The following is a 57,671-nucleotide window of genomic DNA, read 5'->3' on the forward strand; positions in this document are numbered from 1 at the left end:
GACCAAGAAATGGATATGCAAGTAATTGAACTGCTGCAGTTAAAATTAGTGAAGCAACAATATTTAAAAATGAATCCTTATAGATACCTTTTTTAAAAAATGAAAGCATGCTTTAACCCCGTTCTTTTATGTCAACTTTAAATATAGAATCTTTATTTAAGTAAGCCCCTTAAGTTCGTCATTTTTCAAACTGGAATTAAACAATATTAATAATAGAAGCATTAACCCTATTCCTCCTGTAAGAAAAGCAGTTAAAAGAGAGTTGTCATTCAGTACAAACACCATATAACTAAATGCAGCTACTACTATATACTGAGGAATTCGCCTGGTTAATGAGTCAATCATATAAAAAATGATAGCTAGTACTATTGCGAAAAATATCAAATTGATAAATCCACCATTCGCATAGGCATCAGCGAAAATACCAGTGTTAGAATTAGATACAGCTCCATCGTGAAAATGGCTACTAATGACGAATGGTACTGGTTTACTAAATGGACTTTCTACAGAGAAAATTTCCCCTATGATACCATCTGCAAAAAACATTTTATCTCTATATTTAAAGAAATCATAATACTGGTACTGTATTTGAGCAGGCACATAAACCATTCTAAACGGAATGGAATTTCGAAGTGTAGTTGAAATATTAATGATATCTAAGATATAAGAGACTATGATTATACCAGTGAATCCTAATGTAAAATCTCTTTCAAATTTATTTTTCCTGAAAACTATAGCAACCATCACTAACATCCCAACAGAAAATAAATATGCTTTAAAACCAAAACTTAAATAAAGTAGCAGTTGAAGCATTAATATTAGAAACATTTTCCCTTTTTGCCTTTTAAATAGAAAATATGCAAAGAAAAATGGACAAAATACTTTTGCACACCAATTTAATAGGTATCCTGATATACCAGAAAAGTGAATCTCTGAACGTAAATCATAAATAGAATTAAAATTAAATGCCCTAAAATCTATTCCACCTCTTTTTATAATCATATATACTGTTATCAGTATATATATAATAAATAAAATACTTAAAAGTAATTTTGCGAATTTTATTTCTTCAAAAATATTAACAATTTTTATTGATTTAAGAAAAATAGATATTATTAAACAAGCCAAAATTACAACACTAATATATGATAAACTTTGATTATTTAGCCAATAATATGAAAGTAATGGTACAACTAAAAATAAAACAAACATTAAATACAGATATGTTGAGGGTCTTGATTTATCTGTTGGCAATAGAAAGATTATAATTAGAAGAAATAATGTTGAAATAAAAAAACCTAAAACATTAGTTTCTAAAGTCAAACCTGTGTATTTATATAATGGTGATATTCTAAAAATATAAATAAGTTCTATAACTGTTTTATATATTAAGACATACATAAATATCTTTAGTATGTTTAACTTATCTCCTGTATACTTATCTTGTTTCAAATTCACTTCACCTCTATTGCTTAATGTTTCATAGTTATAAAATCCTCATTTATTTAAAACATTAATTAAATTATTAACTAGATCTATGCAAGTAATGTAATTAATACATATCTCGTCAAAAAAGGTAATTCTTTCAGATTAATAGATTCCATACTAGAGCATATTATTGTATGCTTTCTTTCGCAATTTTTGCATATGAGAACCTTGCCATTCCATATAGTTCTGCATTATTTTTCATAGATTCATAAAAATTTGGATTATCTAGGATTTCTTTAACTTTAGTTCTTATTTCATCCACAGAATCTTCATAGAGAAATTGGCAATTCCCACCTACATTAATATGGGTTGTTCCCTCCCAATATTTAAATAGACAAGGGACTCCTATTCCAACAACTTGCTCCCATATGACAGAATGTCTTCCTGGAAAAACAGCTAAATCAGCGGCAGCTAAATATTGGTATGTGTCATACGGTGAAATCCACCCTACGTATTGTATCTTATTTCCATTAATTAATAACTTTAATTCATCTTTAATCTCAGGTTCAACTGATCCAAAAACAATAAGCTTAACTTTTTTATTATCAACTTCAATTTCGCTAACTGCTTTCATTAAAAGTAATATTTGTTTTTTTGCTGAATCAATCTTACCACCTGTTATAATCAAAAAATCATCTGAATTAATTTGATGTTTTTTCCGAATGTCTAATCTATTACTATTAGCTTTCGCCTCTTTAACTCTTTCATCGTCAGCACCTAAGACCAACAATTCTACTTTTTTATCAGGTAATTTATATACCTCTTTTAGAAAATTAACTCTAGCCGGCAGAACCCCATAAAATTTTTTAGTATAAGGCTCTATCAATTTACCACACCACTTCCAAATAACCTTATGAAGGATATACTCTGAGAACCAATTTGTAGCACTATTTGAAAAATCAGCATGATTATCAACATAAACAACAACTTCAGAATGTTTTTTTAAGTATCTAACAATTGTAATAATATCTATAAATTGTATACCATGGATAAAAAGGATATCGGCCCTTTCATTAGAGATTGTCTTATATAGATTTTGGTATTTTTTGAATTTCGAATGAACATTTGTATTGTATTGAGATTTAATTCTAATTGTTTTAATTCCATACTCATTATAATAGATTTCCCTACTATCTATATCCAAGTCTCCAACATCATTCCATATATACTGAGATGTTATTACACTAACATCATATCCTAAAGCTTTATGATATTTAGGAAGTAGATTATCTTGATATGTCCAATTATCAGTTAGTGGCCCGCATAAGCATAAATGTGTGATTTTCATATTTTTTCACCTGCAATTTTCATATAGTTCTACATACTCGCTATATTTATCTTCCTTACTAAATAGCTTATTTACACGATCAATACAACTCATACTATAAAATGATTTATATTTTGTCTTTATAATCTTAATAGCTTCAAGTGTTTTATACATATTACCTTTCTCTACAACTATGCCGCAAGAATCATCTATACACTCAATACTTCCACCTGTTTCAAAGGTGATTACAGGAGTTCCACATGCCAATGCCTCTAAATTAGTTAAACCTAATACTTCTTCTAGAGTAGGATTAACAAATACATCGGCTGAAGAATATATTTCTGCCAATTCTTTAATATCATTAGTTCTTGTAATACCTAAAATATTATTAGGTAAATTCTGTTTTTGATTTTCTGATAATCCAATTAAAACTATTTTTTCATCTTGTTCTAAATTGTAAGAAAGTTCTAAAAAAAAGTTATAACCTTTTTTTTCACTCCAAGTACTTGCGGCACCTAGAAGAATAAATTTATTTTCAAGTCCGTATCTAGATCTAAAGGTGCCTTTTGATGGTTTAAAAACATCTATATCTATTCCATTATTTATCAATTTAACTGGATACTCTTTCAAAAAAGAAGCTTTCACTATATTTTTCAACCAATTTGAAGGGGTAACAATAGTTAAATTTTTCACTCCCGTAAAGGCTTCTTTCTTCTTTTTGTAATTTTTTTTTGAATTATTAATAAATAGACTTGCAGGATATTCTCTCTTTTGAGAACAAATATGATTACCATCTACCTTCCAACATTCACAACCTACATATTCAAAATGAGTACAATGACCAGTAAATGCCCAACAATCATGTAAAGTCCAAACAACAGGCTTATTAATTTCTTTTAGATAATCAAACAAAATTTTAATATTAATATAATATCCGTGAATGTTGTGCAAATGAATTACATCCGGATCTAAGAACTTTATCTTTTCAATAAAATTCTTAGTAGCTCTTCGAGATCCAAAACCATGTTTATCAAGTATTCTTGTCTTAGCTACATGGGAATAGTTATCAAATTTATTTCCTATCCGTATAGCTGATTCACAATTCATTGGATTATTTCTTCCATAAGCAACATAGCTTTCATGACCCTGTTCTTTTAAGATAGAATGTATATCCGTTGTAATCCTTCCTGTACTTCCAACACCACAAACAGAGTTAATTTGTAAAATTCTCACTATATTTCCCCCACACGACCCTATTCACATAATCTGTATATGATAGAAGTATTCTAACTACCTTATCGGATACATTAGACATACTATAATCTTCAACAAGCCTTAATGTACCAGTTTCTTGAGTTTCTAAGATTTTAAGGCCTTGTAATATTCTATCTTTTTTCAGTCCAACCATCATAACTGAAGCCTCTTCCATAGCTTCTGGTCTTTCATGAGTTTGTCTAATATTAAGTGCTCTAAATCCAAGAATGGAAGATTCCTCACTGATCGTTCCACTATCACTAAGCACCGCTTTAGCTTTAATTTGTAGCTTGACATAATCATTAAACCCTAATGGCTTCATAGTTTTCACTAAAGGATTAAACTCTATTCCTTTAGTCTCAATCATCTTTCTAGTTCTAGGATGTGTACTTACAATAACAGGCATATTATATTTTTCAGCAATCGCATTTAAACTAACAACTAAATCTAAGAAGTTTATATCTGAATTCACATTTTCTTCTCTGTGAGCTGATACTACAAAATATTTTTCTTCATGTAGCTCCAATCTCTCTAGTACATCTGATTTCTCTATGTCAGCTTTTCTAGAGTGAAGCACTTCAAACATTGGACTTCCCGTTTTAATAATTCTATCCGCAGGGAGGCCTTCTCTTAACAAATATTCTCTTGCAATATCACTATAAGTTAAATTAACATCAGCTGTATGATCGACGATTTTTCTGTTCGTTTCTTCGGGAACTCGTTGGTCAAAGCATCTGTTTCCAGCTTCCATATGAAAAATTGGAATCTGCCTTCTTTTTGCTGCAATTGCACATAAACAACTATTTGTATCTCCTAGGACTAAGAAAGCATCTGGCTTAACTTCTTCCATAATAGGATCGATCTTGACTAAAATATTACCAATAGTTTCTACTGCTGTTCCTGTAGCTGCGTTTAGAAAAAAGTCAGGTTTTTTCAGGCCAAAATCCCTAAAGAATATTTCATTTAATTCATAATCATAATTTTGTCCAGTATGAACTAGCGTGTGTTCAATTGCATTTGATTCTTCTAATTTATTTAAAACAGCTGACAACCTTATAATCTCTGGTCTAGTACCTACAACTGTCATAACTTTTAACTTTTTCATTAGTTATACCTCCAGGTAGTATGTGTCTGGCTTCTCTGGGTCAAATGGCTCGTTGGCCCACATAATAGTGACCATATCTGTAACACCTTGGTTTTCTATATTATGGGTATAGCCCGTTGGTATATCAACTACCTCCATTTTTTCTGCACTTACAAAATATTCAATGACTTCATCAGAGTTGATTTCTCTAAAGCGAATGACGCCATTCCCACTTACGACAAGAAATTTCTCATTTTTTGTATGGTGCCAATGGTTACCCTTCGTGACACCAGGTTTTGATATGTTAACAGAAACTTGACCTCTTTCTGGAGTCTTAATAAACTCTGTAAAGGAGCCTCTCTGGTCTACATTCATCTTAAGGTCATAACTGAATTTATCTTCTGGTAAATAACTGAGATAAGTACTATACAATTTCATTTCAAATGAATTAGACATATCTGGAATTGATCGTTCTTCTCGACTTTTTTTAAATGAATATATTAAGTCAACAATTTTCCCAAGAGTAAGAGTATGAACTATCGGAATCCTACAAAAATCACCAGACGAAGTTTCTTTATTTTTTAATGCATTGATCAATTCTTCGATCACATCATCAATATATACCAACTTCATCTCAACACTAGGGTCGTTAAGAGTGATAGGTAAGTCATGAGATACGTTATAACAAAACGTAGCTACTGCACTGTTATAATTTGGTCTACACCATTTACCAAAAACATTAGGAAAACGGTAAACTAGAACCTTTGCTCCTGTGACTTTATTATATTCATAAAGTAAATCTTCCCCCGCTTTTTTGCTGATACCATATCCGTTAGCCAATTCGGCTTGGGTTGATGAAGAAATCATAACTGGGCAAGTATTTTTTTGTCTTTTTAGCGTGTCTAACAGAATTGATGTGAATCCAAAGTTGCCATCCATAAAATCTGACTCATTCTTAGGTCGATTGACTCCAGCCAAATGAAACACAAAGTCAGCTTCTTTACAATAATCACCGAGTAAATCAGGATTAGTGTTCTTATTATATTCAAAGATGTCAGTATAATTTTGGTTCCTTAATTCTGCTACAAGGTTCTTACCGATAAAACCCTTGGCACCAGTTACTAGTATCTTCATTATTTATTCCAACCTTTTAATTCATTTTGAACAAAGTCTAGCATTAATAATTTATCTTTTATTGCTTCAATACTTAATCTCTCAGTGTTATGAGAATTATATTCTTCTTCAGTGGATAACTGCTGGTCACCTTCTTCGAAATACTTATCATAGTTAAGATCTCTCTTATCAGCAGGTACTCTATAAAAACCACCTAAATCTTTTGCAACAACATGCTCTTCTCTAGTTAAAAGAGTTTCATATAACTTTTCACCATGGCGCGTACCAATTGTTTTTATTTCATTATCAGAATCGAATAACTCATTAACAGCTTTTGCTAAATCTCCGATAGTTGACGCTGGTGATTTTTGGACCATGATATCTCCAGCTTCAGCGTTCTCAAATGCAAATACTACTAATTCGACGGCCTCATCAAGACTCATCAAGAACCTTGTCATGTTAGGATCAGTAACCGTCAAGGGTTGCCCATTTTTAACTTGTTCAATAAATAGTGGAATAACAGACCCTCTTGAAGCCATAACATTTCCATAGCGTGTACCACAGATTAGAGTTTCAGCGGGATCAACTGTCTTACCCTTAGCCACAAAAACCTTTTCCATCATGGCTTTAGAAATCCCCATTGCATTAATAGGGTAAGCAGCTTTGTCAGTAGACAAGCAAATTACTTTTTTAACTCCACTCTCCACTGCACCATTTAAAACATTTTCCGTACCGAGAACATTAGTTTTTACTGCTTCTAAAGGAAAAAACTCACATGATGGAACTTGTTTAAGAGCGGCTGCATGAAAAATATAATCAACACCATACATTGCGTTCTTTACACTTGCTAAATCACGTACATCACCTATATAAAATTTAAGTTTATCATTTTTATAGAGTTTACGCATGTCATCTTGTTTTTTCTCATCTCGTGAGAATATACGAATTTCTTTTATATCTGTATCTAAAAATCTTTTCATAACAGCATTACCAAAAGATCCTGTACCACCAGTTATCAGTAGCGTTTTATTCTTAAACATCTATTATCCCTCCAAGACTTTTTAGGGTGTTCTCTAATATCGACATAAATTTCTCTTTACTATAATTCTCAATGTAATAATCATATGAGTTACTAGCCATGTTTTCTTTTTCACTACTATTACAATACTCAATAACTATATTTGCTAGCCCTTTATAATCCTCTGCAGCACAACATAATCCGCTATTTGATTCTTCTATTACACGTCTTGTCTCACCGTTAATTGCTCCTATTATGGGTTTACCAGCTGCCATATAAGATTGGACTTTACCAGGAAGTGTATAAGAAAGGTTTTTGTTATCTTTTAGGGTTATTAACATTGCATCTGCCATACTATAATACTTTGGCATTTCACTCAAAGGAAGTCTTCCATAATACCTAACATTTTTCAGCCCTAAGCTTTTACTGATTATCTTACATTCTTCTAACTTGGATCCATCTCCAATTATATAAAACCCTATATCTGGATAATCACTTAATTCATTAGCCGCTTTAACTATTGTTTCAACACTTTGCATATCACCAATATTTCCTGCAAACACAAATATATATTTATAATCATTAGAATCTGATATTGAATTAAATTCAGTGGTAAATAAATCTTCAGCATATTGAGGAAGATGACGTATAATTTCGGTTTTAATTCCAAGAGTACTACCAAAGTATTTTTTGAACATACTAGAAGTAACTAAAATTAAATCTGGTGAACTATATATCCATCTTGAGACTTTTAAAAAAAACTGATACGATATTGAATTTTCTTTAATTCCACCAGCCGCTAAACTAGCAGGCCATAGATCAAGACTATAAAGTAATATCTTTTTCTTCTTTTTCTTCTTATAAATTATTGCGGGGATACTCATCACAACTGGTGAAAGTTGATTTACGAATACCACATCGAATTTTTCTTTCATAAATAATGCTTTTAAAGATGCTGATATAGCAAAACTAAAGTAATTCAGAAAAAGTTTTATTTTACTACTACCTCTACCAATCTCATAACTTCTTATAATTTTTACGCCCTTAATTACTTCATGCCTTTTCTTACCATTACGATACTCATCAAGCACTCGTCCCTCTGGATAATTAGGAAGACCTGTCAGCACAGTTACTTCATGACCCATTTTTACAAGTGTTTCACATATATCAGTAATACGAAAAGGTTCAGGATAGTAATATTGGCAGACAACTAGTATCTTCATTAGCACATAATCCCCCAAAATTCATTAAACATTTTCAATGACTGTAAATATCAAACCTTATTCTTTTTAGTGCTCACAACTTCCTCATGAGATTTATTCCTACCTTCAATGATACCATCACTCTTAACCACACTTAGAATTGTCCCAAAGAAGCATCTAACATCCATTCTAAGACTTATGTTCTCAACATATTCTCCATCTAATTTAGACTTCACTTCAATAGTAAGTTCATCTCGACCATTAATCTGTGCCCAACCAGTCAAACCTGGTGGAACATCATTAGCATTATATTTATCTCTCTCTTCTATAAGATCAAACTGATTCCAAAGCGCGGGTCTAGGACCTATAGTACTCATTTGACCAACAAGAATGTTCAAAATTTGAGGAAGTTCATCAAGAGAAGTTTTTCTCATGATTTTACCGATATTGGTAATATACTGGGTTGGATTATCCAATAGGTGCGTTGGCATGTCCTTTGGGGTATCTATCCTCATAGTACGAAATTTCAACATATAAAAATGAGTCTTAAAAATGCCAACACGTTTTTGTTTGAAAAATACTGGTCCTCTTGAATCCAGTTTAATAGCTATGATAAGAATTATAAATATTGGTGATAGAAGTAATAAACCTATTAATGAGAGAACAATATCTAATAGTCTTTTTATTTTTAAATACATGATCTATTACACTCCCAGAAGTTTAGTTTAGTAGCTTAGTACTTAATTGGAATTTAAAATCTTTCCAAGCAAATGCCAACCTCCTTAATCACAATGATATGAATAGAGGTAATGTTAAAAAATCATCCCTCAACAGCCTTCAATTCTTTCTCGGCATAAACAATCGCCATCAACGCTTCTTTCACTTCTTCTTTCGTATAACCTTCAAACTGTTCAATTAAATCTAGTAATCTTCCCATCTCTACATCTATTGTTCGACCAACGTATATTTTTTCGTACACTTCTCCAGGAAGGACCTCATTATCATCTAATAATTCTTCGAACATTTTTTCTCCTGGTCGGATACCGGAGAATTCAATTGGAATTTCGTCTTCTGTGTAACCAGATAGTTTAATCAAGTTTTTCGCAAGGTCAACGATTTTAACAGGTTCACCCATGTCTAGTACGAAAATCTCTCCACCCTTAGCTAATGTTCCTGCTTGGATTACAAGACGTGATGCTTCTGGAATCGTCATGAAGTAACGTGTCATATCAGGATGTGTGACTGTAACTGGTCCACCTTTTTCAATTTGTTTTTTGAATAGTGGGATAACACTTCCACGGCTACCTAAAACATTACCAAAACGTACCGCAACGAATTTTGTTTTACTTTGTTTGGCCAAGTTCTGTACGACCATTTCAGCTAAACGTTTTGTCGCACCCATTACATTCGTCGGGTTAACTGATTTATCGGTTGAGACTAATACAAATGTATCTACCCCATACGTATCACATGCTTCTGTAACGTTTTTCGTGCCAATTACATTATTTTTAATTGCCTCATGTGGATTATATTCCATTAATGGGACATGTTTATGCGCTGCTGCATGATAAACCATCGTCGGTTGATATCTTTCAACAATTTCAAATATCCGTTTACGATCTTGTACATCAGCTATAATTGGTATGATTTCTGTATCTTTATCTTGTAAAGTTTCACGTAACTCCATATCAATTGAATAAATACTAAATTCACCATGACCAACGAGTAATATTTTATCTGGATTAAATGCCATCAATTGACGACAAATCTCGGAACCAATTGAACCACCAGCACCAGTAATCATAACTGTTTGACTTGTAACAAATTCTGAAATAGTACCAAGATCTAGTTGTACTGACGGACGTCCTAAAACGTCTTCCACATCAACATTACGTAATGCACTTACGGAAACACGACCACTTGCTAAGTCTTCAATTCTTGGAAGCATTTGCACTCTAGCATTGGTCTGATTGCACATCGTAACAACTTCATTCAGTTCCCCATTACTTAAGGATGGAATGGCAATTACGATATGATCAATTTTCATTTTTTCTACTATCTGTGGTATGTCATTCGTAAATCCTGACACTGGAATATCATATAATTGCATTTTTTGTTTGTTGCTATCATCATCAACAAAAGCCACTGGATTAAGATCTGTATTCTGTGGTTCATTTTTCAACTGACGAACAATCATCGCACCTGCAGCTCCAGCTCCTACTATTAATGTGCGTTTTTGATTACTGTTTGAAACTATAAAACGATCTCGGAAAACGCGCCAAAAAAAACGTGAACCTCCAATAAAAATTATGTGAAGCATCCACGTAATAACGAAAGCACGGCGATAAATCGTAAAGTCATTTATCAAGAATTGAATAATTGCTGTTGATATAATCGATAAGGTAATTGCTTTTACAATCGATGTTAATTCTCCAACACTAGCATATGCCCATACTTTATGGTAAAGCTTATAAAGTATCGCATAAAGGTGATGAAAGAATAATAATGTAATCGAACTGATGACTATCATATCCATCGACCAAACGGAACTCGATGGATAGACAAGCCATGCAGCAATAAAAATTGCTGTCGTTACAATTATCGAATCGAGTAATATTAGAAATGTCATCCTTTTTCGATAAGACATGGGAAAGATCCCTACTTTCTCTACTGATACTTTTTGTTTATTTTGATGTTGTTTTCATTTCTCCAACAATTTTTTGAAGTAATTGTTTTACATCCGAGCCGATCTCTTTATCTTGTAATGCATATTCAATTGTTGTTTGGATAAAGCCTAGCTTTTCTCCTACATCATGGCGACGTCCTTCGAAATCATACGCATATACTTTTTGAATTTCATTTAACATTTGGATTGCATCAGTTAACTGAATTTCTCCACCAGCTCCAACTTGTTGACGATCAAGGAATCGGAAAATTTCAGGCGTGAAGATATACCGTCCCATAATCGCTAAATTCGATGGTGCTGTACCTTTTGCCGGTTTCTCGACAAAATTATTCACTTGATAACGTCTACCATTTTGTTCTTTAGGATCGACAATACCATAACGATGTGTTTGATCTTCTGGTACTTGTTGTACACCAATTACAGATGATTGTGTGTCTTCATATTCATTGATTAGTTGTTTTAGGCATGGAACATCACTTTGAACGATGTCATCGCCTAAAAGTACAGCAAATGGTTCATCTCCAATGAATTTACGCGCACACCAGACAGCATGTCCTAAACCTTTTGGTTCTTTCTGACGAATATAATGAATATCCGCAAGATTAGAAGAATGACGTACCTTGTGTAATAAATCAAATTTCTCTTTCTCTTCTAAATTACGCTCCAGTTCAGGCGAATTGTCAAAGTGGTCTTCAATTGCACGTTTCCCTTTACCCGAAACGATAATGATATCTTCAATACCTGAAGCAACCGCTTCTTCAACGATATATTGAATCGTTGGTTTATCAACAATTGGTAACATTTCTTTTGGCATTGCTTTCGTCGCTGGCAAGAAACGAGTTCCTAATCCTGCTGCTGGTATAATTGCTTTTCTTACTTTTTTCATTAGTGTTATCTCCCTTACTGCGTTCTATAATTTAGTGTCATTTCGGATCTACTAATTTCTTAAAAGAGACCCATAAACTTTTTCTTTTTTATTCGTTCTGGTTCTTGTCCGATTACGGTTTGATTCTCTACAATATATTGTGCATTTTCCATAAAATAATACAGCATCGCATGACCAAATGTGTCTTTGATTACTGTATTCGCTTCTTGATTACGAAAACCTCTTGTTGTGATGTTATGTGCATCTGATGCAATAAAATGGGTTAAGTTTGCTTCAATTAAATCTAGACTAAAGCTTTTGATCTTTTTCCCAAACTTACCTGCGACACTTGCAGCGGTAACTTGGGTTAATGCACCATTTCGAACCATTTCAAATAACAAATTCGGATGTTCCATAATCGCTTTGTTTCTTTCTGGGTGCACGATAATCGGTTTTAAATCATGCACTTGCATATCAAATAGAAGTTGATTGGTAAAACGCGGTACAGAATTGGAAGGGAGTTCGACAAATAGATAGTCGCTCGTTTGATTTAAGGGTAGTATTTTTCCAAGATCATAGTCTTCAACCATTTCTCCATAAATACGTGTTTCTTGTCCTGGTAAAACAGTTAATGGTACCTCTTCTTCTTCTAATCTAGCATTTACTAGCTCAACAAGAGGTAGAATAGTTGACTTGGTATTGTTATAGCTACCGTTCTTATGATGTGGTGTAGCAATAATCGTATCGATACCTTGTGCTACTGCAGCTTTTGCCATTGCAACACTATCTTCCAAATGTTTCGCCCCATCATCGATATTCGGTAATATATGACAATGAATGTCGATCATAATGCTCCAACCTCTTTCTATTATAGAAATTAATCTTCCAAAACAATATTTACAGTATAACAGTCGAATTATGAAAATGAAATACGTTTTGTAACGTTTTCCTATAAAATGATTGTCGAAATTTGTGACTTTTTAACTATACCTTTTAATTCTGTGACCTAACACGCATGTATATTGAACTACTTTTTTTCCAGTAATTCTTAATGAGCTGTAATCAAAAGCTTATCTTTCGTCAAGTATACAACATATTCGCGTTAATAATAAGCCTTTTCCTATAGTTTGCATTGTGAATTTCTGTTAATGTTTGTGGCTATCTAAAAATGTTGATTAAACAGAAAAACCTTCCACTTAAAGTAGAAGGTTTTTACTCGCTATTGAAATAGAGTCTGCATTTATATTACTATTGGTCATCTTAAATAACTATACCGTTATTTATTCAAGAAATCCAAACGTTTCTTTTTCATCCGGACTGGTTCTTCGGTAATAACTGCCTCACCTTTGGTCAAATACATGGCATTTTCATAAAACAAATAAGTCATCTCATTCCCAAAATGTTTCCGTACTTTTCTTAAAGCTTCTTGATATGAATAACCTGAAGCTTTACTCGCTTCTGAGCCAATAAAATGTGCTAATCTAGCTTTCATAATTTCCAGTGTGAATTTTTGTGTTTTTCGTGAATTTTTACCTATAATACTGTCAGTTGCTAATTGAACAAGTGCTCCTTGTTTTACTAGTTCATATAACAGATCGGGATCTTCTCTGATAAAAGGATTCGTTTCTGGGTGTGCAATGATTGGCTTGTATCCTTTTATTTGCAAATTAAAGATAAGCTGCATCATATAAGCTGGAATGTGATTGCTCGGCAAGTCCATTAACAAATATCCCGGTGTTTCATTTATAGTAAGTAAGTGATCCTTCTCTAAGCTTTCAATCATTTCGCCATATATTCTTATCTCTTGTCCTGGTAGCACGGTTAACGCTAGTTGTTCTTCTTGAAGTCTTTGATTAAGTGTGTCTACTTGTTGGATAATCTGTTGTTTGAAATTATGGTATTGTCCATTCATATGTTTTGGGGTTGCGACTATTGTTTCAATCCCCTGTGCTAAAGCAGTTTTAGCAATAGCTACGCTCTCTTCAATATGTTTCGGTCCATTATCTATTCCAGGTAAGATGTGGCAGTTTATATCGATCATATGAACATCTCCTATCTCGATTTAGGGTTATTTCAATTAGGTTAGCACACTAGCATGTGTCAATGGATTAGAAGCTTTGTCACTTTATATCGATTGGCTTAACTTTTCTGAGAATATACTGTCAGTCTGTGTAATGAAGCTTTATCATCAACTCTATATACTAGTTTTACCAGACTATAGTCAGGAATACATATAACTAAAGTAATAGATTGGAGAATTTCCCACGAAAAATGTAGTGCACAAAAAGATCCTAAACCTATATGGCTTAGAATCTCTTTTCGTGGCATGTACTTTGCTAAGGTATGCTTACGACTTTCTAAATATACCTAACCCTTTTTTCTTGATATGTAATGGCTCGTCAGTCATTACTTCATGACCTTCTATTAAACTGACCGCGTTCTCAATAAAATAAAAAGCCTTTTCATCCCCAAATTGTTTGGTTATTTTCATTATTGCATCCTGAAATATATATTTTTTAGAAGATCGCACTTCTGAACCGATAAAATGAGCAAGATTAGATTCAATCAGTTGCATCGCAAATTTTTGCTCTTTTTTCGAGTTTTTACCGACTATACTAGCGCTTGCTAGTTGTGTTAGTGCACCCTTTTTAACTAAGTTATATAGAAGGTCTGGATCTTCTCGAATGATTGGATTCGTTTCTGGATGTGAAATAATCGGTTTTATACCCTTTATCTGCATATCATAAAACAGTTGAGTTATATAAGATGGAAAATGGTCTTTAGGTAATTCAATTAATATGTATTCTGTCGTTTCATTTAAAGACAATAAATGATCTTTCTCGAAATTAACAAGCATATCACCATAAACACGAATCTCTTGTCCAGGTAGGACTGTTAAAGCTATTTCTTCTTCTTGCAGTCTTTGGTTAAGGATAGCCACTTGTTGGATAATCTCCTGCTTTAAGTTATCGTGGTGCCCGTCCTTATATTTTGGTGTTGCAATAATAGTGTCTATTCCTTGTGCTACAGCGGCTTTAGCAATTGCAATACTTTCTTGCATGTGTTTTGTTCCACCATCAACTCCAGGTAAAATATAACTATGTATATCTATCATATTACCCATCTCCCATTGAATTAAATCTATTACTTTATGCCTAATCGTAACACAAGTCACCATGTCGATGGATAGGAGTGTTTGTCGATTTCTATAAATTTACTTTTATGTAAAGAAAAAACCTGTCACAAGATTGTGACAGGTTACAGGTTAATTACCACCGTAATAGTAATAGTTACTTCCTTTTTTCATTTCTTTGTCATTAAGAATAACACCAAGTAATTTTGCCTTTGCTGGATCTAATAATTCACGTGCCTTTTGCGCAGCTTCATATTCTGTTTGCTTACTACGTACAACAAGCAATGCACCATCACAAATATTCGCTAAGATTTGTGCGTCTGTTACAGCAAGAACAGGTGGTGTATCAAATATTATCAAATCATAATGTTCTGAAGCATCATGAATCAATTTCTCCATTGCTCGTGAACCAAGTAATTCTGATGGATTCGGTGGAATTGGACCACATGTTAGAATATCCAAATCTGGCGTGTCGCTTTTTTCTATTGCTTCATCTAACGTTGTTTCTCCTACTAATACACTACTTAAGCCTCTGCGATTGTCGACACGGAAAGTATAATGTACAGTTGGCTTACGCAAGTCCGCGTCAACCAGTAAGATTTTCTTCTCTTGTTGGGCAAATACAATTGCCAAGTTTGCAACGGTTGACGACTTTCCTTCAGAGGGTCCAGAAGATGTAACAAGCATCGTTTTCATTTCGCCATCAACTGCTGAGAATTGTAAGTTCGTACGAATCGTTCGGTATTGCTCTGAAATAGGTGAACGCGGATTCAACTTTGTAATCAAATGACGTATCACATTATTTTTAGCTAGTTTTCTTTGTTTTGCCACCGAAATTCCCCCTCTCTCGATTACGCGCTGAGCCCTGTGTTGGGTAATGTGTTGATGCTAGATCACTTTCAGTAATATGTGAGATCACACCTAGCACTGGCAAGTCGAGTTTGTGCTCAATATCTTCTTCTGTCTTAATCGTGTTATCCAAGTATTCAAGCAGAAAGGCTAATCCCACACCAACCATTGCACCAAGGACAAGTGCGATTGCGATATTAAGTGGTGGATTCGGACTAACAGGTTGTGGATCTGCAGCAGTTGTCGCTTCTGATAATACACTAACATTATCCACATTCATTAAATCAAAAATATCACTTTCAAAGATTTCTACTGTTTGGTTTGCAATAGCCGTTGCCATCTCTGGATCCGGGTCAGTCGCAGTTACAGTCACAACTTGTGAACTATCTTCATTTGCTACGCTGATCTTTTCACTTAATGTACCAGCTGAAATGGTTAAATCTAATTCTTCCACTACTTGATCTAAGATTCGTGAGCTTTTAATAATAACGTTATACGTACTAATAATTTCAACATTCGAACGAATTTCATTCACATCGACGCTATCGTCTTCGCTTGATTTTTGATTTACAATGAATTGAGAAGTAGATTGATAGGTAGGAGTTAAGAGAAAGTAACTAACAAAACCACTAACAAGTGCAGCTCCTAAGGTAAGCATAATGATCAGTACTAAGCGCTTTTTCAGCACCTCGAATATTTCTTTCAATGATATAGTTTCTTCCATAGATATGATCCCCCTGAAGCTTATTATAATCATGTATTATTTTTATGAAATAAGTAACAAAAGGAATTATATCATATCTATTTGTCAAATTGGGACTATTATTATAAATTCATCTATAAAAAATATTGCCAAATTTATTCTTATGAGGGTCCTTTACATATTATTTTTATTATGTAAGAAACGGTTTAGTTTACTCTCTACCTATTATATAGAAAAGCTTTAGAAGTTGCTCCTGTTTCCAATTTGTTCTATAATTTTGAACAGATGCGTAACACTAGGAGGAATAAATAATGTCAATCGAAAACTCTCGCAAAGCTGATTATCCAATTCACCCGCAGTTTGTTAACAGGTGGTCACCACGTTCTTTCTTAGATAAAGAGGTACCTGAAGAACTACTCTACAGCACATTAGAGGCTGCACGTTGGGCACCGTCAAGCGGTAATAGTCAACCATGGCGCTTTATTATTGCACGGAATGACGCTGATCGTGCGAAATTTCATCGTTTTATCATGGATGGAAATCGAACATGGTGTGAGCAAGCTCCAGTTCTAATTTTATTACTTTCAGACCAAACAGGTGGGGCACATACTTTTGATGCCGGGACAGCTTGGGGCTACTTAGCTTTACAAGCAGCGGAAAATGGCCTTAGTACACATGCAATGGGTGGTTTTGATAAAGAGAAAGCACGTGAAGTATTGGGTATCCCCGCTACTTATGATCTTCATGCTGTCATCGCGCTTGGCTATCAAGGCGAGAAAGAAGCGCTATCTGCTGTCTTGCAAGAAAGAGAAACACCTTCTCCAAGACGCCCGTTAAGTGAAACCGTTTATGAAGGTACTTTTAAAGAATAATAGATCGATAGATGACTGGTTTCGCTTATGCGGAACCTGTTTTTATGTCATTAGTTATAATTTACTAACATGTAATAGTGTATAATAGGTAAAATGATATTTATTTGACGAAACAGTTGGTTTTTTGGCGGATTTTGGTATAATATAAACCAATAATATGTAAACGCATTTTTATATAAAACGTTATTGATAACTACTAGGTTAACGAATCGAGAGCGCAACGAATCCTTAAGCTACATAACCACTAAACATACATATCTGTGAACCAACTACATGAAATATCCGCTATTATCAGCAGATACTAAAAGAAAAGGAGCGCGTACCTATGTTAATTGATCAATTTATCGAAGAAGAACAATTCCATCATTTTTTTCAACCTATCTTTGATGTGAAAGGTTTGAAAAAGATTGGTAATGAAATATTGCTACGTTCAAATGTTTATCAAAATCCTGAACAAGCCTTCCTAGCGGCAAAAAAAGCGAATAGACTCTATGATTTAGATACACGTTCAATTCATAACGCCTTATTTACCTATCAGGAAACAGACTTTTCTAAGACGGGGCAGTTACTATTTATTAATGTTTTTCCATCGACTATTTCTCATCCGAATTTTAATAGATTTCTAGATCAATTAACTACAGAACTAGCACTAACTAGTAGCAAAATGGCACTCGAAGTTTCTGAATCTGAGTTAATTGAACACCCCGACAATTTTCTTCAGCACCTTCAATCACTTAAACAACAAGGATTTGCAATTGCGCTCGATGATGTTGGAAAAGGCTATGCAAACTTCGATATGCTCATTAAAATGGAGCCAGATTATATTAAGCTTGATCGTTTATTCTCAGATCAACTCGACATTTCCAAAAAGAAACAAGACCTCGTCCGCTTCTTTCTTCACTATTGTCATGAAAATAATGTTGATTTGATATTAGAAGGTATCGAAACAAAAGCAGAAATGGAGATGGCACAGCAGTTAGATATACCTTATGCACAAGGTTTCTTCTTAGGTAGGCCTGCTCCTTCTAGTAACTGGATTACAGTGCATTCATAAAACTACCAAAATAAGCCCTAAAATTTACCGCTTCATGCTATACTATACAAAAGTAGACAAACGCGTACAAGTCAACTTAAAGAGGAGAGTGAAATAGTGAAAAAAACATTGATAAGTCTTTCTGCAGGTGCAGTTATCGCTACTGCTTTCACAGCAACAACTGCTGACGCCGCAACATACACCGTTCAAAAAGGTGACTCTTTATGGTCCATTGCACAAAAAAATAAAACAACTGTCACACAGTTATTAGATATTAACAAACTATCAAGTTCGATAATCTTTCCCAACCAAAAGTTAGAAACAACAAAAGCTACAACAAGTACGACAAATACAGCAACAACTGAAAAGAAGACAACATCTACAACAACTTCAAAAGCTACAACTTATAAGGTTAAATCAGGTGACTCTTTGAGTAAAATAGCATCTGCTCATGGTATTTCCTTAAGTAATTTAATGAAATGGAATGACCTTGATTCAACGTTGATCTATCCGAATGATGTATTAACAGTCTCTAATTCTTCATCTGCTTCCACATCAACATCAACAACTACAGATACTAAAACGGCAACAACAGAGACAGCTTCTAAAACAACATCCGCAACAAAGTACACTGTTAAATCTGGTGATTCTTTGTGGAAGATTGGGCAAAAGTATAGCGTCTCAATTACTGAGTTGAAAAAGCAAAACAACTTAAGTTCTGATATTATTCGTGTTGGACAAGTTCTTTCTATCGGAACAACAGCGACAAAGACAGAATCTGCGAGTTCTTCTTCCGCTTCTGAGACTGCATCTAAAACAGTTGATTATGATGTCACAAAGCTTTTAGAACAAGCAAAATCATACTTAGGTACGTCCTATTTATTCGGTGGATCAAATCCTAGTGCTGGCTTTGATTGTAGTGGTTTTATCTATCATACGTATAATAAAGCAGGTAAAGAAATTAGTAGATTATCAAGTGATGGCTATTATAACCGTTCTTATTATGTGAATACACCTCAATTAGGTGACTTAGTCTTTTTTGAGAATACGTACCGTAAAGGAATTTCCCATCTTGGTATCTATGTTGGAGACAACAGCTTCATTCATGCTGGATCAAGTGGTGTTCAGATTTCAAGCCTAGACAATTCTTATTGGTCAAGCCACTTTGAAGGATTTAAACGTTTTTATTAAAGGTTAAGAGGATCTCACGATGTGTGAGGTCTTTTTTTTGTGTTTTTTAAATATATTAAGCGCAACTTTCGCAGAGTTAAATTTGACTTCGTGCTCCTTCCGAAAGCAAGATTACGATACATTTTACGTACGTGATACATAATGTTAACGCGACATACCGCTCTGGAAATATACTTCGCTTTCCGTGGGCACGACTTCAGCTAACTTTGCTAATGCTTGCAATATTTGCTCGCTTTCCGCTTGTTCCATCTTCTAAACCCCTCCTTCATGTGTGAGTCTATCTTAACATATCCTTTTCTATTAGCCGACAATTTTTCAGCGTAAGTTTATTCCATAATTCAGCAAATCCCGACAAATTCTTATGGTGACTTTTACCTATTTACGCTATAATTAAAAATTGGTATGACAATCTTATTATGAAAGGATGACAACGATGAATTACTGCAAAGAATGCGGGCATGCGCTTAAAAATGATGCACAGTTTTGTTCAGCATGCGGAACACAAACACAGCCGCAAGTTAGTAAACAACTACCTGCTCGATCGTCATGGGGAACTAAGATAAGACAAGCGACTAAAAAGCAAAAAGTAATCGCGATTAGTGTACTTGCTTTACTTGTTCTTTTAATCGGGGGCCATCAAGTCGGCGCGAATATGACGGATAAGAACCGCATCATCGAAAAGTTTGAAACAGCGTTACATGAAGAAGATGCAAAAACAATTGCAAGTATGCTACAAACAAGTGATGAACGGTTAGATATCACGGAAGAGAAAGTTTCTGAACTATTAACGTTGATCGCTGAAACACCTTCTGCCCAACAATATTTTATTAACGAACTGGAATCACAGGCAGATGCTTACGAACAAGGTGAAACAATAGAATCAAGTACTATTTTTTCACTTGAAAAAGAAGGAAAGACCGCTCTTATCTATGATAACTATTTTATCGAAGTGATGCCGTTTTATTTTCAAGTTGGTACGAACATGACTGATGCAAAACTTTTTCTTGGAGAAGAGGAAATTGCAACTAGTGATGCAGATCAATTCACAAAAGAGTATGGACCAGTTTTACCTGGCGTATATACGTTACGTTCGAGTTATAGCAATGACTATACTGTTTTGGAGAATGAGTCTACCATTGAGTTACTAGAGCCTTATCATCAAGATCAATACGTTGATCTTTCACTTTACGGGGAATATGTTTCTTTTAACACAGAATACGCTTCAATCGCTGATTCAATTAGCTACTTCGTTAATGATACCGAACTAGACATTTCAGAAGACGAAGATTTTGGTCCCGTTTCAGTAGATGGTTCAGTGGAAGCTCACGCTGTCTTGACTTTCCCATGGGGAGATGTAACAACTGAAAAAACACCAATTGATTATGCTTATATTGATTTAGCTGTGCCTAATCCTTTTAATGAAGAAATGCAGACAGATATCATTAACACCATCCATGCATTTGGACAAGATTATGCGCTAGCTGGTGAAGCAATGGATGCGTCTTTATTCACGACAGCAACAGATGCATTTATAACGGAAGAAGCATATAGCAACTACAGCTATATGGAAGATTGGGACGAGCGTTGGACTGGCACATATAAAAAAGCTGTTGTTGATTTAGATAGTTTCTACTTGTATCAAACAGACGATACATATGAATTAAGTGTAAATGCTGCGTTTTATTACGATGATGCAGCAACCTACTATGTAGACGATGAAGAGATAGATACCGCCGAGGAGATTAATGAATGGGAAATCACATTCGTATATCAAGCCGATGAAGCTAGCTGGTTAGTAGCTGATTATGCTGGCCTTTGGTCATTTAATGATGAAAACACAGTCGAACGTGTTGTTGAAACAAATTAATTATAACTAAGGGGAAATGAAAATGAATTGTCCAAATTGTCAAGCACCACTAGAGTCAGACGCAAAGTTCTGTACAAACTGTGGGGTGAAAATAGATCACATACAAACGGAAAACACTGATACAGAGCCTGTACAATCAACAGGAACAGCACCTAGTCAGACAACCGATTATGTCCAGCAAGGAAAAGATATTAGCAAACAATATTGGCACTTCATTCCTAGTGCATTAGCAAATCCTTTTGCGGCAAGTAAACATGCAGGTCCAACTAATAAAATAAACGGTCTGATTACGCTGATTTTATTTTCTTTACTGATTCCGTTATTTTCTTATATTAGCTTATCATCTTATTTTAGACCGCCATTTGTTGAAATGGTAGTGAAGCCATTCTTTATTTTTATTATCTTTTTCGCGCTATTACTTGCGGTTAAATATGGTGTTGCAAAGTTAATGAAAGCAGACGTTTCCTTTCTAAATGTTATGACTCGTTTTGGTATATTGATGGTTTTACCAACAGTGACAGCTTTAGCTGCTGTTTTATTCACCATTTTAGGTGTTGAAGATTTCAGCATTATTTTACTAATCCTTTCGATGAGTCTTGCTAGTATAGCGAGTTTCGCGACTGTTTTTTCGATTAAAGAGAAAGCACCTGCTACAGGTGGGCTTGATGTTTTTTACGGCGTTGTTCTAACATATGTTGCAATGGCGATCATTTTATTGATTATTGGCGATAGTATTTTGTATGAATTGGAAAACAGTTTTTACGGATTTTAGGATTTAGTTGTCAATAACTAACACGGATTATTTTTGATGGTTCTTGATAAACTACTGTCATAGGAGGTGGGCGCATTGGCTAAAGATGTTCTATGTGAAGTGCACAATTGCAAGTACTGGGCGAAAGGGAATCATTGCAGCGCAGAAGCTATCTATGTAGTAAGCCATCATGGTAAAAGTGCTGCAAACCAAAGAGAAACTGATTGTCAAACATTTGTACAGCAATAAGCACACCTTCTTTATCGGAACGGATTCAGTTAGCCACTGGATCCGTTCTTTCTATTTTATAAGATAAAAAATTTCTACTGTGATATATCGCACAGTTTTCTGTTCTATCTTCGTGCTAAACTATTTCATATGTACTATATATAGATTATTTCAGTATATAAATACAATATATTGTAATCGGAGTGATAAACTATGCACACACATATAGAAACAGAAGACATGCTATTACAGTCGTTAGACGACATTGTTTATGCAAGTAATCAAGATCTTATCCAAGAGAATGCCAATGTCGATGGCCAATCACCGATGGGACAGATGTCGAAATTCGGATCAGAAGCAGCAAAACATTATGCCAAACAAAAAATGTTAAGCACGGATGTCAGCCAAGCAATTGCAGACAATTTCATCCATCCACATGATCTAGATTTCATGCCAACTGGTACGACAACTTGCTGTCAGATTCCACTTGGTAAGATTTTAAAAGATGGTTTTAATACTGGACATGGCTATATGCGTGAACCAAATGATATCGGAAGTGCGATGGCTTTAGCGTCTATTATTTTTCAATCTAATCAAAACATGCAACATGGTGGACAAAGTTACCCTATGTTTGATTTTGATCTTGCACCATATGTATATAAAACGTTTTTAAAGCATAAAAAGCGTTTGACGAACTATGTGACACGTTATACAAGTATAGAAATTGCAACTATTGCATGGCATGAAACTGATCGTGATGTTTACCAAGCTTGTGAAGCTTTTGTCCACAATTGCAATTCCATGCACTCGCGTGGTGGTGGCCAGGTACCATTCGTATCAATTAATTATGGAACGGACACTTCTATGGAAGGTCGTTTAGTAATGAAGAATATCTTGCTCGCAACAAAAGCAGGACTTGGTAACGGAGAAACACCTATCTTTCCGATTCAAATTTTCAAAATGAAGAAAGGTGTTAATTTTGAACCGGATGAGCCAAATTATGACTTGTATCAATTAGCACTTGAAACGACTGCTAAACGTTTGTTTCCAAACTTTAGCTTTATCGATTCCACATTTAATTATCCCTATTATGACGGTTCGCCTGAATCAGAAGTAGCCTATATGGGCTGTCGAACACGGGTGATGGCTAATCGACATGGAGACGAGACGGGTGTACAACGTGGCAATTTATCGTTTACTTCGCTTAATTTAGTGAAAATGGCTTTATTAACAACTAGTGAAACTGCATTTTTTGAAAAGCTTGATCATTATATGACACTTGCGATTAAACAATTACTCGAGCGTTATCAGTTTCAAGCAAAAAAACAAGCACAACATTTCTCCTTTCTCTACGGACAACAAGTTTGGAAAGATAGTGATCAGTTAGAAGCAAGTGACCAGTTAACAGATGTTTTAAAACATGGCACATTAAGTATCGGTTTTATTGGTTTGGCTGAAGCACTTGTCGCACTTACAGGTGAACATCACGGCGAGTCTGATGAAGCCTATCAATTAGGCTACCGTATTGTTGAACATATGCGTATGTTCGTTGATCTAGCTGCAGAGCGTTATGACTTAAATTTCTCGTTAATCGCAACACCAGCTGAAGGTTTGTCAGGAAAGTTCACTAAAAATGATCAAGCTGTATTCGGTAAAATCCCTCGGGTAACTGATCGTAACTATTATACAAATTCTTATCACGTACCTGTTTATTATAAAATAAGAGCATTTGATAAGATTAAAAAGGAAGGCGCTTTTCACAAGTTATGTAATGGTGGCCATATTTCCTATATTGAATGTGATGGCGATGTCTCAAAAAACACCAAAGCACTTGATACACTGATTAAAACGATGTCAATGAATGACTTTGGCTACGGATCGATTAATCACCCTGTCGACCGTTGTACATGCTGTGGCTATACCGGTATCATCGATAACGAATGCCCTAAGTGTCATAATAACGATCAAGAAAAAGTCGAACGGATCAGACGAATCACAGGTTATCTTGTTGGAGACATGAAGAAGTGGAACTCTGCCAAACGCGCAGAGGAAAGCCAACGTGTCAAACACCAAACAAGCAGTAAGGATACAAAGCAATGAGGGTAATGAATATTATTCATGATTCCGTTGTCGATGGCGAAGGGTTGCGGACAGTTATTTTTTTCGCAGGCTGTCCTCACTTCTGCCCAGGGTGTCATAACCCTGCTAGTTGGAACATTCGTAATGGTATTGAGATGTCCGTAGAAGAAGTCGTCCAAGAGGTCGCTAGTAATCCTTTAACAGATGTGACCTTATCAGGTGGGGAGCCTTTTTTTCAAGCAAAAGAAGTTGCAGAGGTTGCAAAGCGATTGAAAGATTTAGGAAAACATATCTGGGCATATAGCGGTTATACTCTCGAACAGCTGATAGATGCAGAAGATGTCCATCAACGCGAGCTACTTTCCTATTGTGACGTACTAGTGGATGGGCCGTTTATCTTAGCTAAAAAAGACTTAACACTATCCTTTCGAGGCAGTAGTAATCAACGCATTATTGATTTGCATAAAATAGATGTTCCATTAGAAAAGGCTTCACTTTGAGTGAGCCTTTTCTAGTGTTTGCAGTTTCTCCGTTAGTTTTGTTACGTTTTCCTTACTTAAGCGTGGCGTTTTATACGTCTCAATACTTGCAACGATATCATCATACAAGACGACGGTTTTATTCTTCATTAGACTTGGATCAATTGCTAGAATAGCTTTGTTCGAAAAGGCAACAATAGTCGTTATGTACTTCTCATTTAATTGCAAAAATTCTGCTACGTGCTGCTTTCTTTGTTCGTTAGCTCTTAATGGATTAATGAATGGTGTCTGTTTCTTTTTCACTTGAAAAAGCCATTCTTCATCTGTTTCCTTTCCATAAATAGAGCCATCATAATTTTCTCTTTTAATCAAAAAGACTCCGTATATCGAAATGACCACATGATCAAGTCGTTCCGCTTCTGGTAGTTGAACAGCTGAGACTATCTTGTATTCGTTCTCATTTAACGCCTGTAACTTTTGTTGGACATAACTTGAACCCACTTTTTTTCTCAATCTTGTGTAAACTGCACTTATCACAATAATAATCGCTAATACTAGAAAGACATATAAATCAGACATGGTTTTTCCCCCCTCATTTTATTAACTAATTGTCATTTCATCATAACATGCATATAAGCACATTATCTTGTATTATTACTATTTACTAGCTAATAGTTATTATAATTAGTGAATATGTCACTTTTAGGTTGTTTTATGTTAATTTTTGCTTGTTTTCATTGACTTTACAGCGGTTTATCGGTAGTCTAAAAACATTACTGAAAATACAAAAAAGGAGTGAACACATTGTCTAGAGACCATGCACGTGCGCATTTTGCAGATTCTCCCGAAACAGAAGCTACATTTAAAGTAATGAATTGTGAAAGTATCAATAAAACAAGTAGTCAGATCCGTTTACATGAACTAAGTGTCAAAGGGTTACGCTTTTCTACTACCACTGCATTCTCAGTTGGGGATCATATAGTAATAAATTTACGATTGTTCGCACCAACCAATCACATTTTTGGTGAAGTGATTTGGAAAGAACAAGCGCACGAACCAGCTGATTACACGTATGGGATAAAAATTATTATGTCAGACTATGATTACTATCAATTTATGAACTCCTATGATGCCTACATAAAGAACAAGAAACAGTCCGCGCACTAATAAGGTAATACTTACTATATTATAATTTTTCTGATTACTTGATTACTTGATTACTTGATTACTTGTTTATTTTTAATAGCTATACTAGACTATTTGAAGAGGTGATAGTCGATGATACATATTCTAGCTATAAATAACAATAATGAATTAGTGCAACTGAACAGCCTTGATGCACTTAAACAAGAAGCCTACAAATGGTATTGGATTGACTTTGATCAACCTAGTGATAAAGAAGTGCATTATTTGCACGATAGTTTAGACTTTCATCCACTAGCAGTTGAAGATTGTCTCCAAAACTTACAACGTGCCAAGTTAGATTATTATGATGATTTTAGTTTTTTCATTATGCATGCGCTTCAACCAGACGATTTAATACAATTAGAACACGATTTTTTCCTTAATCCTAATTATATTGTCACTTTTCATAAACAAGCTTCCACTGAAATCGAAAGCGTTTGGAAACGTTTATTGTATATAAAGAAACATGATTTAGAGTTGTGGGATCCCTATCGCGTATTTTATGAAGTGTTAGATAAAATTGTTGATCGGTACTTTCCAATTGTTTATGCAATTGAAGATGAGCTTAATAAGGTAGAAGATAATTCAAACCAAGAGGCAATGCCAGCACTACTTGATAAATTATTTGATATTAGACATCAGCTTTTACAATTACGACATACAATTAATCCTGTGCGTGATTTGTTTTACCGGATGTTAAATTCAAGTCATTTAAGTGGTATTAACGATCGCAAAGTCTACTTTGCTGATATTTATGACCATTTGATTAAATTATCGGAAATGGTTGGATCGAATCGTGAAGTGGCTAACGATATCCGTGATAATTATTTGTCATTAAACTCACACCAAACAAATGAAGTGATGAAAGTCCTAACCATCATCACCTCTATATTTGCACCATTAACTTTCATCGCTGGAATTTACGGTATGAACTTTGTTAACATGCCTGAACTCGAATGGGAATATGGCTATTTTATCGTACTTATTGTTATGGCTGCCATGTCAATTACGATGTATGCATGGTTCAAACGTAAAGGATGGTTTAATTAGAGAGGTTCCGAATATGGAGCTTCTTTTTGTTTGATTATTATTTTTTATTTATTATTTATAACTTTTGCAGAGTGAATCAGGCATTTAAGTATCGGTATTACTTGGAAGTCTCACAATCCATAATAGACCTTGACTTCACGCTTCTTTTGAAATCATCTTACGAACTTGAGAGAAACTCTGTGGTAAATATAACTGCTTCGCTCCTCAAGCGAAATGGGCTCCCTTTCCGCAGGCACGGCTTCAGCTAACTTGGAAGCAAAAAACGCTTCCAAGTGGATCTTCAGCCCGTGCTGTTCCTGCAGGAGTGTCGCCCATCTCGATTGATCCGCTAGTTTAGTCTGCTAATTAAGCATCATATAAAATGTTTGTTATTTGTCATTAAAATATAAGTTAGCAAAAATTAAATCAACTGCATACAAAGCTGCCACTGCTATGCTTCTTTGAATAGCTATTCGAATTAGTTTATAAAACAGGCAATCGGTCGCTGGACAGACTTTAAAAGTAATACATTATCTGCTTGTCATAAAGATTGATTGTGCTTATCACAATAGTTGTTCAGCATTATACGGATTGATTGTAGCGTAAGGCAGTCGACTCCTGCTGGAAAAGCAAGATCTGAAGATCCACTTCGTAAAACGATTTTCTTTACGAAGTTAGCTGAAGACTTGCCCGCGGAAAGCGACTGCCTGAAGCGGAAATCAACATGGCAGTTAAGATAGAGTCTATAGTAATTCTGTCATTGACAACAATCTTTTAGAAAGCAGACCTTTTTAATGAATGTCAAGTAGTATAACAAATATAGTCGAAACGCAACACACAAAGATTAGCGCTTATTTTAAGTGAGAAAGTTACGTTATTTAAGCTATCTGAACGAAAGATTCATCTACAATTAATTGTCATTTTGTTACACTTTAAAATTTTGTAAAATAATTGTAATTATTTATGGAATTTTTTTGATTATTATTTTATAATCTAATAAAAGCAAAGGAGGTAAACTAACTGATCCTATTTCCTAATATAAAAACGAGTGAACACAAACAATTAGATGCACTTATACCTAGACTACATCAAGGAAATCCAAGTTACCAAAAACTTCACTATCATCACAAAAGGATTGCAAATGCCTATCTAGGTACCAATGTGTTAAATGAATTACTGTATAAGAAAGAGTTATATCAAAAATTCATCTTCTATAATTTACGGCTTCCTAAAAAAGACGCAGGCTATTTCAAATTAAACGCACTCATTATCACACCCTATGTTATCTATTTGATTGTAGTTATGCATGTTAAAAATGAACTTAACTTTAACACAATCGGAAAATTTACATACCTGAATAATGGCGAAACAATAACGGCCCCAAATCCGTTACATGATGCAAACACCCAGATAGCACACCTTCACCAATTCCTAGAACAACATGGACTCCCTCCGATACCGCTTCACCCTATCGTTACCTTTACACACCCAAAAGTAATTTTGAACTTTGATAGCAACTTCGATGATATGGTTAAAAGCAAGTTTTTACTACAGCGTATTACCATGCTACGTTCCATCTATCAAAAGCGATTCTATCAAATCGACCAGCTAGAGTACCTCGCAAATCAACTAAAAAATCAAAACAGACCACAAAACTATAATGTGATTAAGAAACATCAGATTCCAACACAAGACATTCGAAATGGTGTATGGTGTCGCAAATGCAAACAAGAAATGATGCAACGTAAACAAGGCTACTGGAAATGTACTAGCTGCCATAGCCGTTCCAATAGCGCGCATATCATTGCCTTACATGACTATGCATTACTTTATCGTCCACAGATTACAAACAAAGAAGCACGTCACTTTTTACAAGTTGATTCAGCTACTGTGGTGACAAGATTATTAGGTTGTTTAGATATTAAACAAAGTGGTTATGCAAAAACGTCATCTTATCATTTAGATACATTGATTAAATAATTTTGATTTGGTAGCGCTCTTTTGAAAAGCGCTACTACTATTCATAAAGAGAGGAATTAATATCTTGATTATAAAACCCCTACAAAAAAATCCAGAACTCAAACAGTTAGAAGTGCTTATGCCTAGACTCTTACACCGTGAGCCAATGTTCCAACAATTAGAGCATGTATATGGTAAGTATACTAGTGGATTTTATGGCGAATCCTCTCTTGCTTATCCTTTTCAGTTATTACATCTAAAATCAGCTTTCATTTTGTATGACTTGCGACTACCCTGTGTTAGTGACTATTTCCAGATTGATGCCTTACTTTTAACACCTAGATTAGGTATTATTATTAAAGCAAAAAATTTCAAAGGAGAAATCACGTTCAACCAATCTGACCAAATGATTCGAACACTTGATGGAAAAAAGAACAGTTACAAAAACCCCCTCCACCAAGCCGCTATCCAAAAAAGGCATCTTGAAAGCTATATTATGAGAAACGGTTTCCCCTTCTTACCGATTCATACACTCGTATCATTTACCCATCCCAATGTGATTCTTCAATTCAATCAGCGAGAACCCGATATCGTGGACAACCACCACCTCTCACTCCGAATAGATGAACTTTTACAACAATACCAAGCTAATTATTATACGAAAGAACAACTCAAGAAACTTGCTAATAAGCTGAAAAATAACCATACGCCTAAAACGTATAATGTGATCGAAAAGTATCAGATTAATAGAAGTAATATTAGAAATGGTGTTTGGTGTCCTGTTTGTAAAAAGGTAATCATGAATCGTGCACATGGCTATTGGATCTGCCCAGTTTGTAAAGTAAAAAATAGAGAAGCACATATCCAAGCATTGAAAGAATATGCGCTATTATTTGGATCTACTATCACGAATCGACAAGCTAAAGCATTTTTACAATTAAAATCGAGCCACATCGTCAAGCGTCTACTGGCTAATATGAAGTTATCTTATGTTGGTAAAACAAAAGGCATTGTATACTCACTTCTGTCTTTATTAGATGACTGACCTAGATGGCGATCGCCTTATCATTCTGAGTTTCGCCCGATTCGGCTTGCGTTCGCCCGATTATCTGAGTTTTCGCCCGATTCGTGCTGCGTTCGCTCGATTGATCACGCGCCCATTCGACTCATCTCTCACCATTATCAAAGCCAAAATTGATAAATTCTATACTTATCGGCGAATCTAGTTAACAAAGTCTTTTATCTTGTGTATAATATATTTCGAGTGCCGAAAGAAAGAAGGAATATAATTATGGCAGATAATGCACGGACGCAAACAAAGACAGCAATAAATGAAGATAAGATTTGGACGAAAGATTTTGCCTTAATATGTATGGCAAACTTTTTTATTTTTCTCGGGTTTCAAATGACTTTGCCTACGATTCCTCTGTTCGTACAAGAGCTAGGTGGAAGTGATCAATTAATTGGGTTAATTACTGGTATTTTTACATTTTCCGCACTATTATTCCGGCCATATGCTGGACATGCTCTCGAATCAAAAGGACGACAATTTGTTTATATGATTGGACTCGGAATTTTCGTTTTATCTGTTGCCTCCTATTCTATTATTACAAGTATTGGTTTTCTGATTGTGATGCGTATGGTACAAGGGGTTGGTTGGGGATTTTCTACAACTGCAACTGGAACGATTGCAACGGATTTAATTCCACCTAAGCGACGCGGGGAAGGAATGGGCTATTTTGGGCTATCTGGGAATTTAGCACTCGCATTTGGTCCAGCACTTGGATTGGCATTAGTAGATATTATTAGCTTTCCACAGCTGTTCTTAATCTGTGGATCACTTGGTTTTGTTTCCTTTTTATTGTCAACACGCATACGTTATAAAAAGATCGAGGCATCACAACATAAAGCGGCAACTATTAAATTTGATATTTTTGAGAAAAGTGCGATTAAACCTGCTATCTTACTCTTCTTCATTACCGTAACATTTGGTGGTATTGCGTCTTTTCTACCACTATACGCAACACAAAAAGGTATTGAAGGAATTGGCATTTACTTTCTCTTCTATGCTCTATTCTTAATGATATCACGGAGTTTTGCTGGTAGACTTTATGACGCTAAAGGTCATATTGCCGTATTTCTTCCTGGCACACTCATGATTGTAACTGCGATGCTCTTATTAGTTTGGTTACCAAACTCTCTCGTTTTATATATCGCGGCTGCGTTCTATGGACTCGGATTTGGAAGTGTTCAACCTGCTTTACAAGCATGGGCAATTAATGAAGCTGCAGCTAACCGTAAAGGAATGGCTAATGCTACTTTCTTTGCATCCTTTGACCTTGGTGTCGGTGTTGGTGCAATGACATTTGGCTTAATTGCCGCAAGCTTTGGCTATAGCTTCATTTACTTAGTTTCAGCTTTCTCTGTTATTACATCAATGATGATTTATATTAGCTTGTTGTTTAAGAATGGACGGAAAGCCTAATAAAAAGAGGCTGGGACAAAACTCAGATAAACAATAAAAAGTTGCATCTTCCAACGGTAGTTGGAAGATGCAACTTTTTTATAAAATCGAAAATTTTAGTAAGTAAAAAAGGATACCTTCTGATAAAATTAAAGTACCACACAATAACAATCGGAGGTATCCTTATGTTTAAAGATTATAACATGAATCAAGTAATTTTGCCGTTAGATTTAGAAATAAAATTATAAAAAAATGATATTGCCTATACAATCCATGACTTAGTTGAACAAATACCAGATAAAGCTTTTTCTGTTTTCTTACATGAAACAGGTTGTCCTGCTTATCATCCACGAATGATGATGAAGGTTATTTTATGTGCTTATACGCAATCTGTTTTCTCTGGAAGAAAAATTGAAGCATTACTGAAAGATAGTATACGTATGATGTGGTTAGCGCAAGGTTATGAGCCAAGCTATCGTACAATTAACCGTTTTCGAGTCAATCAAGAAGTACAAGACCTGTTACGCCAATGTTTTGTACAATTTCGATGCCAACTGGTGAAAGAAGAGCTGATTGACCAGGAAGCGATCTTTATTGATGGCACCAAAATAGAAGCAAATGCCAATAAATTTACGTTTGTTTGGCGAAAAGCGATTGAAAAATACAGTGCGAATTTGGTGGAGAAATCAAATCAACTGTACGATGAATTATTGGCAAACGAAATTATTCCAGAAATAGAACGCGAAAGTACGGAAGAACTATCCACTAAAGAACTCGAAAAAGTAGTTGAGAAACTAGAGAAGACCGTTGAAGGATACGACAAACAGATCGAAGAAAGTAAAGATGTCAGCAAACGGAAGCAGCTTCGCTCTGCAAGGAAAACACCAAAAAAATACCGCAAACAGTTTAAAGATTACGTAGCACGCAAACAAAAATAAGAAAAGGATAGGCTTATATTTGAAGCGTGCAATAGTTATTCAAAGACAGACCATGATGCCACCTTTATGCGCATGAAAGACGATTATATGAATAATGGCCAATTAAAAGCAGGTTACAATGTACAAATTGCGACCGAAGGACAATATACACTCGCATATGACGTATTTCCCAATCCAACTGATGTACGCACATTCACTCCTTTTCTAGATAAAATCGAGGAAAGCTTCTTTGAACTTCCCACATATATCGTAGCTGATGCAGGGTATGGAAGTGAACAGAATTATGAAGATGTCCGCATTAATCGGGAGCGCATCCCGCTGATTACATACAATATGTATCGAAAAGAGAAGACAAAGAAATATAAGCAAGACCCTTTTAACACAATGAACTGGGCGTATGATGAAGCGAGTGATTCTTTCCGTTGTCCAAATGATAAAAAAGTGGCTTTCCAGTATCTATCTAATCGAACAGGTAAAGATAACTTCACCCGATCCTTTAAAGTCTATGAATGTGAAGACTGTTCGGATTGTCCGTTGCGTTCCCACTGTACAAAAGCAAAGGAAGGAAAGAATCGAAAAATTTATTATAATGAAAAATGGGAACAACAAAAAGCATACACAAAACAGCAGCTTTCAGAAAAAGAAACCGGTAAAATCTATGGCAAACGAAAAATAGATGTAGAACCAGTCTTCGGATTTTTGAAGGCTAATTTGCGTTTCACTCGTATGTCAGTAAGAGGCAAGAAGAAAGTGGAAAATGAATTAGGATTTGCATTCATGGCGGTGAACTTGAGAAAGTACACGGCTAAGCATGCGCATGGTCCAACAAATCCTGAAAATAATCCAACAAAAAAAGATTCCGACCATCTTCCTAAGATGATCGGAATCTTTTTCGTTATTTTGGCTAGTTATGTCCCAGCCTCTTTTTATTAATCTCTACTATATAAATCGCGTGTATAAACTTTATTAGCTACATCTTTCAATTCTTCTGTTAAACGATTTGCAACAATCACATCACAAAGGCTTTTGAATTCATCAAAGTCTTTCATTACTTTAGAATTGTAAAACTCTTCTTCTTCCATTACTGGTTCGTATACAACAACTTCAATTCCTTTAGCTTTAATTCGCTTCATAACACCTTGTACCGCTGATTGTCTAAAGTTATCTGAGTCTGTCTTCATTGTTAAACGATATATACCAACAACTTTAGGATTCTTTGCAACAATGCTATTAGCAACATGATCTTTCCTTGTTCTATTAGCATCAACTATCGCTGCCATAATATTATTTGGTACATCTTCATAGTTAGCTAAAAGTTGTTTTGTATCCTTCGGTAGACAATATCCACCATAACCAAATGAAGGGTTATTATAGTGTGTACCAATGCGTGGATCAAGTCCCACACCTTCAATAATCTGCTTCGTATCTAAACCTCTCACTTCTCCATATGTATCTAATTCATTAAAGAATGCAACACGCATGGCAAGGTATGTATTCGCAAACAATTTAATTGCTTCTGCTTCCGTTGAGTTAGTTAAAAGCACATCAATATTTTCTTTCAAAGCACCTTGTTCAAGCAAATTAGCAAACGTCTTAGCTTTTTCTGATTGCTCACCAACAACAATGCGTGAAGGATATAAATTATCGTAAAGCGCCTTACCTTCTCGCAAGAATTCAGGAGAAAAGATAATATTTTCTGTTTTAAATTTCGCTCTCGTTTCTAATGTATAACCAACTGGTACAGTTGATTTAATTATCATCGTTGCATTAGGATTGATGGATAAAACTGTAGATATAACTTTTTCCACCGTACTTGTATCAAAGTAATTCTTCTCTGCATCATAATTAGTCGGCGTTGAAATAACAACAAAATCCGCGTTTTTATATGCCTCTGTTGTATCTGTTGTCGCAGTTAGATTTAACTCTTTTGTTTCCAAATATGTCTGAATTTCCTCATCAACAATTGGAGACTTTTTATTGTTAATTAAATCCACTTTCTCTTGAATAATATCTAACGCAACTACTTCATTGTTTTGTGCTAATAGGATCGCATTGGACAAACCAACGTATCCTGTTCCAGCTACTACTATTTTCATTTTATTCTTTCCTTTCTCAATAACTACTTTTATTGTTTATTCCCTATAATCATTTATGCAAGTGAATATTTTCTAGCATATAATTTAACTTTTCTGCATCATAATATATAATAGCATACTCTCAAATATAATTGCAGTATACAGGCTAAGAATTCGACACTTTTTTATGATATTATAAATTATCGAATAAATATTTAGAATTAAAAATATTTATTAAAACGATAAAAATATACAACATTTTTAAATAATCTGATTTACCTTATTGTCATTTCATAGTAGAATGAAAGATAGTTTATAAATTAAAACTTGAGGGGATATATAATGTCAAAAAACGACACAAATATACGTAGTGAAAAACGTAAAAATAATAAAAAATCCAGAAAACGTAAAAGGTTATTGTTTATCCTAGTTCCATTAGCTCTTTTATTAATTGGATCTACTGTTTATGCAGTAAACTTAGTTAATAAAGCAGAAACAACAGCTGCTAACTCATATGAAAGTGATGGAAGAGAAAAATCCGAGTTACGTGAAGAAGCTGTTGATCCGGCTGAAGACCATGTATCTATCCTATTTATTGGTGTTGATGATAGTGAACATCGTGAAGAAAGCAATAGCGGTGCTTCTCGCTCAGACGCATTAATTTTGGCAACCTTAAACAAGGATGATAACAGTGTGAAATTACTAAGTATTCCAAGAGATTCCTATGTATATATTCCTGAAGTTGGATATGAAGACAAAATAACACATGCTCACGCTTTTGGTGGAGCAACTGCAACAATTGAAACAGTAGAATATCTTCTTGACGTACCAGTTGATTATTACGTTCGTTTAAACTTTAACGCCTTTGTAGACGTGGTTGATGAATTAGGTGGTATTACTTTTGATGTACCATATGAGTTCTCTGAATCCAACTCAGATGATGAAAAGGATGCTATCCATCTTCTAGCTGGCGAACAAGAACTTGATGGTGAGGAAGCATTAGCAGTAGCAAGAACAAGAAAGTTAGATAGTGATCTTGAACGTGGAAAGAGACAACAGGAAGTTATAAAAGCCATTGCAGCGAAAGCGACGTCATTAAGCTCTGTGTTTAAATATGATAATGTTATCGAAGCAGTTGGTGATAATATGTCGACTAGCTTAACTTTTGATCAAATGAAAAGTTTCGTTTCTTATGGTACTTCCGGTGATTTAGATATTGAGTCACTAAATTTAACTGGTAACGATCTTTGGACAGATGCTTATTATTTTCAGCTAGATGAAGAAGTTCTTGAGGAAAACAAACAAATATTAAAAGAACATTTGGGAATAGATACTTCAAGTACTACTACTGAATAAGCAACATAAATATAAAAAATACTGCGTTATCAAAAAGACGACTTTCCTTAGGAAAGTCGTCTTTTTGATTTTAACTGGATAGTTTGTCTATGATTCTATGATATATTTTTTATTTGCCAATACTAGATTTATATGATTTATTCCATCTCTTTTGAAGTTTCTTTATCTCATCTTCTTTATAAAAATGTTTAACCAGCTTGGAATTATACATTTCTTCTTTATATGTCTCTGGAATATGGATTGTACTTTTGAATTTTTTGTAAAGATCTGTATACTCTTTGTCTGAAGATGTGTTTGCGTTTTTCAATTCGAAATTTTTAAAATCCATAAATTCTTTAAAAGCATCTTTGACAGTATCTTGAATATCTTCTAACTTTAGTAATAATATTTCTACTTTATCATATTGATATATTTTATATCCTTTATCTTTCGGGAAATCTTCTTCAAGTAAATCAATATGAAAGATAGATTTTATTTCATTGTCAAACCAATTTAACGGAACTTGGTGAAATCCTTTTTTATGATATTCCTCATAAAAGAATGCGTTGTGCAAATCACTTATAGGTTTTTCGTCTTTAATATAACTTTCATATGTGTCTGGTACTAATCTGTCTATCACTTGAAAGAAATGAGATATATTTCGTGAAATTGGATCTCTAACTAACGTGATAACTTTTAATTTTTGGTCTTTATTTGATTCATCAAGAGACTTGTGCATCATTTCTGCTAACGAAATTCCTTCTTCATAATATACTGAAGCTCTCATTTTATTTTTTAAATGGTGTACATGCCAAATTGGAATATTGCTCTCCAAATATTTCCCTAAAGATTTTTTAATAGTTGATGAACCAACCTTGCCCATTTGAAAAACCATAAGCGGTAACACTTGATTTTCCTTTATATCTTCAATAATTGTATCCACACTTGTTAAATGATCATATACTTTCCTTTTTGTCATTACATTCATCCTTTTCAGCTTAAACTAATTTGATTTATCTATCTTCGCTAAAAACCAGCCATTTTTAAGAACTTCACGATTGTAATAAAATCTTTCTTTATCTTCTTGTCTCGTTACACTTCCACCTGCTGCCTCTACTATAGCTTGTCCTGCTCCAGTATCCCATTCCATAGTTGGTGCATAGCGTGGATAGTAATCTGCTTTACCTTCGGCTACTAAGCAAAATTTTAAGGAGCTTCCCGCTGAAACTACCTCTACTTTAGAAGCCTTTTCTTTTAATTCATTGATAAATGCCTGTGTATCATCAGACATATGAGATCTACTAGCCACCACTCTTATGCTCGTATTATCAGTATCAGCTTCTGGAAGTGAGATGCTGTTTTCAATTAACTCTGTTTCATTTGAGATAGTTAACTTAGATGCTTTCTCTATTTTAAAAGCTCCCAAACCTTCTTTACCATAATAGAAGATGTCTAATACTGGCGCATAGATCACTCCTAATACAGGATAATTCCCTTCTATTAGAGCAATATTAACGGTAAACTCATCATTCTTTTTCACAAATTCTTTTGTACCATCTAATGGATCTACTAGCCAGAACTGTTTCCAATCTTTTCGTTCTTGATAAGATATATCTCTTCCCTCTTCACTCAAAATCGGAATCTTGGGAAAGCTTTTTTGTAATCCGTCCATAATTACATGATGAGAACGTTCATCTGCAATGGTTAGTGGTGAGTCATCTACTTTTTTAACTACTTCAAAATCCTGTTGATATACTTCTAAAATTTCTCTCCCTGCTGACAAGGAAATTTCCAACAATCGCAATAGATCATCATTATTCATAAGATAGATATCCTTTCCTATTAAGATAATCAATTATTTTTTTTACTGATTCATCTACTGACTGTTTATCTGTCTCGATAATCACTTCAGGATTAAGTGGCTCTTCATAAGGATCATCTATTCCTGTAAATCCTTTAATTTCACCTGCTCGAGCTTTCTTATAAAGTCCTTTTGGATCTCGTTCTTCACAGGATTCTAAACTGCATTTCACATATATTTCCACGAATTCTTCGCTTGCTAGTAAACTTCTAACATGATCACGATCTTCTCGATAAGGTGATATGAAGGCACTTAAAGTAAGTAACCCAGCATCTACCATTAACTTTGATACTTCACCGATTCGACGAATATTCTCTTTACGATCTTGAGCACTAAATCCTAAATTATTATTTAACCCGTGTCGGATGTTATCTCCATCTAGTCGATAGGTATGAACACCATGCTCAAATAATTTTTTTTCTAAATCGACAGATACAGTTGATTTGCCAGAACCAGATAAACCAGTAAACCAAAGTACTGCACTTTTTTGTTTTTTTAAAGATTGTCTGTCCTCTTTCGTTACTATTGAATCATGCCAGACAATATTGGTTGCTTCTACCATTATTTTCCTCCTAAAACCAAACATTATTTATAATAAATACACTAATAAACATGACAATAATACTTAAGGGTGTTCCTACTTTGACATAGTCCAAGTACTTATATCCCCCTGGTCCATAAACAATAAGATTTGTTTGGTAACCAATTGGGGTAATAAAGCTTGCAGATGCTGCAATAGCGATAAGTACTGCAAAACCCATTGGGTCTACTTGCAAATTTTCAGCCATTTCTAATCCAATTGGGAGCATCAAGACTGCAGCAGCACTGTTAGTTATTAATTCAGTAAAGAGATTGGTTAACATATAAATGAACAGTAAAGTTATTATGAACCCAAAAGGCTGCCCTAATCTTAGAATTCCTTCTGCTATCAACTGTGCTAGACCTGTTTTGGTGATAGCAGTTCCTATTGAAAATGAACTAGCTATCAATAATAGTACTGGAAATTGAATGTATTTTTGTGCCTCTACAGCTGATATTACTTTCGTTATCATTAGTATAAGCACTACAATAGCCATTGCTTTAAACATTGTTAATAGGCCAAAACCAACACTGATTATTAATAAGATAAATAAACCAAGTGAAAACCATCCCTTTACTGTATTCTCTTTAAGCGATTCAGGTGTTTTTAATGATGAGACAACATAAAAATCATCAGATTGTTGATATTTCTCTACAAAATCAGAACCAGCTAACAATAATAACGTATCACCAGGTTTTAAGACTATATCTCCCACTTTACTTTTTATACGTTCTGTATTCCTGTGTACTGCGATTACACCAGCATCATAACGTAAGCGAAATTGAGATTTTTTAATTGACTTATATACTAGAGATGACTGATGAGATACAACTGCTTCTACTAGCTGATTCGTCCCATTTCGTAAATCATCTAATTCTACACTTGTTCCTGTTTCTAAAGTTAAACCGTTTATTTTTTGAAGATCAGCTATAGTTGCAATTAAACCAGTAAATATAAGCCGATCATCAGCTTTAATAATTGTTGAGGAGCGAACGGGTGATAGTCGGTCTTTCCCCCTAATTATTTCAATTAAATATAAACCCTTCAGGTCTCTTAATCCTGCAATTTGAACACTTTTATTTACATATCGAAAAGTTGATTGAACTTTCATTTCAGCAATATATTCCCTTGAATCTTCTTTCACTTGCTGGCTAAATCCCTTTTGTTCTGGTAAAAGCTTAAATCCGAAAGTAAACAAATAGATTAAACCAGCTATTGTAATAGGAATACCCACTATAGATAACTGAAATAAAGAAAAACCCTCAAATCCATAATCCAAAAGCAAACCATGTACAACTAAATTGGTCGAAGTTCCCATTAATGTAATCGTTCCACCTAGAATAGTTACATAAGACAAGGGTATTAAAACTTTTGATGGTGCAATATTTCTCTCTTCACACCACTTTTTTAGAATTGGGGTAAAAGTTACCACAATTGGTGTGTTATTTAAAAAGGAAGAAAAGAAAGCAATTGGAATAAAAAAACGTAATAGCGCTCCCTTAACACTATTTGAATTAATTAACCATTTACCCATTATTTGATTAATTATTCCACTTTTTTGAACTGCACCAGCCACAATAAATAACAACGCTATCGTTAACATTCCCTGGTTTGAAAATCCTTTTAATGCTTCTTCAGTATTTAATATTCCTGTTACTAGAAAGGTAATTAAGACTGAAAAAACAATCATATCAGGACGAGCAATTTCAAATAGCAATGCTACTAGCATTGCAAAAACCATAATAAGTACAAATATCATTTCTATTGTCATAGGATATCGTCCCTTATATAAGTTTTATTAAATTCCTTGAATTAGAATATCTGCGACTTCAGGACGAGAAAATTCTTTTGGAGGTCGCTCACCATTACGTAACATTTCACGTACTTTAGTTCCACTTAAATGAACATGGTTTTCTTTATCGTGTGGACATGTTTTCGACGTTGCCATATTTTCGCAAACTTCGCAATAAAATGCATGTTCAAATTTAAAAATTGTCATATCTAATTCATCTTCATACTTCGCAATTAATTCCTGAGCATCATATGTGCCATAATAGTCGCCGACACCAGCATGATCACGACCTACTATAAAGTGAGTGCATCCGTAATTCTTGCGTACAATAGCATGCAAAATTGCTTCCCTTGGTCCAGCGTATCTCATCGCAGCAGGATAAATTACTAAGCGCACACGATCTTTTACATAATAGTGCTTTAAAATTGCTTGATAACTTTTCATACGTACGTCGGCAGGTATATCATCTGATTTTGTTTCTCCCACCAATGGATTCAACAATAAACCATCTACAGATTCTAAGGCTGTTTTTTGAATATATTCATGCGCACGGTGAACTGGATTACGGGTTTGAAATCCAACAATTGTTTTCCAACCTAAATCTTTAAACATCTGTCGTGTTTCTACTGGATCCATATGATAGTCTTTAAACTCGTTATGATTCGGACGATTTATTAATGTGATTGGACCTGCTAGATTCACATCTCCACGCTCATATAGTTTTTTTACACCAGCATGAGCTAAATCGGTAGTTCCGTATACTTTTTGTGCTTCTAAATGTTTATTACTTTCATATTTTTCTTCTAATTGTATTGTTCCATAGATAACATCATCTTCACCTTTAAGGGCAATTTCTTCTCCTACCTCAAGACTTTCTGCCTCTTCTAAGGTAACTGCCAACGTTATTGGCACACTCCAAACTGTTCCATCTACAAGTCTCAATTCATTTATTACACTTTCATAATCTGCTTTTCCTATGAAACCGCTTAGTGGACTAAAGCCTCCTATTGCTATAAGTTCTAAATCTGAAATTGTCCAAGATGATATTGTTATTGCCTTGAGCTTATTCGCCTTAACTAATATTGTATCTCTTTCACTTTTAGTAACCTCACGATTAACTAACGTTAACGTATCTCCATGTGGCTTAATTGTCATATAATATACCTCCAAATTTTTTCTCAAAAGAACATTAGTTTTAATTCTAACAAACTTAGACTAATTTCGCATTTAAACACTACATTTTAAATTATTATCTATTAACCTTAAATTAATATTAAAAAAGAGGCTGGGACATAACTAGCCAAAAATAACGAAAAAGGTTCCAATCATCATAGAAAGATGGTCGGAACCTTTTTTTGTTAGATTATATTCAGGCGTTGTTGTACCATTCGCATGTTTAGCGGTGTACTTTCTCAAGTTCACCGCCATGAACGCGAATCCTAATTCATTTTCTACTTTCTTTTTGCCTCTTACCGACATGCGAGTAAAACGCAAATTAGCCTTCAAAAATCCGAAGACTGGTTCCACATCTATTTTTCGTTTACCATAGATTTTACCGGTTTCTTTTTCTGAAAGTTGTTGTTTTGTGTATGCTTTTTGTTGTTCCCATTTTTCGTTGTAATATATCTTTCGATTATTTCCTTCCTTTGCTTTTGTACATTGTGAGCGTAATGGACAATCCGAACAATCTTCACATTCATAGACTCTAAACTCTCGAGTGAAGTTGTCTTTACCTGTCCGGTTGGACAGATACTGGAACATTACTTTTTTGTCATTTGGACAGAGGAAGGAATCAGTCGCTTCATCATACTCCCAGTTCTTTGTGTTAAAAGGATCTTGCTTATATTTCTTTGTCTTCTCTTTTCGATACATATTGTATGTAATTAGTGGAATGCGCTCCCGATTAATTAGGACATCATCGTAATTTTGTTCACTTCCATAACCTGCATCAGCGACGATATATTTGGGAAGCTCAAAGAAGCTTTCCTCGATTTTATCTAGAAAAGGAATGAATGTGCGTACATCGGTTGGATTAGGAAATACATCATAAGCGAGTGCATATTGTCCTTCTGTCGCAATTTGGACATTATAACCAGCTTTCAATTGGCCATTCTTCCTATAATCGTCTTTCATTCGCATAAATGTGGCATCATGATCTGTCTTTGAATAACTGTTACGCTCTTCAAATATGGCCATATCATTTTCGTATTTTTGTTTGCGTGTTGCATAATCCTTAAACCGTTTGCGATATTGTTTTGGTGTTTTGCGTTCAGAACGAAGTTGCTTACGTTCGCTTACATCTTCACTTTCTTCGATCTTTTTGTCGTATGCTTCAACCGTCTTCTCTAGTTTCTCCAAAACTTTTTCGAGTTCCTGGGTGGTTAGTTCTTCCATACTTTCACGTTCGATTTTTGGGATAATTTCGTTTGCTAGCAATTCATCATACATTTGATTTGATTTTTCCACCAAATTGGCACTGTATTTTTCAATCGCTTTTCGCCAAACAAACGTAAATTTGTTGGCATTTGCTTCAATCTTGGTACCATCAATAAAGATCGCTTCTTCATCAATCAGTTCTTCTTTCACCAGCTGGCATCGAAATTGCACAAAACATTGGCGTAACAGGTCTTGTACTTCTTGATTGACTCGAAAACGGTTAATTGTACGATAGCTTGGCTCATAACCTTGCGCTAACCACATCATACGTATACTATCTTTCAGTAATGCTTCAATTTTTCTTCCAGAGAAAACAGATTGCGTATAAGCACATAAAATAACCTTCATCATCATTCGTGGATGATAAGCAGGACAACCTGTTTCATGTAAGAAAACAGAAAAAGCTTTATCTGGATTTGTTCAACTAAGTCATGGATTGTATAGGCAATATCATTTTTTTGCAATTTCATTTCTAAATCTAACGGCAAAATTACTTGATTCATGTTATAATCTTTAAACATAAGGATACCTCCGATAGTTATTGTTTCGTCACTTTAATTTTATCAGAAGGTATCCTTTTTTACTTACTTAAATTGTTTCAATTTTATAAAAAAGTTGCACCCTCCAACCATAAATTTGGAAAGGTGCAACTTTTTATTGTTTATCTGGGTTTTGTCCCAGCCTCTTTTAAGTATGGTCTACCTGTCACTAGTATATTTTGCAATATATAAACCAACCGTTTTGTTTTTATTCCATACACCATCCCAATTCTTAAATGGTACTGGTTGTTCATATACGTATGGAGATATTTCTTGTGTGATCGCTGGCTGATTCTTTTTATACAAGAACCAATCCGTATAACCTCCACCACTTACACTATTTTGCAAGTCAATTGGCTGGTAACCTGTAATATTTGCTACTCCAGCCGTTATTTTCCTTGTATGCGATGAGAATCCATATCTTGTATATATTAATTCTCCTGACGAGTGATAAGAAACTGCTGCGAGAAAATTATGCTGGTTAGTAAAATCATACACAGCTTTTGTTTCTGGTTCACTTAAAGGTAAAACCCCTTTATACATAGCCGAACTAGGCTTACCTGTATTATCAGTAATCGAGTTCCATAGATACGGATATTGACGATTTAAGTCTACTCCTCTAATGTTTGCCTTCCAACTTGAGAAGTTCGAGCTACCACCATTAATCTCTATCACATTACTAGGGTTACTTGCAGATAACGCTCCTTCTTGCACCAACATTACACCATCTGGATTTACCATAGGAACAAACCAAATTGAAACTTCATTTAGTATTTGTCTTGCATCATAGCCATGATATTTTGTATCCAGGGCATATGATTTTGCATACTCATCAATCATTTCCATAATTACATTTGTAGTCATATGTTCACGGGCATGATGGGAAGCATTGATGAATATTTCTTTCTTCCCTTTTCCTAATTTTACAGCGTATAAATTACGATAATCAACTGACTTCCCAATTATCTTCGTTTCAATAATACTTGAATAACTAGATTCTAATGCTTTAATGTCACTAATCATTTGGTTATATGAATATTCAGCAACTTTTCCATTCACTATATCTTTTACTACCGCTATTTTTTCACCGGCTTCAGCTAACTTCAAATATTTCTTGGCTTCATTTTGTGTACTATTATAAACTCCATCTAAACCAATAATGTAGTTATAACGATGAATTGCAGTACCGAATTGGCCTTTTTGATGTTGATCTTTTGCCCATTCCAGCAAATTACGAGCACTCATGTTTAGAGCAGCACTTATCTCTGTACTATTCGGATATAAATAATATCCTTTTGTTAAAATTTCAATCGCTTTAGAAGAACTATTTTTACTATTTGCTACATCTATTATTCTCTGCTCTGTTGGTAATATTTCATTTTTATTAACATACTTTAATTTTAATCTTACTTCTTTTTCTATTTTACTATTTAATGATGGTGAATCTAATACTCTTTCATATCTAACTCTAGCAGTATCTAGTTCCCCTTTTAGATGTTGGGTAGTTGCCCAACTCATAAGAGAGGCTGCACTATCGTTAATTGCGTTAGTGAGTTTCTCATTTCCAGGATATAAGTAATATCCTTCAATAGATTTAGCCAGCTTTTGTGACGAATTGTTCTCGTTATTGATACTATTTATTAATTCATCTGGAGTTGGAAGCTTTTTATTATCTAATGCATAATCTAATTTCATCTGAGTCTCACGTCGAATACTACTATATACACCAGGTGATTCTAGAATCAACTCATAACGAGTCCTTGCTGTTCCGATATTTCCTTTTTGATGTTGTCCATTAACCCATAAAAGTAATGAACGAATACTCTGATTAATACCTGTTCTTAATTGTTCATTTCCTGGATATAGCTCATATCCCTCAACATATTTATATACTGTTGAAGAAGAATTCGGCTGATTATTAGCACTTGTCACAAACTCTGCTACTGTTGGTAACCGCACACCTTTAATAGAATATGCATGCTTTCTCTCTGTCTCTTCTTTTATACTATCATTTAAACTAGGTGCTTCTAATATCCAGTCATATCGTAAGTTTGCTGTGCCGATATTTCCTTTTTGATGTTCGCTAGTTGCCCAATCTAATAAAGAACGGGCACTGTTATTAATACCTTTTTCAAGTCTTTCATCCTTTGGATAGGCTTCATATCCTTCTATAAATAATTTTAAGCTACCTGAAGAATTCGGATAATTACTTGCTTCATTATAATATTGATCTGCTGTTAATTGTTCATTTAATGCATATGTTAAGTAGTTGCTCGTTTTATCTTTTATTCTAGTAGCTAAAGCCGGAGCTTCTAAAATTCGTTCGTATCGAACACGGGCTGTTCCAAAGTTTTTTTGTTGATGTTGTTTGATCGCCCAATTCAGTAAGGATTCTGCGCTTTCATTAATACCTTTTTCTAATTGTTCATTTCCCGGATATAACTCATATCCCTCAACATATTTATTTACTGTTGAAGAAGAATTCAGCTGATTATTAGCACTTGTCACAAACTCTGCTACTGTTGGTAACCGCACACCTTTAATAGAATACGCCTGCTTTCTCTCTGTCTCTTCTTTTATACTATCATTTAAACTAGGTGCTTCTAATATCCAGTCATATCGTAAGTTTGCTGTGCCGATATTTCCTTTTTGATGTTCGCTAGTTGCCCAATCTAATAAAGAACGGGCACTGTTATTAATACCTTTTTCAAGTCTTTCATCCTTTGGATAGGCTTCATATCCTTCTATAAATAATTTTAAGCTACCTGAAGAATTCGGATAATTACTTGCTTCATTATAATATTGATCTGCTGTTAATTGTTCATTTAATGCATATAATAAGTAGTTGCTCGTTTTATCTTTTAATCTAGTAGCTAAAGCCGGAGCTTCTAAAATTCGTTCGTATCGAACACGGGCTGTTCCAAAGTTTTTTTGTTGATGTTGTTTAATCGCCCAATTCAGTAAGGACTCTGCGCTTTCATTAATACCTTTTTCTAATTGTTCATTTCCCGGATATAGCTCATATCCTTCTATAAATTCATCTAAAACGGCAGAAGAATTTGGTTGATTGTTTGCACTTGATACAAACTCTGTTGCTGTTGGTAACCGCACACCTTTAATAGAATATGCCTGCTTTCTCTCTGTCTCTTCTTTTATACTATCATTTAAGCTAGGTGCTTCCAGTATCCAGTCATACCGTAAATTTGCTGTCCCAATATTTCCTTTTTGATGTTCACTAGTTGCCCAATCTAATAAAGAACGGGCGCTATTATTTATTCCCTCTTCAAATCTTGAATCATTTGGATAAGCCTCATAGGCTGCTATATATGCCTTTAGCATTGCTGATGATGTACTTTGTTCACTTGCATAATTATCCCACTCATCTGCGGTCTCTATATTATTACTAGATTCTTCTCCAAATATAATAGTTGGATATAATAAAACAGTTAATAATGTTAAGAACAGAAAAAAATGCTTTGGTTTCAATATTCTCTCCCCCAAGAATAAAAATTCAATTTTCTTGCCTGCTTTCAATTTTTAAAGCTATTACTTTCAAAATAATAATAGCCTAAACGAAGTAAGTTATGTTTAGGCTATCATAATATTATTTATATACTGGTATATCAAAGTGTAATAACGGATTGTTTAATTGTTCATAGTAACTTTCAATTCTACTAATCTGTTTTACAGCCCATCCAATGTCTGTTGCATACTGATGTGAGGCAGGACTAGTAGGATTCCATCTCATTTTATATAGTGTATTTTGCACAGGATTAGCGTGAATATATTTCTCACCAATGAATTCAGCACCACCAATGATCGCTTTTTCTACACTTGTCCAACCATTCTTATATGCATAAATTGCACCAAGTCTTTTAGCATCACCATCATTTGCGCCAATACCATACATATTGTACACAGTTTTTATAGAGGATAATTTTGACTTATTATCATCGGTTGCAAGTATATAATTTCCTCCACTATCTATGCCGACTTGAATTCCAGTTGCTAATTCTGAGCCACCATTTCCAGTCTCTAAAAGGGCATGTGAGATTAAATAAATTTCGTTCACCAAATGCTCCTTGGTTGCTTCAATAAAGGCTTTTCCTTGACCACTTAAAACGCCCTTACCAACTAATAGTTTATTAAGCTCTGTGTATGATACACCTACACTTGAAGATAACACAAGATGTTGGAATATATTATTTTGGTTAGGATTTAAATATGCCAACACATCAGACTCAGTGGCACTTCTCCAAGTTGTGTAATTAATTTCATACCAGACATTACTATTATTAATCGTTGCACCTTTCTTTTCTCCTGTAATATTAAGACTAACGCTGCTTGTATCACCGTAAACATGGCTAGAAGATTTAGCATCAGAATGCACATCAATATCTGTATCAACTAATGAAACATGGACATATAGCGTCTTTCCATCATAACTGATTTTATACCATGTCGTGCTACCTTGATATGCTGCTCCTGTAACGGTTGATATAATTGATACAGTTGTTTTTTCAGTAGTAGCTTTGTATATACTGCTACTAGATAATGTTGCAGCTGTTCGGATATTTACATTTTTATTAATCGTACCTTTATTAACCCACGAACTATGAACATAACCTGGCTGACTACTGTATTTATCTGTTTGTGGATTCACTAACATTTGAGCTGCTAATGCTTGTGTTAATGAATACGAATAATTTGAATACTCTATTGTTTCTTTTTGAAGCTTAATACCTTCAACAGCAAGAGCAAGTCTTTCTCTTGCTGTATCTTTGATTGTATCATTGACACCAATAGTACTAATAATAACATTGTAACGGTGAATTGCAGTTGAAAAATCCGAATTTCTATGTTTTTCGCTAGCCCAATTTAATAAAGATTGAGCGCTTTGATTTAGACCATCTAAAAATCTTCCATCTTCTGGATATAGTAAATATGCTTCTTGATATGCACTTAATTGTGCAGAAGAGCTTGTTTCACTCTCTGCAATTGAAGCTAACTGATCGGCAGTTGGAATTGTCGTATTTTTCACTGCATAAGCTCTCTTAGCTTCTGTTTCTAGAACAGTAAGTTCATCCAATTCAGGTACACTTAAGATTAAATCATATCTAGTAATAGCACCAGAATAATTTTTTTCTTGATGTATCCGAGTACCATAATCGAGTAAAGAAAGAGCTTTTTCGTTCATTCCATCTACAAACCTCGTATCAGAAAGGTATAAGTAATAACCTTCGATATATGCGTTTAGTTGTGGTGTAGAAGATGTCTGACTTTCCGCATACACTATTTGTTCATCCGCAGTACGGTATAATTGATCTTTTGCTGCATAGCTACGTTTTAATGTTGTACTTTCATGAATTGTGTCAGCTAAGACTGGTGCAGATAAAATTAGATCATATCTTAAAATAGCTGAACCAAATTTCCCATCTTCGTGTTGACGACTCGCATAATCTAATAATGCTAAGGCACTATCATTAATTCCTTGTTCAAATCGAGTATCACCTTTATACAAGATATAACCATCTATATACGCTTGCAGTTTAGCAGATGAATTTGTTTCGTCTGCTGCAATACTTAGTTGCTGATTTGCTGTAGGATATGTTGTTTTTGCAACAGCATATTCACTCTTGATTTTTGTTTCTTCTTCAATAGAATCGTCTAATACTGGAGCAGATAAGATCAATTGATATCTAAGAAGCGCCGAACCGTAATTACCTTGTTCGTGTTGTGTGCTTGCATAATTCAACAAATCCTGAGCGCTACTATTAATACCTTCCTTAAAACGTTGATCGTTAGGATACCAATTATATCCATCAATGTAAGCTGTCAGTCGAGCACTTGAGTTTGCCTCTTGTTTTGCAAAGTTATATTGAGCATCAGCTATCCTATAAATTTTCCCTTCAGTAGCAGCTTCTCGTTTTATTGTTGCTTCTTGTTTAATCCCAGCATTTAATACAGGTACAGATAAGATATGATCATATCTTACAATTGCAGCTCCGTAATCTCCTGCTTCATGGCGCTTCGTTGTATAATCCAGTAATTCTCTCGCACTTTCATTGATACCATTTTCAAATCTAGTATCATTTGGATATAAATTATAAGCTTCAACATATGCAGTTAATTTTGCTGAAGAAGTAGTTTGATTTACCGCATTGTTATATAGCATATCCGGTGTACGTTGTTTAGCTACCGCATATTCTAAATTAGTTTGTGCAGCCTTTTTAGTACTGTCTTTAAGCATAGGAGCTGACAAAATACTCTCATAGCGCAATATAGCTGAGCCATATTCACCTTTTTCATGTTGTTTAATAGCATAATTTAATAATGAAAGAGCACTTTCATTAATTCCAGTTGTGAATCTATTATCATTTGGATATAATTCATATCCATCTATAAAGGCAGCAAGTTGTGAAGTTGAATTAGGCTTATTTCTTGCTGAATTATATTGTTCATCTGCTGTAACAAATGTCATTTCTTGTTCTGCCAAATCTTTTCTAGATTCTACACTACTTTTTATTACTGCATCTAAAGCAGGTGCTGCTAGTATAGTATCGTATCTTACAATTGCAGCACCATAATCTCCAGCCATATGCCTTTTTTCAGCATAATTCATCAAGTCTAGTGCACTACTATTAATTCCTTGTGCAAATCTAGCATCGCTGGGATACACGTTATACCCCTCTATATAACTCGTTAATTGTGAAGTTGAATTAGGTTGCTTTAGAGCATTACTATAAAGCATATCTGCTGTACGTTTTTCCGCTATAGCATACTCAAGATTATATTCTGTTTCTGTTTTTGTATTCGAATTTAATGCAGGGGCCTCTAAAATCCTATTATATCTTAATATAGCAGAACCATAGTTACCTTTTAGATGTTGTTCCATAGCATAGTCTAGCAATGAAACTGCGCTCTCATTAATACCAGTTGTGAATCTACTATCCCATGGATAAAGAGCGTACCCTTCTATATAAGAAGCGAGTTGAGGAGAAGAATTGGTTTGATTCTTGGCATTGGTAAGTTTTTTATTCGCAGTTTCAAAAGTTTTACTTTGTTGAGCTAAAACTTTTCTAGCCTCTACACTAGCCTTTACTGCTTCATTTAAAACAGGTGCTGCTAGTATAGCATTGTACCTTACAATTGCGGCACCATAATCACCAGCTAGATGTCTCGTGTCTGTGTAATTTATCAAATCTATGGCACTACTATTAATACCTTCTTCAAATCTTGGATCGTTTGGATATAATTCATATCCGTTAATGTAGGAACTAAGTTGTGCAGAAGAGCTAGTTTGTTCTTGTGCTTGTTTATACAAAGAGTCTGCATCTTCACCAGTTGATTCTGCAAAACCGACAGGAATAAACAAACTGCTTAACAGTAATAATATAATAACAACAACAATTTTTTTCTTCTTAAATTGCATTAAATATCCCCCATGTTTTTTAAGACTTTTTTAAGCAATGTATGTGTTGCTTAAATACTAGTCTTATTATCTATTAAAATCCATATTAATTCAACACTTTATAACATAATTCTTTTAAAAAACCAAATACCCACAGCTAATATTAGCTGTGGGTATTATGCATCATTAATTTTTCATTGCTCTCAACTTATTTAATTGAATATTGTTTATCAAAATATTGCTTGTATTCTCCACTAATAATTTGCTCCCACCAATCCTTATTGTTTAGATACCACTGGATGGTTTGTACAATACCAGTATCAAAGTTATAAGTTGGCTTCCAACCAAGCTTTTCGAGTTTCGTTGGATCAATCGCATAGCGTTTGTCGTGCCCTAAACGATCTTCTACAAATTCAATTAATTCTTCTGATTTATCAAGTGCTTGAATAATTGTTTTTACTACTTCTAAATTTGTTTTTTCATTATGTCCACCGATGTTATAGACTTCCCCACTAATTCCTTCATGTAATACAAGGTCAATCGCAGAACAATGATCTTGAACATGTAACCAATCGCGAATGTTCTTTCCATCACCATAAACGGGTACCTTCTCGTCATTTAACACACGTGAAATAGTTAATGGAATTAACTTCTCTGGAAAATGATAAGGGCCATAATTATTAGAACAACGCGTAATATTCACTGGTAATCCATATGTTTCATGATAGGCGCGTACCAATAAGTCTGAAGATGCTTTACTTGCACTATACGGACTATTTGCTTGTAGTGGTGTTTCTTCGGTGAAAAAGGTCGTTGGATCAAAATCTAATTCTCCATAAACTTCATCTGTAGACACATGAACAAATTTCTTGATGTCAATTGCCTTTGCTGCATCTAGCAATACTTGAGTACCTAATACATTCGTCCGGATGAAAATTTCAGGATCAGTTATCGAACGATCGACATGACTTTCTGCTGCAAAGTGGACTACATAATCAAATTGTTCTTTCTCAAATAACGATGAAATCGATTTCCGATCCGTAATGTCTGCTTTGACAAAATGATAATTTTCATTTTTTTCAACAATTTGGTGCTTGGTTAAATCACCTGCATAGGTTAGTTCATCCAAATTATATATATGGTAATTCGGATATTTTTCAACCATATATTGAACAAAATTCCCACCAATAAAACCTGCGCCACCTGTCACAACTATTTTCTTTTTAGACATCTATCTCACCTCTTTATTTAATTGTTCTAAATAATGTGTTAAGGCATCCTGCCAACTTGGCAAACGTTGGAATCCTTGATCTTCTAATTTAGCTTTAGACATGCGCGAGTTCAGTGGGCGGACAGCACGCGTTGGATATTCCGCAGTCGGAATGCTCTCAACTGATATCTGTTTATCAGCCTGCTTAAATATTTCCTTCGCAAAGTCTGACCATGTACAAAAACCTTCATTGGATGCGTGATACGTACCATACTTATTTGTTTGAACAATCTCTAGTAACAACTTCGCCAGATCATACGTATACGTAGGAGAACCGTATTGATCTCCTACTACTTTTAATTCTTTATGTGTTTCGGAGAGACGTAACATGGTTTTTATAAAGTTATTGCCATTACTACCAAACACCCAAGAAATACGGATAATAAAGGCTTCATTTAATAATTCCTGGACACGTTTTTCTCCTTCAAGTTTCGTTAGACCATAATAACCAACGGGATTAGTTGGATCTGTTTCTGTAAATGGCTCTTTTCCTGACCCATCGAATACGTAATCTGTGCTAATATACATGAATTTTGCTTGTACTTGTTTGGCTGCAGCTGCTAGGTATCTAGTTCCGTTGACATTTACATCCCAACACGCTTCTTTATTATCTTCCGCTTTATCGACAGCTGTATATGCTGCACAATGAATGATCACATCTGGATTTATTTGATTCACATACTCATACACAGCTTGTTCATTCGTAATATCTAATTGATCGCGACCCGAACCATGTATTTCGAAACCTTGCTTTAACCCTTCCTGAACCACATCATAACCAAGTTGTCCGGCGTATCCTGTAACGAAAAGTTTCATAACACTACTCCTTCTAGCTAAAATTATTCTCTGCGTCTTCTAACAATGGCGCTTTTTCATCTTTTTCTGATAACACTGGGGTAATTTCTATCGGCCACGTAACGTTAATTGTCGGATCATCCCAACGAATGCCGCGATCACATTCAGGAGCATACCCTTCATCAACTTTGTATTGCACTTCAGAATTTTCTGTTAGTGTCATAAACGCATGAGCAAATCCTTTAGGCACAAGTAATTGCTTTTTGTTTTCTGCACTTAATTCGATGCCAAACCATTCGCCATAAGATGGACTTTCTTTTCTTATGTCTACAGCAACATCAAAGATGGAACCTTGTGTGCAACGAACGAGCTTCGTTTGGGCTTTCGGATCAAGCTGATAGTGTAACCCACGTAATGTACCTTTTGTTGCAGAAAATGATTGATTATCTTGGACAAAGTCAATATCAATTCCTGCTTCTTTAAATTTAGTTTCACTATATGTCTCCATAAACCAACCTCTATGATCTCCAAATACAGATGGTTCGATTACTTTTACACCAGAAAGTTTAGTTTCTATAACTTTCATGTATTCACCCCTTTTTAATATTTGATCTCTCCATTAGCTACTTTTAATAAATATTGACCATAACCTGTTTTAGAAAACAATTGACCTGATTTAGTTAATTGTTCTTTGGTTATCCAACCATTTATATAAGCAATTTCTTCTGGTGCGGATACTTTAATCCCCTGATGGTCTTCTACTGTTTTGACAAAATTAGTAGCCGAGACTAAACTTTCATGTGTCCCTGTATCTAACCATGTATAGCCACGTCCTAGAAGTTCCACTTCCAATTCTCCTGATTGTAAATACGCTTCATTAATAGAAGTAATTTCTAACTCACCTCTGCTCGAAGGTTTAACATTTTTGGCAATTTCCACTACACGATTATCATAGAAATATAGACCTGTTATCGCATAATGTGATTTGGGGTTATCTGGTTTTTCTTCTACACTTAGCACTTTACCAGTATCATCAAATTCAACGACACCGAATCTTTCGGGATCCTGAACATGATATCCGAAAACAGTAGCTCCTTCTTTTTTTTCGACAGCACGTTTCAAAATATTTGTTAAACCACTCCCATAATAAACATTATCGCCCAGAACCATAGCAACAGGATCATTACCGATAAATTCTTCTCCTATGATGAAAGCTTCTGCTAATCCATTTGGATTCTCTTGGACTTTGTATTCAAGATTAATACCGAATTGCGAGCCATCACCTAGTAATGCCTGAAAACGCGGAATATCATCCGGGGTTGATATAATTAGAATATCCTGAATACCTGCTAACATTAACGTGGATAGTGGATAATAAATCATTGGTTTATCATAGATTGGTAATAACTGTTTACTTGTTACCATCGTTAATGGATATAAACGCGTACCACTTCCACCTGCAAGAATTATACCTTTCATAAAACCATATCCCTTCTAGATTAAAAATATAGCGGTATGACACCCATAGCATCACACCGCTTAAATTATTACTTTTTATTCTATCCCTATTCACTTCGCTCTTCATTTTTTGATGTGTTTTCATAAAATTCACTGAATAGATCAACGAAGTCTTTAGAAGCTTGCAATTTATAGTTATGTTTTTTCGCAATATCGAATATGACATTTAAATTACTTTTAACTGCATTATATGAAAATTGTCTAATATACAAGTTTCTTGCCTTTTTAACCATTTTATCAGTCTCTGCTTCATTATTAAAGATATCTTTGATGACGACTTTCAACTGATTAAAATCACCAAAATCTGCATGTCTGAGATAACCTTGTCGAGATAGATCGCCTAAATCAGAAATATCGTTAGATATAACTGGCACTTTCATTGCTATTGCATCGGTAAATTTATACGGCATCTGATAATGACTAGCGGCGATATTAGGATCTAACCAAAGTATAACTAAATCTGATGCATAATTTATTTTTGCCATTTCATTTCTTCCTTGAGGTGGCAATACTTTAATTTTGTCTCCATACTGTTCTATTAATTTCTTTTGATCAGGTGTAACACGTGATCCTACAAATAGTAATTTGTATCTATCATCATCTAATTTGTCTAATAATTTTACTAATTCATATATTCCTTTATGTTTTCTAACTAATCCACCAAACAATATAATTCTATCATCTTTTTCAAAACCTAATTCATCTCTTAATTTATTTCTGTCATAAATATTAGGGTCATAGTGCTTTTCATCTTTTAGATTTCTAATATAGAAACTATTCCCACCAAAATATTGATCTAGAGTCTTATTGTGCGTTGTTGTTACCGGTACATCTTTTGATAATTTTTCAACAATTGTAGACCACTTCAAGCTGTATGGAGTAAGAAGTTCTTCATCCTTAAAATTCATCGATGTTGACTCTTTACCTTTTTCAACTAATTTATCTTTTTGTGGATTTGATACAACTGTTTCTAAGTCATTATATTCCAAGATAATAGGTTTTTCTAAGTGATAATTAGCTAATAACGCCAATCCTAAGCTTGTCAGTCTTGGTTTAACTGCATATATGATATCCCCATCAATTTGTTTTAATGCATCTGACATCATTTTAAATAAATCAGGGAAATTTGCACCTTCAAAAATTGTCATTTTAAAATCTGGAGTCTCATGTTTATAGGGAGGAAATATTTCTTCCTCAAAAAATCGGAAGCCCAATAATTGTACTGTATACGTCTTAGATAACGATTCAGCAATATTATAAGCTTTGGAAAAATGATTTCTACTCACATCCCAAGAAATTATTGTAATTTTAGGAAGTGATTCTTGGTTCTTTTTATCAGGTAAGCCATTCTTGAAGTATGATTCCAGGCTTGATTTAATTGTTTCTTGACTAGATGTGTCATCACTATGCACATGAGAAATTTGATTCCATTCTTTATTTCTTCTATAAATCACTAATAACTGATCTATATATAGTGGATCTCTTAAGAAAGTATATTTTAGAACTAAATCCCAGTCTTGCCTTCTTGGCAATTCTTCATTAAATCCTCCGAAATGGTCATATAATTCCCTTTTATGAACAAATGAATTTAGATCAATAAAGTTTTTCTCCATTAAATTATCATAATCAAAAGTTAAAGATTTACAAGTCTTAACTCTATAATTATTATCATGGAAATATACATCAATATAACGATTAAATATTGAATAGTAACCAGGATTATCAATAAGTTTAGTGAGATTAGCAAGTAGATACTGTGGATGCCAAATATTATCGGTATCTAAATAAGCGATATATTCTCCCTTGGCATTTTCCAGACCATGATTTCTCGCTTTTGCTGCACCACCCCATGGTAATTTAAAGTAGCGAATTCTTGAATCCATATATTTAGCAATCGTCTTTTCCGTGTTATCGGTGCTACCATCATCACAAATTAATAATTCCCAATTCGTGTAACTCTGCTCTAAAACACTTTTTATCGATTGATCTAAAACGTCTCCACGATTGTAGGTAGGCATAATTATGCTAATTAAGGGCTCATTTTTAAGATTATAAATATTTTTTTTAAGCTCATTTTCACTTCGCTCGATTAGTCGTTTGAAATTAGTTTCATTTTCACTATCACATATATCATTTACTGTTTTATAAAAAACACTATCGCTTAAATTTTTAAATGGGTTCTTCTCAGACTTATTGTTTTTTTTTGCTGGACGTCTTTTCTTTCTAATGTAAGCTCTTCTCACCAATTTCGCTACTGTATATGGTAACAAAATAAACTTCTTAGGAGATTTTAATGATGATACTAATATATCTCCCAATTGATATTTAATTGAGCTATACACTAATTCAAGCTTTTTACTTTGCTTTCTGAATTCCTTTTCCAATCTTTCCACTTTACGCTGTAAATTACTATACTTCTCTTGTGCATCTTTGTGTGTATCGTTTTCTTCTTTTAAGACACTAAGCTGAGCATTAAGTTGTTCAATTTCATCTGATTTATTATTAACTTGTTTTAGTAGCTCATTTGCTTTATTTTCTAAAGCTTCAAATTCGCTATTTGACTGTGAATTATCTATCTCTACTACTTCTAGAGCTTCTAATTTCTGTTTTAAATTCAATGTTTTCACAAGGTAGCTAAGTCTTTCCTTTTCCAGTTTCTCAGCAATGTTTTCATGAACTTTTTTAGATTCTAATACATTTTCAATTAGCATGTTTTTTTGGGTTTTTTCATAAAGTATTCCTAATCCATGAAATCCATGAACTTCTTCAAAAACCAAATCAAATTCCGATTCATTCAAGAAATCTTCAATTCCTGTTTTCACACCATTTTTGGGCGTATTTTCGTATACACTATTGTGTAAGTGTGCATTAAAACCTTTATCTTTAACTAGTTGGCTTGAATCTAAACGAATCCCTCCTTTTTTATGTGCCTGTCTATAATGAGCAGGAATATTTTCAGGATCGTAGTATAAATCTCTTCGACCGTAAGGCCAACCAATGTCATGTGCAAAAATTAATGGAAAGTTACCTTTGCTAAATGTTTTCTCAATCATCTTAAGTTCATGATAAACCGTGTACCAATTATGATCTCCATCTAAAAAAACAGCATCATATTCAGTTATTTTAGAAAGAGCGTTCAAACTCAATTCCTCTATGTAACTAAAATTTTCAGGATGTTCTTTTTCCCATGCTTCATACTCTTCAATTCGCAATGGATCAACAGTATAGAGAACAGCATCTTTACGAATACAATAATCTAAAATTTTCTTTGTATGCAATCCTTTTTGGGCACCTATTTCAACAACATTTCTTATATCCAATT

General features: G+C 34.3%; 44 protein-coding genes and 2 pseudogenes (2 of these 46 only partly in view). 15 read left to right on the plus strand and 31 right to left on the minus strand.

Annotated features, from left to right (window positions below; all coding sequences use genetic code 11):
• From DM447_RS15650 to DM447_RS15725, 16 genes are all read right to left on the minus strand, one after another.
• On the minus strand, positions 1–109 hold the beginning of the coding sequence (locus DM447_RS15650) for a lipopolysaccharide biosynthesis protein (RefSeq protein WP_112182121.1). 1,103 nt of this gene lie to the left of the window's left edge; the window shows 109 of its 1,212 coding nt (coding positions 1–109); its start codon is at positions 107–109; the stop codon falls past the left edge of the window.
• Positions 110–156: 47 nt separating this feature from the next.
• Positions 157–1,452 carry a hypothetical protein gene (locus tag DM447_RS15655; RefSeq protein WP_112182122.1) on the minus strand — a complete coding sequence of 432 codons (1,296 nt, stop codon included), beginning with the start codon at positions 1,450–1,452 and terminating at the stop codon, positions 157–159.
• Between the two features lie 163 nt (positions 1,453–1,615).
• Positions 1,616–2,776, minus strand: coding sequence for a glycosyltransferase family 4 protein (locus tag DM447_RS15660; RefSeq protein WP_112182123.1), 1,161 nt, complete (start codon positions 2,774–2,776; stop codon positions 1,616–1,618).
• A gap of 6 nt (positions 2,777–2,782) precedes the next feature.
• Complete coding sequence (locus DM447_RS15665) at positions 2,783–3,988, minus strand: glycosyltransferase (RefSeq protein WP_112182124.1); 1,206 nt, start codon at positions 3,986–3,988, stop codon at positions 2,783–2,785.
• Positions 3,969–5,114 carry a non-hydrolyzing UDP-N-acetylglucosamine 2-epimerase gene (gene wecB / locus DM447_RS15670; RefSeq protein ID WP_112182125.1) on the minus strand — a complete coding sequence of 382 codons (1,146 nt, stop codon included), beginning with the start codon at positions 5,112–5,114 and terminating at the stop codon, positions 3,969–3,971. Before wecB ends, DM447_RS15665 begins: the two co-directional genes overlap by 20 nt.
• A gap of 3 nt (positions 5,115–5,117) precedes the next feature.
• The gene (locus tag DM447_RS15675; protein ID WP_112182126.1) at positions 5,118–6,227 is read right to left on the minus strand and encodes a capsular polysaccharide biosynthesis protein CapF; all 1,110 of its coding nucleotides are present in this window, start codon (positions 6,225–6,227) and stop codon (positions 5,118–5,120) included.
• Entirely contained in the window at positions 6,227–7,246 is a 1,020-nt protein-coding gene (locus tag DM447_RS15680; RefSeq protein ID WP_112182127.1) for a polysaccharide biosynthesis protein, read from the minus strand. The genes DM447_RS15675 and DM447_RS15680 overlap by 1 nt, the downstream gene beginning before the upstream one ends.
• Positions 7,239–8,447: a glycosyltransferase family 4 protein gene (locus DM447_RS15685; protein ID WP_112182128.1), complete on the minus strand. Its 1,209-nt coding sequence runs from the start codon at positions 8,445–8,447 to the stop codon at positions 7,239–7,241. The genes DM447_RS15680 and DM447_RS15685 overlap by 8 nt, the downstream gene beginning before the upstream one ends.
• Positions 8,448–8,497: 50 nt before the next feature.
• Entirely contained in the window at positions 8,498–9,124 is a 627-nt protein-coding gene (locus DM447_RS15690; RefSeq protein WP_112182129.1) for a sugar transferase, read from the minus strand.
• A 122-nt stretch (positions 9,125–9,246) separates the two neighbouring features.
• Positions 9,247–11,073 carry a polysaccharide biosynthesis protein gene (locus DM447_RS15695; protein WP_112182130.1) on the minus strand — a complete coding sequence of 609 codons (1,827 nt, stop codon included), beginning with the start codon at positions 11,071–11,073 and terminating at the stop codon, positions 9,247–9,249.
• 37 nt (positions 11,074–11,110) lie between these two features.
• A complete protein-coding gene (gene galU / locus DM447_RS15700; protein ID WP_112182131.1) occupies positions 11,111–11,998 on the minus strand; it encodes a UTP--glucose-1-phosphate uridylyltransferase GalU in 888 nt (295 codons plus the stop codon).
• A 59-nt stretch (positions 11,999–12,057) separates the two neighbouring features.
• Entirely contained in the window at positions 12,058–12,825 is a 768-nt protein-coding gene (locus DM447_RS15705; protein ID WP_112182132.1) for a tyrosine-protein phosphatase, read from the minus strand.
• Between the two features lie 428 nt (positions 12,826–13,253).
• Positions 13,254–14,018 (minus strand): tyrosine-protein phosphatase, encoded by a 765-nt coding sequence (locus tag DM447_RS15710; protein WP_112182133.1) that lies wholly within the window; start codon positions 14,016–14,018, stop codon positions 13,254–13,256.
• A gap of 306 nt (positions 14,019–14,324) precedes the next feature.
• Positions 14,325–15,092 (minus strand): tyrosine-protein phosphatase, encoded by a 768-nt coding sequence (locus tag DM447_RS15715; protein ID WP_112182134.1) that lies wholly within the window; start codon positions 15,090–15,092, stop codon positions 14,325–14,327.
• A gap of 150 nt (positions 15,093–15,242) precedes the next feature.
• The gene (locus tag DM447_RS15720) at positions 15,243–15,941 is read right to left on the minus strand and encodes a CpsD/CapB family tyrosine-protein kinase (RefSeq protein WP_112182135.1); all 699 of its coding nucleotides are present in this window, start codon (positions 15,939–15,941) and stop codon (positions 15,243–15,245) included.
• On the minus strand, positions 15,916–16,683 hold the full coding sequence (locus DM447_RS15725; protein WP_112182136.1) for a YveK family protein: 768 nt from the start codon (positions 16,681–16,683) through the stop codon (positions 15,916–15,918). Before DM447_RS15725 ends, DM447_RS15720 begins: the two co-directional genes overlap by 26 nt.
• A 290-nt stretch (positions 16,684–16,973) precedes the next feature.
• Here DM447_RS15725 and DM447_RS15730 point away from each other — a divergent pair, with 290 nt between their 5' ends.
• From DM447_RS15730 to nrdG, 8 genes are all read left to right on the plus strand, one after another.
• A complete protein-coding gene (locus DM447_RS15730; RefSeq protein WP_198663178.1) occupies positions 16,974–17,534 on the plus strand; it encodes a nitroreductase family protein in 561 nt (186 codons plus the stop codon).
• A gap of 325 nt (positions 17,535–17,859) precedes the next feature.
• On the plus strand, positions 17,860–18,588 hold the full coding sequence (locus DM447_RS15735) for an EAL domain-containing protein (RefSeq protein WP_112182138.1): 729 nt from the start codon (positions 17,860–17,862) through the stop codon (positions 18,586–18,588).
• Positions 18,589–18,684: 96 nt separating this feature from the next.
• Positions 18,685–19,758 (plus strand): C40 family peptidase, encoded by a 1,074-nt coding sequence (locus DM447_RS15740; RefSeq protein ID WP_112182139.1) that lies wholly within the window; start codon positions 18,685–18,687, stop codon positions 19,756–19,758.
• A gap of 433 nt (positions 19,759–20,191) precedes the next feature.
• Positions 20,192–21,625, plus strand: a complete 1,434-nt coding sequence (locus tag DM447_RS15745; protein WP_157967867.1) for a zinc ribbon domain-containing protein — start codon at positions 20,192–20,194, stop codon at positions 21,623–21,625.
• Positions 21,626–21,647: 22 nt separating this feature from the next.
• Complete coding sequence (locus DM447_RS15750; RefSeq protein WP_157967868.1) at positions 21,648–22,397, plus strand: zinc ribbon domain-containing protein; 750 nt, start codon at positions 21,648–21,650, stop codon at positions 22,395–22,397.
• A gap of 75 nt (positions 22,398–22,472) precedes the next feature.
• Positions 22,473–22,625, plus strand: coding sequence for a DUF1540 domain-containing protein (locus DM447_RS15755; RefSeq protein WP_112182142.1), 153 nt, complete (start codon positions 22,473–22,475; stop codon positions 22,623–22,625).
• Between the two features lie 192 nt (positions 22,626–22,817).
• Positions 22,818–24,704: an anaerobic ribonucleoside triphosphate reductase gene (locus DM447_RS15760; protein WP_112182143.1), complete on the plus strand. Its 1,887-nt coding sequence runs from the start codon at positions 22,818–22,820 to the stop codon at positions 24,702–24,704.
• Positions 24,701–25,183: an anaerobic ribonucleoside-triphosphate reductase activating protein gene (gene nrdG / locus DM447_RS15765; RefSeq protein WP_112182144.1), complete on the plus strand. Its 483-nt coding sequence runs from the start codon at positions 24,701–24,703 to the stop codon at positions 25,181–25,183. The genes DM447_RS15760 and nrdG overlap by 4 nt, the downstream gene beginning before the upstream one ends.
• On the opposite strand, the gene DM447_RS15770 is transcribed toward nrdG, so the two are convergent.
• A complete protein-coding gene (locus DM447_RS15770; RefSeq protein WP_112182145.1) occupies positions 25,175–25,741 on the minus strand; it encodes a nuclease-related domain-containing protein in 567 nt (188 codons plus the stop codon). The two genes, nrdG and DM447_RS15770, sit on opposite strands and share 9 nt — an antisense overlap.
• Positions 25,742–25,966: 225 nt before the next feature.
• Between DM447_RS15770 and DM447_RS15775 the strand changes: the two genes are divergently transcribed.
• The 6 genes and pseudogenes from DM447_RS15775 to DM447_RS15800 all read left to right on the plus strand — a co-directional run bounded on the left by DM447_RS15775 (position 25,967) and on the right by DM447_RS15800 (position 33,670).
• Complete coding sequence (locus DM447_RS15775; protein ID WP_112182146.1) at positions 25,967–26,329, plus strand: hypothetical protein; 363 nt, start codon at positions 25,967–25,969, stop codon at positions 26,327–26,329.
• 111 nt (positions 26,330–26,440) lie between these two features.
• Entirely contained in the window at positions 26,441–27,397 is a 957-nt protein-coding gene (gene corA, locus DM447_RS15780) for a magnesium/cobalt transporter CorA (protein ID WP_112182147.1), read from the plus strand.
• Between the two features lie 1,140 nt (positions 27,398–28,537).
• Positions 28,538–29,356, plus strand: coding sequence for a nuclease-related domain-containing protein (locus DM447_RS15785; RefSeq protein WP_157967869.1), 819 nt, complete (start codon positions 28,538–28,540; stop codon positions 29,354–29,356).
• A gap of 64 nt (positions 29,357–29,420) precedes the next feature.
• On the plus strand, positions 29,421–30,380 hold the full coding sequence (locus DM447_RS15790) for a nuclease-related domain-containing protein (protein WP_112182149.1): 960 nt from the start codon (positions 29,421–29,423) through the stop codon (positions 30,378–30,380).
• A 246-nt stretch (positions 30,381–30,626) separates the two neighbouring features.
• The gene (locus tag DM447_RS15795; RefSeq protein WP_112182150.1) at positions 30,627–31,820 is read left to right on the plus strand and encodes an MFS transporter; all 1,194 of its coding nucleotides are present in this window, start codon (positions 30,627–30,629) and stop codon (positions 31,818–31,820) included.
• A 164-nt stretch (positions 31,821–31,984) separates the two neighbouring features.
• Positions 31,985–33,670 (plus strand): annotated as a pseudogene (locus tag DM447_RS15800) (IS1182 family transposase).
• Here the strand turns inward: DM447_RS15800 and DM447_RS15805 are convergent.
• Complete coding sequence (locus tag DM447_RS15805) at positions 33,667–34,833, minus strand: nucleotide sugar dehydrogenase (protein WP_112182151.1); 1,167 nt, start codon at positions 34,831–34,833, stop codon at positions 33,667–33,669. The pseudogene DM447_RS15800 and the gene DM447_RS15805 sit on opposite strands and share 4 nt — an antisense overlap.
• 321 nt (positions 34,834–35,154) lie before the next feature.
• Here DM447_RS15805 and DM447_RS15810 point away from each other — a divergent pair, with 321 nt between their 5' ends.
• Positions 35,155–36,168 (plus strand): LCP family protein, encoded by a 1,014-nt coding sequence (locus DM447_RS15810; RefSeq protein ID WP_112182152.1) that lies wholly within the window; start codon positions 35,155–35,157, stop codon positions 36,166–36,168.
• A gap of 109 nt (positions 36,169–36,277) precedes the next feature.
• Here DM447_RS15810 and DM447_RS15815 read toward each other — a convergent pair whose 3' ends face one another.
• From DM447_RS15815 to DM447_RS15875, 13 genes and pseudogenes are all read right to left on the minus strand, one after another.
• Positions 36,278–37,126, minus strand: a complete 849-nt coding sequence (locus tag DM447_RS15815) for a putative capsular polysaccharide synthesis family protein (protein WP_157967911.1) — start codon at positions 37,124–37,126, stop codon at positions 36,278–36,280.
• A gap of 24 nt (positions 37,127–37,150) precedes the next feature.
• Positions 37,151–37,969 carry a 3'(2'),5'-bisphosphate nucleotidase CysQ gene (gene cysQ / locus DM447_RS15820; RefSeq protein WP_112182154.1) on the minus strand — a complete coding sequence of 273 codons (819 nt, stop codon included), beginning with the start codon at positions 37,967–37,969 and terminating at the stop codon, positions 37,151–37,153.
• The gene (gene cysC / locus DM447_RS15825) at positions 37,962–38,570 is read right to left on the minus strand and encodes an adenylyl-sulfate kinase (RefSeq protein ID WP_112182155.1); all 609 of its coding nucleotides are present in this window, start codon (positions 38,568–38,570) and stop codon (positions 37,962–37,964) included. Before cysC ends, cysQ begins: the two co-directional genes overlap by 8 nt.
• Before the next feature lie 10 nt (positions 38,571–38,580).
• A complete protein-coding gene (locus DM447_RS15830; RefSeq protein WP_112182156.1) occupies positions 38,581–40,359 on the minus strand; it encodes an SLC13 family permease in 1,779 nt (592 codons plus the stop codon).
• A gap of 27 nt (positions 40,360–40,386) precedes the next feature.
• Complete coding sequence (gene sat / locus DM447_RS15835; protein ID WP_112182157.1) at positions 40,387–41,535, minus strand: sulfate adenylyltransferase; 1,149 nt, start codon at positions 41,533–41,535, stop codon at positions 40,387–40,389.
• A gap of 118 nt (positions 41,536–41,653) precedes the next feature.
• Positions 41,654–43,337: pseudogene (locus tag DM447_RS15840) on the minus strand (IS1182 family transposase).
• A 177-nt stretch (positions 43,338–43,514) separates the two neighbouring features.
• Entirely contained in the window at positions 43,515–46,841 is a 3,327-nt protein-coding gene (locus DM447_RS15845; protein WP_112182158.1) for a M14 family metallopeptidase, read from the minus strand.
• 118 nt (positions 46,842–46,959) lie between these two features.
• Positions 46,960–50,787, minus strand: a complete 3,828-nt coding sequence (locus tag DM447_RS15850; RefSeq protein WP_112182159.1) for an N-acetylglucosaminidase — start codon at positions 50,785–50,787, stop codon at positions 46,960–46,962.
• Positions 50,788–50,974: 187 nt separating this feature from the next.
• Positions 50,975–51,997: a dTDP-glucose 4,6-dehydratase gene (gene rfbB / locus DM447_RS15855; RefSeq protein ID WP_112182160.1), complete on the minus strand. Its 1,023-nt coding sequence runs from the start codon at positions 51,995–51,997 to the stop codon at positions 50,975–50,977.
• The gene (gene rfbD / locus DM447_RS15860) at positions 51,998–52,852 is read right to left on the minus strand and encodes a dTDP-4-dehydrorhamnose reductase (RefSeq protein ID WP_112182161.1); all 855 of its coding nucleotides are present in this window, start codon (positions 52,850–52,852) and stop codon (positions 51,998–52,000) included.
• A 13-nt stretch (positions 52,853–52,865) separates the two neighbouring features.
• Positions 52,866–53,417 carry a dTDP-4-dehydrorhamnose 3,5-epimerase gene (gene rfbC / locus DM447_RS15865; protein ID WP_112182162.1) on the minus strand — a complete coding sequence of 184 codons (552 nt, stop codon included), beginning with the start codon at positions 53,415–53,417 and terminating at the stop codon, positions 52,866–52,868.
• Positions 53,418–53,431: 14 nt separating this feature from the next.
• Positions 53,432–54,310: a glucose-1-phosphate thymidylyltransferase RfbA gene (rfbA, locus tag DM447_RS15870; protein WP_112182163.1), complete on the minus strand. Its 879-nt coding sequence runs from the start codon at positions 54,308–54,310 to the stop codon at positions 53,432–53,434.
• Between the two features lie 86 nt (positions 54,311–54,396).
• Positions 54,397–57,671: the 3' portion of a glycosyltransferase gene (locus DM447_RS15875; RefSeq protein WP_112182164.1), read on the minus strand. The gene runs 43 nt beyond the window's last position; the window shows 3,275 of its 3,318 coding nt (coding positions 44–3,318); its start codon lies off the right edge, out of view; its stop codon occupies positions 54,397–54,399.

The organism is Paraliobacillus zengyii (genome assembly GCF_003268595.1).
Taxonomy (GTDB): Bacteria; Bacillota; Bacilli; order Bacillales; family Amphibacillaceae; genus Paraliobacillus_A; species Paraliobacillus_A zengyii.

Coding starts and splice junctions, on each gene's coding strand:
- rfbB (WP_112182160.1), bottom strand. CDS start 51,997: ATGTCTAAAAAGAAAATAGTTGTGACAGGTGGCGCAGGTTTTATTGGT.
- rfbC (WP_112182162.1), bottom strand. CDS start 53,417: ATGAAAGTTATAGAAACTAAACTTTCTGGTGTAAAAGTAATCGAACCA.
- galU (WP_112182131.1), bottom strand. CDS start 11,998: ATGAAAAAAGTAAGAAAAGCAATTATACCAGCAGCAGGATTAGGAACT.
- DM447_RS15760 (WP_112182143.1), top strand. CDS start 22,818: ATGCACACACATATAGAAACAGAAGACATGCTATTACAGTCGTTAGAC.
- cysC (WP_112182155.1), bottom strand. CDS start 38,570: ATGGTAGAAGCAACCAATATTGTCTGGCATGATTCAATAGTAACGAAA.
- rfbA (WP_112182163.1), bottom strand. CDS start 54,310: ATGAAAGGTATAATTCTTGCAGGTGGAAGTGGTACGCGTTTATATCCA.
- DM447_RS15695 (WP_112182130.1), bottom strand. CDS start 11,073: ATGTCTTATCGAAAAAGGATGACATTTCTAATATTACTCGATTCGATA.
- DM447_RS15735 (WP_112182138.1), top strand. CDS start 17,860: ATGTTAATTGATCAATTTATCGAAGAAGAACAATTCCATCATTTTTTT.
- DM447_RS15730 (WP_198663178.1), top strand. CDS start 16,974: ATGTCAATCGAAAACTCTCGCAAAGCTGATTATCCAATTCACCCGCAG.
- DM447_RS15710 (WP_112182133.1), bottom strand. CDS start 14,018: ATGATCGATATAAACTGCCACATCTTACCTGGAATAGATAATGGACCG.
- DM447_RS15685 (WP_112182128.1), bottom strand. CDS start 8,447: ATGAAGATACTAGTTGTCTGCCAATATTACTATCCTGAACCTTTTCGT.
- DM447_RS15795 (WP_112182150.1), top strand. CDS start 30,627: ATGGCAGATAATGCACGGACGCAAACAAAGACAGCAATAAATGAAGAT.
- DM447_RS15815 (WP_157967911.1), bottom strand. CDS start 37,126: ATGACAAAAAGGAAAGTATATGATCATTTAACAAGTGTGGATACAATT.
- rfbD (WP_112182161.1), bottom strand. CDS start 52,852: ATGAAACTTTTCGTTACAGGATACGCCGGACAACTTGGTTATGATGTG.
- DM447_RS15660 (WP_112182123.1), bottom strand. CDS start 2,776: ATGAAAATCACACATTTATGCTTATGCGGGCCACTAACTGATAATTGG.
- DM447_RS15680 (WP_112182127.1), bottom strand. CDS start 7,246: ATGTTTAAGAATAAAACGCTACTGATAACTGGTGGTACAGGATCTTTT.
- corA (WP_112182147.1), top strand. CDS start 26,441: ATGATACATATTCTAGCTATAAATAACAATAATGAATTAGTGCAACTG.
- DM447_RS15725 (WP_112182136.1), bottom strand. CDS start 16,683: ATGGAAGAAACTATATCATTGAAAGAAATATTCGAGGTGCTGAAAAAG.
- DM447_RS15810 (WP_112182152.1), top strand. CDS start 35,155: ATGTCAAAAAACGACACAAATATACGTAGTGAAAAACGTAAAAATAAT.
- DM447_RS15715 (WP_112182134.1), bottom strand. CDS start 15,092: ATGATAGATATACATAGTTATATTTTACCTGGAGTTGATGGTGGAACA.
- wecB (WP_112182125.1), bottom strand. CDS start 5,114: ATGAAAAAGTTAAAAGTTATGACAGTTGTAGGTACTAGACCAGAGATT.
- DM447_RS15750 (WP_157967868.1), top strand. CDS start 21,648: ATGAATTGTCCAAATTGTCAAGCACCACTAGAGTCAGACGCAAAGTTC.
- DM447_RS15770 (WP_112182145.1), bottom strand. CDS start 25,741: ATGTCTGATTTATATGTCTTTCTAGTATTAGCGATTATTATTGTGATA.
- DM447_RS15675 (WP_112182126.1), bottom strand. CDS start 6,227: ATGAAGATACTAGTAACTGGTGCCAAGGGTTTTATCGGTAAGAACCTT.
- DM447_RS15690 (WP_112182129.1), bottom strand. CDS start 9,124: ATGTATTTAAAAATAAAAAGACTATTAGATATTGTTCTCTCATTAATA.
- cysQ (WP_112182154.1), bottom strand. CDS start 37,969: ATGAATAATGATGATCTATTGCGATTGTTGGAAATTTCCTTGTCAGCA.
- DM447_RS15805 (WP_112182151.1), bottom strand. CDS start 34,833: ATGAAAATAGTAGTAGCTGGAACAGGATACGTTGGTTTGTCCAATGCG.
- DM447_RS15705 (WP_112182132.1), bottom strand. CDS start 12,825: ATGATCGACATTCATTGTCATATATTACCGAATATCGATGATGGGGCG.
- DM447_RS15850 (WP_112182159.1), bottom strand. CDS start 50,787: ATGCAATTTAAGAAGAAAAAAATTGTTGTTGTTATTATATTATTACTG.
- DM447_RS15745 (WP_157967867.1), top strand. CDS start 20,192: ATGAATTACTGCAAAGAATGCGGGCATGCGCTTAAAAATGATGCACAG.
- DM447_RS15830 (WP_112182156.1), bottom strand. CDS start 40,359: ATGACAATAGAAATGATATTTGTACTTATTATGGTTTTTGCAATGCTA.
- sat (WP_112182157.1), bottom strand. CDS start 41,535: ATGACAATTAAGCCACATGGAGATACGTTAACGTTAGTTAATCGTGAG.
- nrdG (WP_112182144.1), top strand. CDS start 24,701: ATGAGGGTAATGAATATTATTCATGATTCCGTTGTCGATGGCGAAGGG.